This is a genomic window from Oceanimonas sp. CAM02 (assembly GCF_032842915.1).
GTDB classification, from domain to species: domain Bacteria; phylum Pseudomonadota; class Gammaproteobacteria; order Enterobacterales; family Aeromonadaceae; genus Oceanimonas; species Oceanimonas smirnovii.
Window position 1 is genome coordinate 1 of record NZ_JAWJBK010000024.1, and the last position, 57,671, is coordinate 57,671.

Consider the following 57,671-nt stretch of genomic DNA (forward strand, 5'->3'; position numbering starts at 1 on the left):
CAGGATGTGCTCACGGGTTTGCGGCATGGGGCCGTCGGTAGCAGCTACTACCAGGATAGCGCCGTCCATCTGAGCAGCACCGGTGATCATGTTTTTCACGTAGTCAGCGTGACCGGGGCAGTCAACGTGAGCGTAGTGACGAGCTTCGGTGTCGTACTCAACGTGAGAAGCGGCGATGGTGATACCACGGGCCTTTTCTTCCGGTGCGTTATCGATCTGATCGTAACCACGGGCAGAGCCACCCATTTTTTTGGCCAGAACAGTAGTAATGGCAGCGGTCAGAGTGGTTTTACCGTGGTCAACGTGGCCGATGGTACCAACGTTAACGTGCGGTTTCGTACGTTCAAATTTTTCTTTAGACATGCTCGTCCCTCTAACTGGTTGGGTGGTGAGCTATACCACGCGAATCACAAGCAGGAAGTATATAACAAAAAAGGCCTGAGGGTGTTGTAGTAAAGAAGTGGTGCTGATACCCAGAATCGAACTGGGGACCTCACCCTTACCAAGGGTGCGCTCTACCATCTGAGCTATATCAGCACTGGAGCGGGCAGCGGGAATCGAACCCGCATCATCAGCTTGGAAGGCTGAGGTAATAGCCATTATACGATGCCCGCGGGGGTCTTTACTTGAACGACCTCAAACCGCTTTTTAATGCCCGTCTCGGGACGAACACTGGAACTTGGTGGAGGGAGCTGGATTCGAACCAGCGAAGGCGGAGCCGTCAGATTTACAGTCTGATCCCTTTGGCCACTCGGGAACCCCTCCAGATTTTAAATGGTGCCGGCAGAAGGAGTCGAACCCTCGACCTACTGATTACAAGTCAGTTGCTCTACCAACTGAGCTATGCCGGCACACGAGCGGGACGAACTATAGGGCATGGCCATGCCTGTATGCAATACCCTTTTGCAAAGTTTTTATAAGGGCCGGAACCGTTCGGGCAAAAAAACATCAGAAGCTGCGCTTTCACTGCCCATCTGTTATATCCGCGTTAATGAGAGCGGGTGCACATAACCATCACCAACGGACTCGTTGTTGCCTTGTTGTACCCGCTGGCTTTGGTGTATGGTCGAGCGGCGACTCACAGGATACCCCTTGATGAAGACAGACACCCATTCTCCTTATCTGACCTTTTCCCGCCAAACCTGGTCAGAACTGCGCGAGTCCGTGCAACAGCCCCTGAGCGAAGACGAACTGATGCGTCTGCGCAGCATGAATGATCGTATTTCGCTGGAAGAAGTGCGCGACATTTATCTGCCCCTGTCCCGCCTGCTCAATCTTTATGTCAAGGCCAAGCAGCGCCGCTGCAAAGTGCTGGATCAGTTTCTGGGCAATGAACCTCACCGCGTGCCTTATGTGATCAGCGTAGCCGGCTCGGTGGCCGTGGGTAAAAGTACCACATCCCGCATTTTGCAGGCCCTGCTGGAGCGCTGGCCCCAGCACCCGCGCGTTACTCTGGTCACCACAGACGGCTTTCTTTACCCCAATGCCGAGCTGGAACGACGGGGCCTGATGAAGAAAAAGGGCTTTCCTCAATCCTATGACATGCGCCGGCTGGTGCAGTTTGTATCCGATATTAAATCAGGCAAGCAAAATGTCTGTGCGCCGGTTTATTCTCACCTCAGCTACGACATTGTACCCGGTGAAAAAGTCGCGGTAGAGCAGGCCGACATTGTCATTATTGAAGGCTTGAACGTGCTGCAGAGCGGCATGGACTACCCTCACGATCCCCACCGCGTGTTTGTATCGGACTTTGTGGATTTTTCGGTTTATGTGGATGCCGACGAGCGACTGCTGAAAACCTGGTATGTGGAGCGCTTTCTCAAGCTGCGTTCCGGTGCCTTCGCCGATCCCGACTCCTACTTTCATCACTATGCCCGTCTCAGCGAAGAAGAAGCGGTGGCCACTGCCAGCCGCATCTGGCAGGAAATCAACTACAAGAACCTCAAGCAAAACATACTGCCCACCCGGGATCGGGCCGAGCTGATCCTGACCAAAGGGCATCAGCATCAGATAGAGCAGATACGGCTGAAAAAATAATGCAGGCACAAGACGAGTTGTCAGCGGCAAGATAGCAGTCTGAACTAGACTGTATACAGATGAAAAAGCAATCAGGAGGGTGCCTGTGGGTATTTTAAGCTGGATTATCTTCGGGCTGATCGCCGGTTTTCTGGCTAAGTGGATTATGCCGGGCCGGGATGGCGGTGGTTTTATTATGACCACACTGCTGGGTGTGGCCGGTGCCTTTGTGGGTGGCTGGATCGGTGTACAGCTGGGTTTTGGCAGTGTAACCGGCTTTAATCTAGGCAGCATTGTGACTGCCGTTATCGGTGCCTTGTTTCTGCTGTTTGTTTATCGGTTAATCAGCCGATCCTGATCCTTGTATATTAAATTCGCCGAAGCCGGTCTGGCTTTGGCACAATATCTTTTCACTTATCCAGCCAGGGAAAATTCATGAAGGCACCGAAAGTTGGCGTTATCGCCGTGGTCTGGCATCAGCAGCAAGTGCTGCTGGTGAAACGCAAACACGCTCCCCATGCCGGCCATTGGGGCTTTCCCGGCGGCAAGCTGGAATGGGGTGAAACCATGAGCGCAGGTGCTGCCCGTGAGCTGCAGGAAGAAACCGGCATAGTGGCAAGCATGGAGTCACCTTTTGCCTGTTACGACGTATTGGCCGAAGAAGCCGGAGAGCTGGCTCATCATTATGTGATGGTGGCAGTACGCGGCCACTACCAGAGCGGCACCCCCGTAGCCGACGACGACGCCGATGCCGTGGCCTGGTTCAGCCCCGAGGCCCTGCCTTTCCCGCTGTGCCCGGATCTGCAAGACATTATCGAACGCTCGCAGCGGGGCTGATCCCGCTCTTACTCGTCGTCGCTCCCACGCAGGCGGGAGCCTATTCCAACGGCAGCTCTCACGGCTTTAACGCTTCCACCCTGGCGCTCTACGCGCAAAGCACTCACCTTTTCAACATTCCCCTCACTCCCGTTATCCCGCATTTATCCCTTTAAAATCAGTGGTTTTTGTTAGCATCAGCTTTTCAAATGTAATTGTAATGTTAATAATATTTTACCGATGCTGTGTCGCTCCGTACTCTTGATGGCAACAAGAGGAAACAGGCCGCCACGACCGACCTGACACAAACCGTTATTCAAGAAGGACAGCGACATGACCGTGGAAAAAATCGAAACAGATACTCTCGTTGTAGGCGCCGGTCAGGCCGGCGTGGCCATGAGCGAACACCTCACCAAGCTGGGTGTGCCCCATCTGGTGCTGGAGCGCAACCGCATCGCCGAGCGCTGGCGTACCGAGCGCTGGGATTCCCTGGTCGCCAACGGCCCGGCCTGGCACGACCGCTTTCCCGGCCTGGAGTTCGATGACCTGGACCCGGACGCTTTCGCGCCCAAGGAGCGCATTGCCGCCTACTTTGAAGCCTATGCCGAGAAGTTCAACGCCCCCATTCGCACCGGAGTGGAAGTGAAAAAGGTGATTCGCAACCCCGATCGCCCGGGCTTCACCGTGGACACCTCCATCGGCGAAATTCAGGCCAACCGGGTGGTGGCCGCCACGGGTCCGTTCCAGCGCCCGGCCATTCCGCCGATTGCGCCCAAGGACGACAATCTGCACCAAATCCACTCATCCCAATACCACAACCCCGAGCAATTGCCCGAAGGTGGCGTACTGGTAGTGGGTGCCGGCTCTTCCGGTGTGCAGATCGCAGACGAGCTGCAGCGGGCCGGCAAGACCGTTTACCTGTCGGTAGGTCCTCACGACCGTCCGCCCCGCGCCTACCGCAACCGCGACTTCTGCTGGTGGCTGGGTGTGCTGGGCGAGTGGGACGCCGAAGCCATGAAGCCAGGTACCGAGCACGTCACCATTGCCGTCAGCGGCGCCCGTGGCGGCCACACCGTGGACTTCCGCAAGCTGGCCAGACAGGGCATCAAGCTGGTGGGTCGCACCGGTACCTTTGCCAACGGCAAGGTCACCTTTGAACAGGATCTGGCGGAAAACATTCGCAATGGCGACGCCAACTACCTGGCACTACTGGATGCGGCCGACGCCTACATTGCCCGCAACGACCTGGATCTGCCGGAAGAGCCGAACGCCCGTGACCTGCTGCCGGATCCCGAGTGCATGACCAAGCCGACTCTGGAGCTGGACATGGCCGAGGCCGGTATCAACTCCATCATCTGGGCCACCGGCTTCACCACGGATTACAGCTGGCTAGACGTGAACGCCTTTGACGACAAGGGCAAGCCCCAGCACAAGCGCGGCGTGTCCACCGAGCCGGGTGTGTACTTTGTGGGTCTGCCCTGGCTGTCCCGCCGTGGCTCCACCTTTATCTGGGGTGTGTGGCACGACGCCAAGCATATTGCCGATCACATCGCCACTCAGCGCAAATACGCCGCCTACAAGGACGCCGACCAGCGCGACGCCGACAAGATCAGCGACATTCGTGACGCCAAAAAAGAAAGCGTCGCCTGAAACTAAGCTATTAATCCGGGCCGGCACTGTGCCGGCCCCTGTTCGTTTATTCACTCAGCATTAACCGGAGCGCCCCATGGCCACTCATACTCGCATTCGCATGTTCAACACCAAGGAAACCTACCCCAACCAGACCCTGGACAACGATCTGTGCCAGGCCGTTCGCGCCGGCAACACAGTGTATGTGCGCGGCCAGGTGGGCACCGACTTTGAAGGCAACCTGGTGGGGCTGGGCGATCCCCGCGCCCAGGCCGAGCAGGCCATGAAGAACGTCAAGCAATTGCTGGAAGAAGCCGGCTCCGACATGAGCCACATCGTCAAAACCACCACCTTTATTACCGATCCCCGTTTTCGCGAGCCGGTATACCGGGAAGTGGGCAAGTGGCTGAAGGGCGTTTACCCCATCTCCACCGGCCTGGTGGTGGCCGGTCTGGCCCAGCCCGAATGGCTGATGGAAATCGACGTGATCGCCGTGATCCCGGAAGACCAGGAGTAAGGAGACCGACATGACCTTTTCCGTTGCCGGGGTATGCCCCGAAACCGGCATGATGGGCTGCGCCATCACCTCATCCAGCATTGCCGTGGCCAGCCGTTGTGCCTTTGTGCGCAACGGCGTGGGCGTGGCCCTGACCCAGAACGTCACCAACCCCGCGCTGGGGCCGCTGGCCCTCGACCTGCTACAGGAAGGCGTGGCCCCGGAAGAAGTGCTGCGCGCTCAGGCCGGTGCCGATGCCAACGTGGAGTGGCGTCAGCTGGGGGTACTCAATGCCAAAGGCGAAAGCGCCACCTTCAGCGGCGAGCAGTCTCTGGGTATTCACGCCATGGCCCAGGGCAAAAACTGCCTGGCCATGGGCAACCTGCTGGCCAATACAGACGTGCCTCAGGCCATGATCACCGCCTTTGAGCAAAGCACAGGTCATCTGGCCGAGCGCCTGCTGCAGGCACTGGAAGCGGGTCTGGCCGCCGGCGGCGAGCTGGGACCGGTGCGCTCTGCCGGCCTGCTGATGAGCGCCGAGCCGAGCTGGCCTGTGGTGGATCTGCGGGTCGACTGGCACGTTGCGCCCATTCATGACCTGCGCCTGCTGTGGCAGGAGTATGAGCCCCAGATGCAGGCCTACATTACCCGCGCCGCGGATCCGGCCAGTGCCGACTCCTTTGGTGTACCGGGAGACGAATAATCGTGAATTCCCGCGGGCACACCGACCAGTGCCCGCGGCTTGTGTTGATTCTGGCCAATATGGAGAAGTAACCAATGGAACTGTTCAAATCCCTTTCAACCGTCGCTACCGCCGCCTCGTTCGCCTGCCTCGCCACCGGCGTTCAGGCCGAAACCTGGAAGTACGCCATCGAGGTATCACAGGGTGACATTCAGGACATGTACGCCCAGGAATTCAAAAAGCGGATTGAAGCCAAGACCGACGGCGATGTTGAGGTCAAGATTTACTACGGCGGCACCCTCGGCACCTCGGCAGATGCCACCGAGCTGGTAGCCGACGGCGCCCTGCAGTTTGCCAACATTTCCCTTGGCCACCTCGGCACCTTTGTGCCCGAGATCCAGCTGTTTTCCATTCCCTTTATCCTGTCGGAAAACAACGAGGTCAACAAACAGCTGATGACCGACTCCAGCACCGTCTATCAGGGCATGGAGCAAAGCTTTTCCAGCACCGGCCTGCGCCTGATGAGCATCTACTCCGAAGGGGAAGACGCCTGGGCCGCCAACCGGGAAGTGCACGCACCGGCGGATCTCGACAACTTCAAGATGCGCATTCTGGTGTCACCGCTGCAGGTGGAAGCCTTCAAGGATCTGGGCGCCAGCCCCACTCCCCTGCCCTTTGGCGAAATCTACGGTGCTCTGCAGCTGAAGATGATCGACGGCGTGGGTCAGCCCATTTCCTCGGTATATCAAAGCAAGTTCTTTGAAGTCACCGACTACCTGATCTCCGCCCGTCACCAGCTTTTTACCAGCTCCATCATCACCGGTGACGACTGGTTCCAGGATCAGCCCGCCGAGCGTCAGCAACTGATCCGCGACACCATGACCGAAGTGACCCACTACATGATGGACGAGGTGCCGCGTCTGGAGCAGGAGTTCCTTGCGCGCATTCTCAAGGAAAAGCCGGAAATGACCTACATCAGCCTGAACGAAAGCGAGCGTAATGCCTTTCGGGCCCGGGCCGAGCAGACCCGCAAGAAGTTTGTCGACATGACCGACGGCAAGGGTCAGCAAATCCTCACGGATTTTCTGGCGGAACGCGCCGAGCTGGAACAGCGACTGAACTGATCCTTCCCTCACCGCCGCCATTCAGCACAATGGCGGCTCTATTCGAGGATGATGCCATGGTGCACTTGCTTGAACGTGGCCTGATCCGGCTCGACCGTGGCCTGCAGGGGCTGGAAATTACCTGCCTGGCCGGTGGCGTGCTGCTGATGGCGCTGAACACCATCATTAACGTCTTTGGCCGCTACCTGTTCAGCCAGAGTCTGTACTTTTCCGAAGAGCTGAACCAGATCCTGATGGTGGTGATCACCTTTATGGGCCTGGGCTATGTCACTCGCCAGGGCCGCCATATTCGCATGTCGGCCTTTTACGACATGCTCAGCAACCGCCACAAAAAATGGCTGATGCTGGTGATCACCCTGAGCACCGCCGCCACCCTCTATCTGCTCAGTTATTACGCCTGGCTCTATGTGGCCAAAATGGCCAGCCGGGGCATGCTCACCGCCGCCCTGCAAATTCCCCTGTACTGGACCCTGCTGGTGGTACCCCTGGGGCTCTTTATCGGCGGCCTGCAATACAGCCTGGCCTTTATCCGCAACCTGCAAAGCCGTGATGTGTTTCTGTCGTTTCACGCGCTGGACATCTACGACGACTCGCACCCGGAACAATCGCTCTGATCGTTATCAGAGAAGGAGATCTCCATGACCACGGTAATGCTGAGCACCATGCTGGTGTTGTTGCTGCTGGGTTTTCCCATGCTGATGCCGCTACTGATCGCCACCCTGGCGGCGTTTTTTCTCTACTTTGACATGCTCAACCCCACCATTATCATTCAGCAGATGGTGGGCGGGGTAAAACCCACGGCGCTGACCGCCGTGCCCATGTTTATTCTGGCTGCCGACATCATTACCCGGGGGCACTCGTCCGATCGTCTGCTCGATCTGGTGATGCGCTTTGTCGGTCACTTCAGAGGCGGGCTGGCGGTCACAGTGGCCACCACCTGCACCCTGTTCGGTGCCGTGTCGGGCTCCACCCAGGCCACAGTCGTGGCGGTGGGCGGCCCCATGCGCCCGCGCATGCTCAAGGCCGGCTACAGCGATCACTTCACCATGGCGCTGGCCATTAACGCCTCCGACATCGCCTTTCTGATCCCCCCCAGCATCGGCATGATCATCTATGGCGTGCTCACCGGCACTTCCATTTCGGAGCTGTTTATCGCCGGCATCGGTCCGGGCCTGCTGATTTTGCTGATGTTTTCCGCCTATGCGGTCTACTACGCCTGGCGCCACAAGATTCCGGTGGAACCCAGGGCTAGCTGGGCCGAGCGCTGGCAGGCCATTCGCCGGGCCATCTGGCCCACCGGCTTTCCCATCATTATTGTGGGTGGCATTTATGGCGGCGTGTTCAGCCCCAGCGAAGCCGCCGCCGTGTGCGTGCTCTATGCCATGCTGCTGGAAATGGTGATCTTCCGCTCCATTCAGTGGAAAGATATCGGCGCCATTGCCCTGTCCACCGGCCTGGTCACCGCCGTGGTGTTTATTCTGATCGGCGCCGGCACCGCCTTTTCCTGGGCACTGTCCTATGCGGAAGTGCCGCAAACCATTATTGAGGGGCTGCACCTGGAGCAGGCCAGTCCGATGACGGTACTGGTGTGCATTGCCATCGCCTTCTTTGTGGGCTGCATGTTTGTCGATCCCATCGTGGTCATGCTGATCCTGATCCCCATTTTTCTGCCGCTGATCCGCTCCTCCGGGCTGGATCCGGTACTGGTGGGCACCATGATCACCCTGCAGGTGGCCATCGGCTCCGCCACGCCCCCCTTTGGCTGCGACATCTTCACCGCCATCGCCATTTTCCGCCGGCCCTATATGGACGTGATCCGCGGCACGCCGCCCTTTATCGTCATGCTGCTGATCACCGCTGTGCTGCTGGCGCTGTTTCCGCAGATCGCCCTGTTCCTGCGCGATCTGCTGGCCACCTGACAAGGAGTATCACCATGAAAGCGTTACAACCTGCGTTCAGACATCTGCTGGTGGCCCTCGACGACTCGCCGGACGCCGAGGCCGCCCTCGACATGGCCGCCAGCCTGGCCAAAAGCCATGACTGCCGGCTGACCCTGATCAGCGTGTACCGGCACTTTTCCTATACCAACAGCCGCTACACCCAGATCCGGGTTGGTCCCATTGAGGATGCCAGCCCGGTGGAGCTGAGCCTGAAGTCCCTCGCCGAAGAAGTGCTGGAACGGGGCCGAAACCGGCTAGCCCGGCAGGGACTGCAGGCCGAAGGACTACTGCGCCGGGGCTCGCCGGCGACGGTGATCATGGAGCAGGCCGAGCAACTGGGGGTGGATGCCATCGTGATTGGCAGCCGCCCCAAGGGCGACATGCAGGGCCGGCTGCTGGGCAGTATTGCCGACAAGATCAGCGCCCAGGCGCACTGCAGCTGTCTGCGGGTACGCCGGCCGGCCATGGCCCCTGAATAAATTTTGTCTATCCAAGGCAAAGTTTAATAATACTTTCCACATACAAAAGCATTACATACCATTTACATCCAGAACCCGGACCGCGCTCGGTTGAGCGGTCGCAACCCAATCGGAGACGTCATGGCCAGCGCCCTTACCCTCGATATTCTGCAACAGCTTATCGGTTTCGATACCACCAGCGCCCACTCCAACCTGGCGCTGATGGACTACATACAGCGCTATCTCAAGGAGCAGGGCGTCGACAGCTATCTGGTGCACGACGAGGCCGGCAACAAGGCCAACCTTTACGCCACCCTGGGCCCGGCCGCCAAGCCCGGCGTCATGCTCTCCGGCCATACCGACACTGTGCCGGTAACCGGCCAGCAGTGGACTCTGCCTTCACACCAGCTAACCCTGGCCAATGAGCGCGCCTATGGCCGTGGCACCGCCGACATGAAGGGCTTTCTGGCGGTGGTGCTGGCGGCGGTACCGGTGCTGGCCAGGGCCGAGCTGCATACTCCGGTGCACCTGGCGTTTTCCTACGACGAGGAAATCGGCTGCGTGGGCGTGCGCCGGCTGATTGAGAATCTGGCCGAGCTGCCCATCAAGCCGGCCCTGTGCATTATTGGCGAGCCTACCGAAATGAAGGTGGTCACTGCTCACAAGGGCAAGCTGGCCGCCCGGGTGCGGGTAACCGGCAAGGAATATCACTCCGGCATGGCTCCCTATGGCGTCAATGCGGTCAACTATGCCGCCCGCCTGGTGTGCTGGCTGGAGCAACTGGCAGCGCAAAAGCGCGAGCAGGGTCCGTTTGAAGACGGTTATGACATTCCCTATACCACGGTACATACCGGCACCATTCACGGCGGCACCGCCCTCAACATAGTGCCCAACCACTGCGAGTTTCTGTTTGAGATCCGCAACGTGGCCGGTGAAGACCCCCGTGCCCTGCTGGCCCGTTTTGGCGACTACGCCGAGACCCTGGTGGCCGAAATGCGCAACACCGCTCCCGAGTGCGCCATCGACATCGCCATCACCACCGAATATCCCGGTCTCAGCACCGCCAGCGATGCCGAGGTGGTGGCCTTTGTGCAGCGCCTGGCCCAAACCGACGGCTGCCACACCATTGGCTTTGGCACCGAGGGCGGCCTGTTCAGCACGGTACTGGGCGTGCCCACCGTAGTATGCGGTCCGGGCAGCATGGCCCAGGGTCACAAGCCCGACGAATTTATCGAGATCAGCCAGCTTGAGCTGGGCGAGCGCTTTATGGCCCGCCTGCTGGAGCAACTGAGCCTTCCCCACGGGGAATAAGCCCCCAACCCGGCCGGCGCCGTTCACACCCGTTGCGCGCAGGGATGCGTGAGCAAAGCCCGGCCAGATCGCACATTCAGGAGTAAAGGAATTATGTCCGAAAATGTCACCATGACCGTCGCCCCCGGCGCGGTCGCAAATCATCAAAAAACCGGCTTTGGCCGAACTCTGGGCCTGGGTTCGTTACTGGCCGTGGCCGTGGGCCTGGTGGTATCCCAGGGTGTGATGGTACTGATGCTGCAGGGCGCCGGCATTGCCGGCCTCGGCTTTATCATTCCCCTGGCCATTGGTTACATACTGGCACTGACCTATGTGGCGTCCTTTTCCGAACTGTCGCTGATGATCCCCCGCGCCGGCAGCCTGAGCAGTTATACCGAGGTGTCCATTGGTCACTTTCCGGCGATTCTGGCGGTGTTCTCCGGCTATATCGTCGTGGCCATGTTTGCCCTGTCGGCGGAGCTGCTGCTGCTCGACTTTATTATCGACAAGATCTACCCGGGGGTGTTTCCGCCCATGAGCATCGGCATTGGCCTGCTGGGCGTGTTTACCGTACTCAACCTGATGGGCATTGACCTGTTCGCCAAACTGCAGTCGGCGCTGGCCTTTATCATGGTGCTGGTGCTGCTGGCCCTGGGCCTGTCCGCCCTGGGTGGCGTGGCCAACCCGCACACCGCCGGCATTGATCTGACCAGCGACTGGAACCCACTGGGTACCGGTGTATTTGCCCTGGTGGCGCTGGCCATCTGGGGCTTTGTGGGCGCCGAGTTTGTGTGCCCGCTGGTGGAAGAGTCCAAACAGCCGGAGCGTAACATTCCCCGCTCCATGAGCCTGGGGGTGACAGTAATCTTTGTGACCATCGCCATCTACTGCCTGGGTGCGCTGTTTTACATTCCGGCAGACAAGCTGGCCGGCTCGGCCCTGCCTCACTACGACTTCGCCCAGGCGGTGTTTGGGGAGACCGGTCTGACCTTCCTGGCCATTGCCGCCATTACCGCCACCTGCAGCACGGTGAATACCTCGCTGGCGGCCATTCCGCGCATGCTCTACGGCATGGCGCAAAACGGCCAGGCGTTTCCCCAGTTCAAGACACTGAGCCGTACCACCAAAACCCCCTGGGTGGCAGTACTGTTTGTGGCCGCCATTACCGGCCTGCCCATGCTGATCATGGGCGATGACCCGGATGCCATCGGCCTGCTGCTGATCTCCGCCGCCATCGCCTGGCTGCTGGCCTACATCATTACTCATGTCAACGTCATGGTACTGCGTCGCCGCTACCCGGACCTGAAGCGTCCCTACAAGACGCCCTTTTATCCGCTGCCCCAGATTGTCGGTATTGCCGGCATGATCTACGCCGTGTACTACGCCTCTCCCGCCCCCGAGCTGAGTGGCCAGATCTTCGGCGCCGCCGGTGTGGTGCTGGGCATTGTCTCGGTGATCGGCGTGTTCTGGGTCAAGCTGGTGATGAAAAAGAAACTGTTTGAGCCCGAGCCCATTGAGAAAGTGCTGAACGCCAAATAACCCCTGCTGATACCTGCAACGGCGGCCTCTGTGGCCGCCGTTTTTATTTTGACCACATGCTTACAACCATACCCTCACCCTGTACACAAACTCCTGTTTTTACCTCTTTCAGCCCTGCCCGATGACCCTTAACAGGGGCCAGCTCACATTTTTACGATTACCCCGAATTTTCAACCACGTAACAAACCAGGACAACCTGAAACTTTTTTGTGATCAATCGCTCAAAATATAACGGACTCAAAAAATCACAAATCATTATTAATCATATACTTACAAAAAAATTCATCGAAATCCGAGCTCTGAATTAAGTTTATTAATCCAAGGGAGGCAAAAAAGATATTTTAACAATAGCGCAATAACTCTTAACATCGGTTCCATAAGTTTTTCATCACGGTTCAGCCTGAACCACGACTTCCAAGGGAAGTCCCAGGATGCCGGTAACGGCAACAAGGCACGTTCAAAGGAGCTATTGAAAATGTCCAAACCTACCAACCCCAGCATGCAGCAAGTGTGGCAACAGGACCGGGATCACTACATTCACCCCTGGACCGACTTCTCCACTTTCAAGGAAACCGGCTCCATGGTACTGGCCGACAGCGACAACGTGCACGTGGTCGATGGTGACGGCAACCGTTACCTGGACGGCATCGGCGGACTCTGGTGTGTGAACATCGGCTACGGCAACGAAGAAATGGCCGAGGCCATTGCCGAGCAGGTGCGCAAGATCCCCTACTATTCCTGCTTTGGTCACCACACCACAGTGCCTGCCGCTCAGCTGGCCGCCAAACTGGCCGAGCTGGCCCCGGGCAACCTGAACCATGTGTTTTACGGTTGCGGCGGCTCCGTGGCCAACGACACCGCGGTGCGCATGATCCACTTCTACTTCAACCAGCTCGGCAAGAAGAGCAAGAAGCAGATCATCTCCCGCATCGACGGCTACCACGGCAGCACCTATATGGCCATGTCGATCACCGGGGTGAAGTTTGACCATATTGGTTTCGACATTGAGGAAAAACTGGTTCACCACATTTCCTGCCCCAATCCCTACCGTCGTCCGGCCGGTCTGAGCGTGGAAGAATTCTGCGACCAGAAGGTACAGGAGCTGGAAGACAAGATCCTGGAGCTGGGCCCGGACAACGTGGCCGCCTTCTTTGCCGAGCCGATCATGGGTGCCGGCGGCGTTATCGTTCCGCCCGAGGGCTACCACAAGCGTACTCTGGACGTGTGCCGCAAGTACGGCGTGCTTTATGTGTCCGACGAAGTGGTGACCGCCTTTGGTCGACTGGGCCACATGTTTGCCTCCGGTGATGAGTTCGACTTTGTGCCGGACATCATCACCTGCGCCAAGGGCCTGACCTCCGGTTACCTGCCCCTGGGTGCCACCATCATCTCCGACGACATCTACGAGGTGATAAGCCAACCCCAGGCAGACGGTGCCATCTTCACTCACGGTTTCACCTACTCCGGTCACCCGGTCAGCTGTGCCGCCGGCCTGAAGAACATCGAAATCATGGAACGCCTTCGCCTGTGTGACCATGTTCGCGACATGGGTGCCTACTTTGAGAATCAGCTCAAGACCCTGCTCGACCTGCCCATCGTGGGTGACGTGCGCGGCCGCAAGTTCATGATGTGTATCGAGAACGTGGCCAACAAGGAAACCAAGGAGCTGATCGCCCCCGAGGCCAAGGTAGGCAACCGTATTGCTGACCACTGTCAGCAGCGCGGTCTTATTGTTCGTCCACTGGCGCACATGAACGTACTGTCGCCGCCCCTGACCCTGACCAAGGAGCACATCGACTTCCTGGTTGCCACCCTGCGCGAAAGCATCGAGGCCACCATCAGCGATCTGCGCCAGGACGGCTTCCTGTAAGCCCGAAGCCAGTATGTAACACACACGGGTTGCCAGTCGGCAACCCGTTCTCAACCTCACGGAGCGAAGCCATGTTGAGAAGAACCGGACTGGTCTCCAATGAAAAGTACTTCTGGTACGACAGCCTGAATCAGGCCTTTCCCCCCTTTTATATCGAGCCGGGTGCCAACCCCGATCGCCCGGACATCAAGAAGCGGTTTTATAACCTGCTGTCGGCCTTGGGTGTGCTGGACCAGCTCACCGCCATCAAACCCCGCCCCGCCACGGCGCAGGAAATTCTGCGAGTGCATTCTTCCGACTACCTTGAAACCCTGACCCGCCAGAGCAGTACGCCGGTGGGTGTGGCCGGCCCGGGTGCGGTGTTTGCCGAAAACAGCTTTGATATTGCCCTGCTGTCTTCCGGCGGCGTCATGGCCGCGGTCGACAGCGTGATGAAGGGCGAGGTGGATAACGCCTATGCCCTGGTGCGTCCGCCCGGCCACCATGCCGAAACCGACCGCGGCGCCGGCTTTTGCGTACTCAACAACGCCTCGCTCGCCGCCCGTCACGCCCAGAGCTACCCCGGCATTGAGCGGGTAGCCATCGTCGACTGGGACGTACACCACGGCAATGGCGCCCAGCAAATCTTCTGGCAGGACAGCAGCGTATTGTCACTGTCCATTCACCAGGACTATTACTTTCTCGAAGAAAACACCGGCACACTGGACTACCGGGGTGAAGGCGACGGCCAGGGTTACAACCTCAATGTGCCGCTGCCCCCGGGCTCCGGCAACGCCGTATACAAGGAGGTGATCAACCGCGTGGTGGTACCGGCGCTGGAAGCCTTCAAGCCCGACTTTATTATCGTGGCCTGTGGTCTGGATGCGGGCTGTTACGATCCCCTGGGCCGCATGGCCGTCACGCCCAGTGGCTTCCGCGCCATGAGTGAAGCCGTGGTCAAGGCCGCCGAGCGGCTTTGTGACGGTCGCCTGGTGATGTGCCAGGAAGGCGGCTACGACCTGGCCTCCACTCCCTATATGGGGCTGGGTGTACTGGAAGGCCTGTCCGGCGCCGAATTCATGACCGAAAACCCCTTTGAGGTCTTTGGCAGCACTTTGGGTTACACCAATTCGGTGCTGCCCCACCAGGAAGAAGTGATTCAACAGGCTCGCGAGCAGGCCCTGGAAATCAAATAAACCATGCAGCGGGCCGGTCACCGGCTCGCTATTGAAGGCATGAGTTATCGGTGCAGCACGCGGCTCCCGATAACTGATTAATTCAACAGTAAAAACATCAAATACCACCGGGCAACCCGGGCACTGGATTTAAAAACTTCTGTTAACCGGGCCATGTATACCCGCATGGCCCTGCGGGCCAACTCGTGCTCAAAAACGGCGGCTGAGTCATTTAATGATTTCAAATGCCGGTATTTGTTACTTAAGGAGAAGTTGAAAATGATAAAAGGAAATTATCTGAATAAATCCATTCTGGCACCGTTTTCCGCCATTTACGGTGTGGGCTTGGCTCCGCTGCTGATATTGCCCTTTATTTTTACCTCGGTAATGGGCGAGTTCGGCGTGGGTGAGTCCGCCGCCGGCAGCCTGATCACCTATTACATCGCCACCATGTGCATCGCCTCACTGGCGGTGGCTCCCATTATCGGCAAGGCACCCCGCCGTACCCTGACTTTGGTGGCCACCCTGATTGCCATTGCCGGCAGCCTTGGGGTAATGGCGGCCGACAGCTACGACCAGGCCGTGGCCGCCTTTGTGTTTGCCGGCATCGGCAGCGGCATTGCCCTGTCCTGCGGTAACGCCGTGGTGGCCGGTTATAAAAAACCGGACGAAAGCATTCACAAAATCGTGCTGATCGGCACCATTCTGATGGTGGTGCTGCTCAACCTGGTACCCTCCGCCATCGGTTACTGGTCACTGGCCGGCGCCATGGCCGTGCTGGCGGTGGTGCACGTGCTGCTGCTCCCCTTTATTCTGATGCTGCCCCAGCATCCCGACCCCGCCAGGCAGCAGGAAAACGAAGCCCGGTCTACCCTCTCGGTACTGCTCAAGCCGGTGTCCCTGGCCATTCTCGCCATGGTGGGTTTCTACTTTATTCGTGACACCATGGTGTGGGTCTTCGCCGAACACATTGGCACCAGCCGCATCGGCATGAGCCCCGACTCTCTGGGCTTTCTGTTTGGCATTCATGGCACCACTTCCTTGCTGGGCCCGGTGATCCTGCTGTGGGCCGGCAAATATCTGGGCCGGGGCACCCTGCTGGTACTGGGGATTGTCGCCAGCGGCGTGATCACCCATATGGTCACTCAGACCGACAGTTATCCGGTTTACACCGCCATAGTGGTGCTCTGGTCCACCGCCCACTTCTTTACCTACAGCTGCATGATGGCCCTGGCCAGCGTGGCCGACACCAAGGGACGCATTGCCGCCGCCGCCGGCTCCGCCGTGATGGCCGGTACCGCCGTGGCCCCGGCACTGGCGGGCTATGCCTTTGACCTGGGCGGCTATGGTACTCTGGGCTATTTCGTCGCCGCCGCCGTGCTGCTGACCTTGGTCTCCGGCCTCTATGCCCTTTACGCCCTGCGCCGGGCCGAGGCCGGACAACCGGCTGCGGCCATGATGCAGGCTGACTGAAGAGAGGTCGCCAGCCGCTTTGCTTGCTTGTAACATGGCCGGCATGAATCCGCCCTTGAGCGTTTCGTGCCGGCCTTCATTCTTATCGTGCTGAATGCCGATGAATTACATAAACCGAGGTAAAAAATGAGTTCAGAAACCACAGTGGTACAAGAGAAAAACACCGAAGGAATTCGCATTGAAAAGGATTCTCTGGGCGAGCAACGGGTACCGGCCCAGGCCTGGTATGGTGCCCAGACCCAGCGCGCCAAGCAGAACTTTGATATTACCGGCGTTCCCATCAGCCACTTTCCCGAACTAATCCGCGCTCTGGCCATGGTTAAGGCCGCCGCCGCCCGCGCCAACCACCGCCTGGGCCTGCTCACCGATGAAAAAGCCGATGCCATTCAGCACGCCTGTGCCCAGTTGCTGCGGGGCGAGCACCACGAAGCATTTATTGTTGACCTGATTCAGGGCGGTGCCGGTACTTCCACCAATATGAACGCCAACGAGGTGATTGCCAATCTGGGTCTGGCCAGACTGGGTTTTGCCAAAAGCGAATATCAGCATCTGCACCCCAATAACGACGTTAACCGCTCCCAGTCCACCAACGATGTTTACCCTACCGCATCCCGCCTTGCCATAGTTGAAGCCGCTCAGGGCCTGAAGCTGGCGGTAAAAGAGCTGCAGCACAGCCTGGCCGCCAAGGGCGCAGAGTTTGCCGATGTGCTCAAGATGGGCCGCACTCAGATGCAGGACGCCGTGCCCATGACCCTGGGTCAGGAGTTCGACGCCTTTGCCTATAACCTGGGGGAAGAAGAAGCCCGCATCAATGCCGCCTGCGCTTTGCTGTGCGAAGTGAACCTGGGCGGCACTGCCATCGGCACCGGCATTAATGCTCCCGCCGGTTATGGCGAAATTGCCGTGACCGAGCTGGCCGACATCAGCGGCCTGCCGGTGTCTCAGGCGGGTAATCTGATTGAAGCCAGCTATGATATGGGGGCTTTTGTTACCTTTTCCAGCACCCTCAAGCGGCTGGCGGTAAAGCTGTCCAAACTCAGCAATGACTTGCGCCTGCTGTCCAGCGGCCCGCGCACCGGCTTTAATGAAATCGATCTGCCCGCCATGCAGCCCGGCTCTTCCATTATGCCCGGCAAGGTCAACCCTGTGATCCCCGAGGCCATGACCCAGACCGCCTTTCAGGTAATGGGTACCGACACCACCATCACCCTGGCCGCCGAGGCCGGTCAGCTGCAGCTCAATGCCATGGAGCCGCTGATCATCTATAACCTGCTGAATAACTGCCGTATTCTGAGCAAGTCCATTCGCATGCTGGACCGGCTGTGCATTCGTGGCATTGCCGCCAACCGTGAGCAGTGTGACCGCCACGTGCAACAGAGTATCGGCATCGTCACCGCTCTGGTGCCTCATATCGGTTATGACAATGCCAGCCGCATTGCCGGCAAGGCGCTGCTGACCGGTAAAGGCGTGGCCGAACTGGTGCAAGAAGAGCAGCTGCTGAGCAACGATCAGTTGGCCGAGATCCTGTCACCGCAAAATATGGTGCGTCAGCAGGCTTAACTCCTGACTGCCTCCTTAACAAGATGCCGGGCTTGCCCGGCATTTTTGTATCTGGTTGGCGGGCACAAAAAAACCGCCACCGGCAGGCCGGGGCGGAAACAACAAGTAGTACTGCCGTGACGGAATTAAAAAAACGGAAGGGTTACTTCAGTTTCACCCAGGAGGTCTTGAGCTGAGTGAACTTGTCGAGGGCGTGCAGGGACAGGTCCCGGCCAAAGCCCGACTGCTTGTAGCCGCCAAAAGGCGTGCTGAAATCCAGGGCATCCATGGTGTTGACCGAAACGGTGCCCGCCCGCAGTTTGCGCGCCACCCGATGGGCCCGGCTCAGATCATTGGTCCATACCGAGGCGGCCAGACCATAGATGGAATCGTTGGCAATGCTCACCGCCTGCTCTTCACTGTCAAAGCCGATCAACGCCACCACGGGGCCGAACACTTCATCTCGGGCAATGGTCATATCGGGAGTGACCTCATCGAACACGGTGGGCTCCATGCGAGTGGTGCCGGACTCGCCTTCACCACCGGCCAGCAGGCGGGCGCCTTCGGCCTGAGCCTGACGCACGCAGGCGCGTACCCGCTCGGCGTGATTAACGTCTATCAGCGCGCCCACCTGCGTATCCGGCTCCAGTGGATCACCGACTTTCAGAGATTTGGCCTTGGCCAGAAACTTGTTGACAAACTGTGCCTTGATACTGTTATCGATCAGAATACGGGAGTTGGCCGAGCAGACCTCGCCCTGATTGAAGAAGATACCGTTGATGGCATTGTCGACCGCATCGTCGAGATCGCAATCGGCAAAGATCAGGTTGGGACTCTTGCCACCGGTTTCCGGCCACACCTGCTTCATGTTGGACTCGGCCGCATAGCCCATGAACAGCTTGCCGACCCGGGTAGAGCCGGTGAAGGCCAGGCAGTCCACATCCTGATGCAGACCCAGCGCCTTGCCCACCACCTGACCGTCGCCGGTGACCACATTGAGCACGCCATCGGGCAGGCCGGCCTCTTTGGCCAGCTCGGCCAGACGCAGGACGGTCAGCGGCGACTGCTCGGCAGGCTTGAGGATCACCGAGTTACCGCTGATCAGGGCCGGTGCCAGCTTCCAGGCGGCAATATCGAGCGGGAAGTTCCAGGGCACCACGGCCGCCACCACACCGAGCGCCTCTCGGGTAATGGTGGCAATGTTGTTGCCGTCGGTGGGGGCCACCTCGCCGTAGAGCTTGTCGGCCGCTTCGGCGTACCACTCAAAGCAGGCCGCCGAGCCGGGAATATCGATATTGAGCGAGTCCTGAATGGGCTTGCCCACGTTCAGGGTTTCCAGCAGCGCCAGCTCCTCGGTGTTGTCCAGGATCAACTGGGCCAGCTTTTTGATCACGGCCTTGCGCTCCCGGGGGGACGCCTCGGACCAGACACCGGATTCAAAAGCGCTGCGCGCGGCCGCCACGGCGGCGTCCACTTCAGCCTGACCACAGGCGGCAATGGCCGCAACGGTCTCGCCGGTGGCGGGATTGACGATGTCGTAGGTCTCGCCGTCGGCGGCGGCAACGAATGCGCCGTTGATGAAGGCCTGCGTTCTCAGCTCGGTATTTGCGAGCTTGTCCAGCCAGTATGACTTTTGCTGTGCTGCCATGATGATTCCACCTCTCCCTGTTCTCAAAAACTCAGTGGGCGCCGTTGCGCCCGGAACACTCAGCCTAAAAAACCGCCCTGAATATGTAAAATATATTTATCATTTCGTTTTCATAAATTTTACCTATTCAATAACCGGCTTATTTCAGGCTGCGGTAAAAACGGCTGTCGGTAAACACGGTGTCGGACAGCTGCTTGGCTTCCTTGGTCAGCTCCTCGATAAAGGCTTCCGCCGCCGGAGTAAGCCGGAACTGGGCCAGCCGGGCCACCCCCATACGCAGCGGCCGCAGCTCACCGGTTACCGGCACATGGGTCAGGCCTCGGCCGTCCAGTGCCTGAGTGTTGATCAGCGGCACGTTAAACAGCGAATAGCCAAAACCGTTGGCCACCAGGCCACGCACCATGTCCATGGACTTGGCCTGAAAGGCAAAGTTCGGCTCCACTCCCTGACTGAGAAACAACGAGAAAAAGTATTCCCGGCTCATGGGCCAGTCGAGTACCACCATGGGATGCTCCGCCAGCTCCTGCAGCGACACCTCATCGCGGTCTGCCAGCGGGTGATCCTGAGACATGACCGCGTAGGGGGGAAATTCCATCAGCGGCTCAAATTCGATATGGGACGGTATCTGCAGATCGTAGGTCAGCGCCAGCTCGTAGCGGCCTTCGTGCAGTCCCTGGATCACGTCCTGCTGGGATTTTTCGTCACACTGCACATTGACCGCCGGATACATGTCGTTAAAGCGACGAATAAGCCCGGGCACCAGAATGGGAGTAAAGGTGGGAAAGCCCACAATGCGCAGCGAGCCGGCCACGTCCTGCCCCAGGGTGGTGGCGTAATGGGCCAGACCATCTGCCTGGCCCAGCAACTGCTTGGCCTTGACGATAAACTGCCGCCCCGAGGGGGTCAGCGACAGCCCCTGAGCATGGTGGCGCACAAACAGCTGCAGCCCGGTGACTTCTTCCAGGTGCAGAATGGCCGAGGAAATGGAGGGCTGGGAAACGTGCAGCTCCTGGGCCGCCCGGGTGACACTGCTGAATTCACCAGCCACCACGAAGTAGCGCAATTGCTTGAGGGTAAAACGCATGATGTTTGCTTCCTGCACAAGGGCGGACACGCCCTTCGTTCATCAAAATATTATTGGTTCAAAATAACATCTCGATAGAAAAAACAAATGCAGTTGTATATAAACTGGGAGATAAATCGTAAAAAAGTTGTATCTGTCTGTTGAGCGGACTGGTTTGACACCCTCCCCTGGCAAGGGGAGGGTTGGGGTGGGGTTGATGGTTACAGCGCTGCCAGCAATTGCCACAAATCCGCCTGCACGGCGGCGGCGGTGACTTCCCGGCCCGCTCCCGGGCCCTGAATGACCATGGGGTTCTGGCGGTAGTGGCGGGTTTCAATGGCGAACACATTGTCGCCGGGGCGCAGGGGCACAAAGGGATGGTTGGCGGGCACAACTTCCAGCCCCACACAGGCTTCATGGGTGTCGGCGTTAAAACGGGCCACATGGCGCAGCACACCGCCCTGATGCTGGGCCTCTGCCAGCCGCTCGGCCAGTGCCTCATCAAGCTGATGCAGGGCATCGAGCGCGCTTTCCTTGCTCAGTGCCGCCAGTTCCTCGGGCACCAGACTGGCCACCTTCACCTGCTCCGGATCCAGATCAAAGCCCGCTTCTCGGGCCAGAATAACCAGCTTGCGCTTCACATCCTGACCATTGAGGTCGTCTCTGGGATCCGGCTCGGTCAGGCCCTGTTGCCAGGCCTGCAGCAGCAGCTCGGAAAACGGCTGACTGCCGTCAAAATGCTGAAACAACCAGCTTAAGGTGCCGGAAAACACGCCGCTGATGGCACGAATCTGCTCGCCCGACTGGCGCAGCTGATGCAGGCTGCTTTGCACCGGCAGGCCGGCACCTACAGTGGCGTTGCTGAGAAACTTGACCCTGTGCTCGGTCAGCGCCTGTTTAAGGGTGGCATAAAAGCCCGAGTCGGCAGCGCCGGCCTGCTTATTGGCCGCAATCAGGTGAATGCGTTGCTGCACCATGGCCGGATAATACTGCACCAGACTCTCTGATGCGGTGCAGTCCAGTGCCACCATGGTATCAAAGCCGTGCTCTTCCAGATCTTCCAGCCAGTCGGGCCATACCAGCGTCTGGGGCTGAAAGTTATTCAGCGCTGTGTCTGCTTCCACACCCTGGCTGGCCAGCATGGCCCCTTTGGTATCAAACACGCCGTATAGGGTCAGGCGCAGGTTCAGCTCCTGCTCCAGCCGTGCCTTCTGCTCTTTGTAAAGCCGCAGCCAGGCCTTGCCGATATTGCCCCGGCCAAACAACAGCACTCCCACCCGGCGGGGCCGGCTGAACAGACTCTGGTGCAACCGCAGCAACAGAGGATCCAGGGCGGTTTTGCGCACCACACCCACCAGACTCAGGCCATTTTTAGCCGGCTGAATAAACTCCAGCGGTTGTTCGTTCAGGGCATGATAAAATTGCAGGCACTGCTCGGCCTGGCTGGTCACATTTTTGCCTACCAGCGCCACCAGCGAAAAGCCTTCACGCTGCTGCAGCCCTTCAAAGCCACCCGCCGGCTGATGATCCCGCAACACCAGAAAGGCCTGCTCCGCCTGCTCACGGGTATAGGCAATCTGCCACAGTTTACGGTCGGGCCGGCGCTTGCAGGCCAGCGGTGCCAGACCACGCTTGCCCAGCCAGTCAGTGAGGGCATCCACCCGCTCCTGATAACGGTCGGAAATGGTCATTTCCACCAGCACGGTATCGTCCACTGCGGTCACAATGCGCGCACCCTGTTCCCGGCGCGGGCGGCGCTCGATGCGGGTGTGGCCGTCATCAGGGTGATAACTGCAGCGCAGCATCAGTTGCTGGCGGCTGGCCGCCACCGGACCGAGGGTGCGGCTGTGCAGCACAGGCGAGCCCAACCGGGCCAGCTCGGCAGCTTCTGCCAGCGCCAGCCGCTTAAGCAGATGAGCTTCGGGAATCCGTCGCGGATCGGCACTGAACACACCGGGCACATCACTCCAGATAGTGGTATGAGAGCTGTCGGCCAGCGCGCCCAGCAGAGTGGCGCTGAAGTCGGAGCCATTGCGCCCCAGCAACCGGGTGCGGCCCTCTTTATCGGCGGCAATAAAGCCCGTCACCACCTGCATTTGCTGCGGGTGCTCGGCCAGAATGTGTTCCAGCAGGCGGCGGGACTCGTCTTCTTCCACCTGCACCGGCGTACCCGATACCCGCAGAAAACGCCGGGCATCCAGACTGTGTGCAGTTACTCCCTGCTGCTGCAGCACTGTGGCCAGCAGGCGGGATGACCAGACCTCACCAAAGGCCTGAATATAGCCGCGCTGATAGTCATCCAGCCGGTCATGCTCAAGCACATAAGCAATGCTGACAATGTCTTCGCCAAGAGCCGCCAGCAAAGGGGCCGCCGCCTCGGCAGGCAGCGTGCTTGCTATCAGATGGCGCTGAAAGGCATGCAGGCCGGCCAGGGCTTCGGGCGCGGCGGTATCACCGCTGGCAAACAGATTGAGCAGCTCAATCAGCCGGTTGGTGGTTTTACCCGGTGCCGAGACCACTATCAGGGCGTCAGGCTGCTGCAGCTGATGAATAATGCCGGCTACCCGGTGAAAACAGGCGGCATCGGCCAGGCTGCTGCCGCCAAACTTGTGTACCGGTCGGTGTGCGCCGGGCTCGGGCTCAAGAATAGTCATTTACTTGCTGAGTACCTTAAATGCGTTTTCCAGATCCTTGATCAGATCGCTGCTATCCTCAATACCCACCGACACCCGCAGCAGCTGCTGGCTGATGCCCGCCTCAATCAGAGCTTCCGGGGTCATGGCAGCGTGGGTCATGGTGGCAGGATGGTTGATCAGGCTTTCTACGCCGCCCAGCGACTCGGCCAGGGAGAACAGCTGCAGCTCATGCAGGAATGCCTTCATGCCGGCTTCGTCTGCATCCAGCTCAAAACTGAGCATGGCACCAAAGCCTTTTTGCTGGCGGGCGGCGGCTTCATGGCCCGGATTGCCCGGCAGGCTGGGATGATACACCGCCTTCACTTTTGGCTGGCTTTGCAGAAATGCCACCAGCGCCTCGGCGTTCTCGCAGTGCTGACGCATACGCACTCCAAGGGTACGCAGGCCGCGCAGGGTCAGGTAGTTATCAAACGCTGAACCGGTCAGCCCCAGGCAGTTGGCCCACCAGCGCAGCTCTTCTGCCAGGCCGGCGTCGGCAGCCACCACGGCACCGCCAATGGCATCAGAGTGGCCATTAATGTATTTGGTGGTGGAGTGCAGCACCAGATCGGCACCCAGCTTGAGCGGCTGCTGCAACGCCGGTGACAAAAAGGTGTTGTCTACCACTGTGAGGGCACCCACTTCTTTGGCGGCGGCACACAGCGCCTGAATATCCACCACCCGCAGCAAGGGGTTGGAAGGTGTTTCAATCCACAGCATACGAGGCTTGCGCGCCATCACTTCAGCCATGGCGGCGGCATCGGTCTGATCCACATAGGCCAGTTCAAACAGTCCCTTGGCGGCCAGAGAGTTGAACAACCGCTGACTGCCGCCGTAGCTGTCGTGGGGCACCACCAGCAGATCTCCGGGTTTAAGCTGTGAGGTAACAATCAGATTAATGGCCCCCAGACCGCTGGCAGTCACGGCAGCACCGCCCCCTTCCTCCAGATGGGTCAGGGCGTCGATCAGGGTCTGGCGGGTGGGGTTACCGGAGCGGGCATAATCAAACTGACGCTTTTCATTAAAATCGGAAAAGGTGAAGGTGCTGGTCAGATAAATGGGCGGCACTACGGCGCCATGCTGCGTGTCGCTCTCAAGGCCGGTACGAACGGCGTGAGTCTGAGTCTTGTAATTTGGCATGTCCTTCTCCTTTGCACACGGCAGCCTGAAACACAATTCTGAGGAAGGCACAGTAACTCGAACAAAATAAGCCGTCAAGCCACCTAGACATCTATAAGGCTTTGCTGTTGGATTGCCAACACAAAATGCAGGGGTTACAATTCGCCGGAAAATCATTTCCGAACGCAGGTGCATAATGAAAACTGAATGGAACGGCGACTACATCAGCCCTTACGCCGAGCACGGCAAGAAAAGCGAGCAGGTCAAGAAAATCACCGTCTCCATCCCGCTGAAGGTGCTGAAAGTGCTGACCGATGAGCGTACCCGCCGCCAGGTCAACAACCTGCGTCATGCCACCAACAGCGAGCTGCTGTGTGAGGCCTTTCTGCATGCCTACACCGGCCAGCCCCTGCCTCAGGACGACGACCTGCGTAAAGATGTACCCGATCAGATCCCTGCTCAGGCACGGGAAATCATGACCGCCCTGGGTCTGGAAATTGAAGACTTCGGGCAGGACGACTAAGACACAGCCATAAGCGGTAAGCTGTCAGCAGCCAAGAGCAGTCTGAAGTCCCCGAGCTGTGCCTGCCTATTCACAGTCATTTGCAGGCACAGCTCAGGGTTCACTAACACCACCACTTACAGCTGACAGCTTATGGCTGACAGCTTTCAGTTCGCTTCAGGCTTTAATATCTCCTGCCAGGGCAGGCTTTCATCTCCGAGGGTAATAAAGTTCGGGTTAATCATGCTGTCGCGCTGGTTATAACTGAGCTTTTCCAGCCCCAGGTCCAGAATACGGCCGCCGGCTTCTTCCACTATGCATTGCGTAGCCCCTGTGTCCCACTCACCGGTGGGGCCGATGCGCATATACAAATCGGCTTTTCCTTCCGCCACCAGACAGGATTTGAGCGAACTGGAGCCCAGTGGCACCAGCCGGTAATCCAGCTTATCGGTCAGGCGGGAGCGCACCCACTCCACATTTTGCCGCCGGCTGATGGTAATACAAAGGCTGTTCACCTGTGTCCGGTAGTGGCGGGCATGAATCTGGCGTATTTCGCCGCCGGCTTCTTTAAAGGCACCCTGCCCCCGTACCGCGTAATACATCACATCATGCACAGGCCCGTACACCACCCCCAGTACCGGCCTGCCGTGCTCAACCAGAGCGATCATGGTAGAAAAATCACCACTGCCGGCAATAAACTCCTGTGTGCCGTCCAGCGGATCCACCAGCCAGTAACGGGGCCAGGCATTGCGCTCTGCCAGCGGAATATCTCCGCCCTCTTCCGACAGCACCGGAATATCCGCCAGCTCCCGCAGGGCACGGTTCAGATAATCATGAGCCGCCAGATCGGCACTAGTTACCGGACTGTCGTCGTCTTTATTTTCAGCGATGTAACGGCCACTGTTATACATAGACAGAATTAATCTGCCGGATTCTCGGGCTGCCGCCTTTACACCCGGTAGCAGGGCACAGGTATCCATGCTTATTCCTCTTTGTTAAGCCAGTCCTGTAACAAAAACAGACCACAGATGCTGCGGGCTTCCGAAAAGTCAGGCCGGGCCATCAGCTCACCCAGCCGTTCCAGAGGCCAGGGAACGACTTCCAGCGGCTCCGGCTCATCACCTTCACGCTGCTCGGGATACAAGTCCCGGGCCAGCACAATATCCATACGGCTGCCAAAATAGCCGGGGGCAAGACTTACCTGCTTGAGTGGTATCAGGGTGCGGGCACCGTAGCCCACTTCTTCCATCAGCTCCCGGTTGCCGGCTTCCAGAGCCGTTTCTCCGGGGTCGATCAGCCCTTTGGGAAAACCCAGTTCATAACTGTGCGTCCCGGCAGAGTACTCCCGAATCAGTAAAATGGTGTTGTCATCCAGCATGGGCACCAGCATAACGGCACCGCGTCCGCCGCCGCGCATTCTTTCATAAATGCGCTCAACGCCGTTACTGAAACGAAGGTGCACAGATTCAACCCGAAAAAGGCGGCTTTCTGCCACCAGCTCGGTATGCAAAATGGTTGGCTTCTGTTTGTCGTCGGTCATGGCCGGTCCCGTTTAAAATCGCCCTTGTATGAGGTTATCGCAACTGACCGCCAACGTCTGCCGCAGATTGATCACAAAATGTGAATTGGTCCTGTCTTGTATGCCAAAGGGGGTCATCTGATATAATTACATATTCGATTTTGACCGGGGCAACCACCATGAACGCAAAAACGGATATCGTGCGGCTGGACAAGTGGCTGTGGGCCGCGCGCTTTTACAAAACCCGCAGTCTGGCCCGAGACATGATCGATGGCGGCAAGGTGCACTACAACGGCCAGCGCACCAAGCCCGGCAAACAGGTGGAAACCGGTGCCACCATCCGGCTGCGTCAGGGCCACGATGAACGGGAAGTGATCGTACAGGCGTTGTCAGACAAGCGCGGCAAGGCAGAGCTGGCCCAGCAGCTGTACCGTGAAACCGAAGCCAGCCTGGCGCAACGAGAGCATAATGCCAGGGCACGCAAGCTCAACAGTCAGTTTGCCCCAAGCCCGGAGCGCAGGCCCGACAAAAAAGAAAGACGCACCCTGCTCAAAATCAAGCAGGGCCACTGAGCCCAGACAGGATCTATTTTGATGAACAAACCCGACCAACTTCATCGTTATCTGTTCGACCATTATCAGGTGCGCGGCGAGCTGGTGCAGCTGCAGCAAAGTTTTCAGCAGGTGCTTTCCGGCCAGGCCTATCCGGTGCCGGTGCAGCGGCTGCTGGGCGAGCTGCTGACCGCGACCAGCCTGCTGACCGCCACGCTCAAGTTTGAGGGCCATATCACAGTGCAGCTGCAGGGTGACGGCCCGGTCAGCCTGGCGGTAATTAACGGTAACCATCACCAGCAAATGCGCGGTGTGGCCCGCTGGCAGGGCACAGTGCCCGACAGTGAGCGGCTGGCCGATCTGGTGGGCACCGGCTATATCGCCATTACCATTACCCCGGAAAACGGCGAACGTTATCAGGGCATAGTCGAGCTGAACGAAAACTCACTGGCCGCCAGCCTGGAGAACTACTTTGCTCAGTCGGAGCAGCTGGCCACCCGCATCTGGCTGTTTACCGGCCTGCAGGGCGATCATCAGGCCGCTGCCGGCATGCTGCTGCAGTCGCTGCCCAGCGAAGCGGAAGGACAACAGCAGGATTTTGAACATCTGGAGGCACTGACCGGCACGGTAAAGGCAGAAGAGCTGCTGCAGCTGGACGCACAGGAAGTACTGTACCGGCTCTATCATCAGGAGGCAGTGCGCGTATTTGATCCGCAGCCGGTCAGTTTTCAGTGCACCTGCTCAAAAGAAAAGTGCGAGCAGGCCCTGCTGCAGGTAGGCCAGCATGAAGCCATGGAGCTGATTGAAGAAAAAGGCAAAATTGAAATGCACTGCGACTATTGCGGCCATCATTATCAGTTTGATGGCAGCGATGTGCAGACGCTGTTCAGCCAGACACTGCACTGAACAAAATAGCATCGAATTATTCGGGCCGGCCATTGCCGGCCCGTTTTATTTTTTAACGTTTGTCTTACGCTCTCTGCTCAAGTTACGCTATTTACTCATTAATAAACAAAATAATGGCACAGTATATTAACATCAACTCAGCATAATAAACTTAAATTTCACTTACATCCTCTTAATTCGTGTCGCAAAATTATAAATTTTGAACCAGATCCCCTATTTGACACTGAATTCTTGATAAACTCGCATTTCAAAAAATTCAAAATAACCAAGTAACCCCTCTGTACCAAATCCAGGAGTGAACAATGACGCCCAAGGCGCAACAACTCGGCTTATCCCGCTACGGTATCAATGACGTTACCGATGTACTGTATAACCCTTCCTACGAGCAACTGTTTGCAGAAGAAACCCGTGCCGACCTGGAAGGCTATGAAAAAGGCGTGGAAACCAGCCTGGGTGCCGTGGCCGTAGATACCGGCATTTTTACCGGTCGCTCCCCCAAGGACAAATACATTGTTCGCGACGACGTCACCCGTGACACCGTATGGTGGGCTGATCAGGGCAAGAACGACAACAAACCCATGACGCAGGAAACCTGGGAGCAGCTCAAGGGGCTGGTGACCACTCAGCTGTCCGGCAAGCGCCTGTTTGTTGTTGATACTTTCTGTGGTGCCAACGCCGATACCCGCCTGGCCGTGCGTTTTATTACTGAAGTGGCCTGGCAGGCGCACTTTGTAAAAAACATGTTCATTCGCCCGAGTGACGCAGAGCTGGAAAACTTCGAGCCTGACTTTGTGGTCATGAACGGTGCCAAATGCACTAACCCCAACTGGAAAGAGCAGGGTCTTAACAGCGAGAACTTTGTTGCCTTTAACCTGACCGAACGCGTGCAGCTGATTGGCGGCACCTGGTACGGCGGCGAAATGAAAAAAGGCATGTTCTCCATGATGAACTACCTGCTGCCGCTGAAAGGCATTGCCTCCATGCACTGCTCAGCCAACGTGGGCAAAGACGGCGATGTGGCCATCTTCTTTGGTCTGTCCGGCACCGGTAAAACCACCCTGTCTACCGATCCCAACCGTCAGCTGATTGGCGACGATGAGCACGGCTGGGACGACGACGGTGTGTTCAACTTTGAAGGTGGCTGCTATGCCAAGACCATCAAGCTGAGCAAGGAAAATGAGCCGGAAATCTACGCCGCCATTCGCCGCGATGCGCTGCTGGAAAACGTGACTGTCCGTGAAGATGGCACCGTTGACTTTGACGATGGTTCCAAGACCGAAAACACTCGTGTCTCTTATCCCATTTACCACATCGACAATATCGTCAAGCCGGTATCCAAGGCGGGTCATGCCAAGAAAGTGATTTTCCTGACTGCCGACGCCTTTGGCGTACTGCCGCCGGTAGCCAAACTGACCCGCAGCCAGGCTCAGTACCACTTCCTGTCGGGTTTCACCGCCAAACTGGCCGGTACCGAGCGTGGCATTACCGAGCCGACTCCTACTTTCTCCAGCTGTTTTGGTGCTGCTTTCCTGAGCCTGCATCCCACTCAGTATGCTGAAGTACTGGCCAAGCGTATGGACGCTGTCGGTGCTGAAGCCTATCTGGTGAATACCGGCTGGAACGGCACCGGCAAGCGGATTTCCATCAAGGCCACCCGCGCCATCATCAATGCCATTCTCGACGGCTCCATTGAAAACAGCGAGTTTGTTGAGCTGCCCTACTTCAATGTGGCTATTCCCACCAGCCTGGCCGGCGTGGAAGACGTGTCTATTCTGGATCCGCGCAACACCTATGCCGACCCGGCCGAATGGGACGCCAAGGCACAGGATCTGGCTCAGCGCTTTGTGAACAACTTCGAGAAGTTCACCGACACCGACGAAGGCAAAGCCCTGGTGGCCGCCGGCCCGCAGCTGTAAACCTGCGGCCACACAAGTAAGATAATAATGAGACCCCGGCACTTGCCGGGTTTTTTTATTACTGCAACGGCCTGTGCTGATTCCACTCCGCCAGCCATTCATCAATGGCTCCGGCCGGCATGGGATGAGAAATACCATAGCCCTGCACATAGTGGCAGCCCAGCTGCTGCAGCCGGGTGCCCAGCTCTGGGGCTTCCATCCCCTCGGCCACCACCAGCATTTGCAGTGCAGCAGCAAGCTGCACCACCCCTTCTACCATGCTGACATCGGTGGGATTGGTTAATAAGTCAGTAATAAAGCGTCTGTCTATCTTGATCACATCTACCGGTAAACGGTTCAGGCTGACCAGTGACGCATGCTCGGCACCAAAATTATCAAGAGAAATCGTCAGCCCCAAACGCCGGCAATGGTTCAGCACCGCAGACAGCGCCGGCAGATCATTGCGCACCGCCCCCTCCTGAAACTCAAGCTCAAGTCGCTGCGGCGGCACAGCGGCATACAGGTTCAGCAGGTGCTCCAGATTGCTGCAGAAATCCGGATGCAGCAGCTGTCCGGCACTGGCATTAAAGCTGGCCTGATAATCGCGGCCGGCCTGCTGCCATAATGTCATTTGCTCTAACAAGTGACGGATCACCCACTGGCCCAGTTCAAACTCCAGATCACTATCAAGCACGGCCGGTAAAAACTCTGCCGGTGTCAGCAGCCCTCGCGCAGGATGCTGCCAGCGCAGCAGCGCTTCAAGCCCGGTCATGGTGCGGCTGAACAAGTCAATTTTAGGCTGGTAATGCAGCAAAAATTCATTATTTCTCAGCGCTTGCAGCAGCTCGGCATAAAGCCGGTGCCGTTGCTGATCTTCCGAATGCAGCGCCGGCTCAAAAAACACATAACGGCCTTTGCCCTGACTTTTGGCTTCATACATGGCCTTGTCGGCATGACCCAGCAGGCTCTCTCCATTTTTGGCATCTTGTGGATACACTGCGATGCCAATGCTGGCAGACACCCGCACCTGATGTCCCTGCAAATTAAACGGATGATTAATGGCGGCCAGCATACGCTCAAGAATATCCGTACATTCCAGTGCACGCTGCAGGCCGGTGATCATCAGCGCAAACTCATCGCCACCGAGCCGGGCCACAGCATCACAGCTGCGCACCAGCAACGCCATGCGCTCTGCAACTTCAATTAATAGCTTGTCACCAGCGGCATGACCCAGGGTGTCATTGACCTGCTTAAAACCATCCAGATCCAGATAGCATACCGCCACCATGGTGCTGTTACGCTGGGCCTCCGCCATGGCCCGATCCAGCAGCTCACTGAATAACTGGCGATTGGGAATTCTGGTTAACGAATCGTACAGCGCCTGCTGACGCAACTCCGCCTCGTGTTGCTTGATATGGCTGATATCGGTAAGCAGAAACACATGGTTCTGCACCACATCATGTGCATCTCTGACCACAGACACAGACAGTAGCAGGTTGCGCTCTGTGCCATCCCGGTGCCGAATCACACACTCTCCCTGCCAGTGCTCCGGATCATTTGCACCCGCCGGCACCGGCGGGCCCTTTCCTTCCTGATGCTCAAACAAGGTAGAAACCTGACCGATTACCTGCTCCGGTGTGTAGCCGGTAATACGAGTAAAAGAAGGGTTTACTTTTATTACCCGGTTGTTGGCATCCGTGAGCATAATGCCATCGTAACTGGCTTCAAAAACGCTGGCTGCGAGTTGCTGCTGCACTTCAAAGGCGCGCTGCTCGGTAATGTCGTGACCCACACAGATCATATCGCCGTTGGGCAACATAATGTTGGCCCAGAGTGTGGTCAGCCGCTCTCCCTGGCGGTTTACCGGGTGCCATTCTCTGAACTCGGAGCCATGTACTTCTCTGAAGGTATGCAACAGCTGCTGCTGCTCTTCAGGATCAGGATAAAACAGAGTAATGGGTGCCTCATGCTGCTCCAGCTCTGCAAAGCGCCAGCCAAAGACCCGTTCACATTCATGATTCCACAGAATACAGCGGCCCTGTGCATTAAAACCGTTGATCAAAATGGGCGCATGCAGGAACAGCCCTTTCAGCCGGTTAAGCAGGCGCCCGGATGCCAGGTTCAGATCATGTTGCCTGGTTTCCAGCTCCTGCTCCTGCCACAACAGAGCACCATGCTCCGCCAGCAGAGCAAGCTGGTTTTGTGCCAGCGCATTCAGCTCTGACACCGGCTCATCAAATTCCAGCAGCAATAACCCCTGAACCTGCTTGCGACTCAGAGGCACTGCCGAGTAAAGTCTGGTGATACTCTCGGGCAGCTGACTTGCACTCAGCGGGGTATAAAAAACCCCTTGTTGCCAGGCTGCAAGGTAATGCTGATCCTGCCAGCCTCTGAAGCCATCACCCATCACATCCGCAACTGCACTTCCGCCGTGCAGAAAAAAGACAAAGCAGGCCCGGCTGGCCCCCGCACTGTCAGCCGCACTTTTACACAAGTGAAGCCAGATATCAGTGTTGTGCGCATCGGCTGCCTTGCCGAAGATAGCTTCCTTTTTATTCTGCGCTCGCATGTAATGGCTGTCCTGATCGTTTTCGGCATTCGCTAACGTTCAAGCATAGAGCATGTGCTCAGAATACGCGCGACTCAGGCCGCTGCCACAGCTCAGCAGCCACCTCAAAAAACCCTTTGGCGAGCAGACTGGTCCGGCCATCACTGCCCATCACCAATGCGCCAAGCCGCGACATGGCAGGCAGCGCGAGAGGCCGGCATTGCACCCCAGGCAGCTCACTGAACAGCACGCTGCCCGCTGGCACCAAAGCGCAGCCCAGCCCCGCATGCACCCAGCGCATCAGCCGGTATACCGAATTGGAGGTCAGCACCGGCTGCAGCGGCACCCCTGCCTGCCCGAACCGGGTATCCAGATAATGGCGAAAGTACATACCGGTTTTGGGCAAGCACAACGGCAGCCCTGTCAGACTGCGGGGCGTGAGCTGGCTCGGCAGCCGTTCACCCCAGCCTGCGCCATAAGCCAGCACCACACCCTGCTCGGGCAGAGCCAGGCTACGAAAACGGCTCAGCACCTCGGGCTCAAAGAAACCACCGCCAATATCCAGGGTATTTTGCTCCAGACCGGCCAGTATGTCGTCGGCGGTCATATCATTCATTTCAAAGCTGACACCTTGATGCTGCTGCCGCATTCGCGCCAGCACCGGGCTCAAGTCCATGCAGCTCAGCGGCACCAGCCCCAGACGCACCGTGCCCGTAAGCCGCCCCTTCATGGCGTTAACTTCCAGCCGCAGGTTCTGATACTGACCCAATAACACGCGCGCCCGGGCCAGTACCATCTCCCCTTCGGGCGTAAAACCTTCAAACTGTTTGCCACGGCGCACCAGTGCCACACCCAGATCCTGCTCCAGCTGGCGCAACCGCATCGACAGGGTTGGCTGAGTGACACAGCAGGCCTGAGCGGCCCGGCCAAAGTGCCGGTGCTCCGCCAGCGCACATAAATAATGCAATTGTTTAATGTCCATCAGACCACGCCTTTCATCACAATTTAAAATTGAAAAGTCTATCTGTAATCAATTTTTTCTATTGCAGTATCAGGCCTTTCAATTAGAAAGACAAAAGCCCGCTCCCTACACTGAGAAACATATTCGTTATTCGGACAGCCGTGATGAGTAAAAAGATCAAACCTTATCAGGGAGCAGCCGGTGGCTGGGGTGCCCTGGCTTCAACTACCCGCTTTGTACTGGGCAGTAAAAAGCCCGCTGCCAACATTCGCAACCTGCTGCGGGCTAATCAGGTGAAGGGCTTTGACTGCCCGGGCTGCGCCTGGGGCGACGAGCAGGGCAAGCATTTTTCCTTTTGTGAAAACGGGGCCAAGGCCATCAGCTGGGAGGCCACCCGCCACCAAGTCACGCCGGCGTTTTTTCGGCAGCATTCGGTAAGCCAGTTGCGCCAGCACAGCGACTATTTTCTGGAATATCAGGGCCGCATTGAGCAGCCCATGTATCTGAACCGGGAAACCGACCACTATGAGCCCATTTCCTGGAACAACGCCTTTGCCCTGATCAGCCGGCACCTGAGCCGGCTGGAGCACCCGGATCAGCTGGAGCTGTATACATCCGGCCGCGCCAGCAACGAAGCAGCCTATCTCTATCAGCTGTTTGGCCGCAGTGTTGGCACCAATAACTTTCCCGACTGCTCCAACCTGTGCCATGAGGCCAGCGGTGTGGCGCTGAGCCGCGCCATTGGCGTGGGCAAGGGCACCGTCACTCTGCAGGACTTTGACCGGGCCGATGCCATTTTTGTGTTTGGCCAGAACCCGGGCACCAATCATCCGCGCATGCTGCACAGCCTGCGTAATGCCTCCCGCCGGGGAGCTGCCATTGTCAGTGTGAACAACCTGAAAGAACGGGGTCTGGAGCGCTTTGCCGATCCGCAAAGCCCGGCAGAAATGCTCACCACTAAAGATTCGACCATCTCCAGCCTGTATCTGTGCCCGCGTCTGGGCGGCGATATGGCACTGGTGCGGGGCATGGTGAAGCTGTTGCTGGAGTGGGATGCCGAGGCGACAAGGCGTAATGAGCCCGGCCTGCTCGACCGGGACTTTATTGCCGAGCACACACAAGGTCTGGAAGACTACATAGCAATCGTGGCCGCCACCCCCTGGCAACAAATAGAGCAGCAATCGGGGCTGAGTCGAAATGAGATAGAGCAGGCAGCCAAAGTGTACGCCAGCGCCGGGCGGGTGATCTGCACCTGGGCCATGGGCATTACTCAGCACAAGCACTCGGTGGCCACTATTCGCGAAATCACCAATCTTCAGCTGCTGCGGGGCCAGCTTGGCAAACCCGGCGCCGGCCTGTGCCCGGTACGCGGCCACAGCAATGTGCAGGGCAACCGCACCGTGGGCATTAATGAACAGCCTTCCAGTGAGTTTCTCGACCGGCTTGAAGCCCATTTTAACCGGCCCATGCCCCGCCAGTCCGGGCATAATGCTGTGGCCGCCATTCAGGCCATGCTGGACGGTAAATCAAAAGTGTTTATTGCTCTGGGCGGTAATATTGCCGCCGCTGCGCCCGACACTCATGTGACCGCCGAGGCGCTGGCCAATTGTGATCTTACCGTGCAGATCAGCACCAAGCTTAACCGCAGTCATTTAATGGCGGGCCGTGAGGCGCTGATTTTACCCTGCCTGGGCCGCACCGAGGCGGATGTGCAGGCAGCAGGCCCTCAGTTTATTACCGTGGAAGACTCCTTCAGCATGGTGCATGCCTCACAGGGGGTGGGCAAACCCAACAGCCCGCACCAGCGCTCGGAAACCGCCATTATCGCCGGCATGGCTCAGGCAACCCTTGGCGATAAGCCGGTTAACTGGCTGGACCTGGCCGACGACTATAACCGCATTCGCGAGCATATTGCCGCTACCCTTCCCGGCTTTGAGAATGTTAATGAACGGCTGCAGCAGCCCGGCGGCTTTTATCTGGGCAACAGCGCCGCCGACTACCACTGGCAAACTGCCAGCGGCAAGGCCAACTTCTCGGCAGAGGCGCTGCCCGAGCAGCTGCTGCCCGCCAGCGCTGAGGGCGAGCCGGTATCTGTGCTGCAGACCCTGCGCTCCCACGATCAGTACAACACCACCATCTATGGCATGAATGACCGCTATCGTGGCGTGTATGGCCAGCGCATGGTGCTGTTTATGCACACGGACGAAATGCGCCGGCGTGGCCTGCACGAAGGGGATGAGGTGGAAATCATCTCCCTCTGGCACGACGGGGCCGAGCGCAGAGTGGGCGGCTTTAAAGTGGTGGCCTATGATATTCCCGATGGTAACGTCGCTGCCTATTATCCGGAGACCAACCCTTTGGTGCCTCTGCACAGCACCGGTGACGACAGCCATACCCCCACTTCCAAGTCCATCGCAGTATTGATCCGCCGCCAGGCCAGCCAGCGAATTGTCTGAGCACCAGAAACACCAAAGCCAGCCCCGAGTGGCTGGCTTTTTGTGCCCTTTACGAACTTGTGGTTCGTTTCTCTGCGCTGTTGCCCTTCTGTTTAAAGTGCCGCGCTTGTGGTGCGCCCCGAACTGATAATCCGGCTTGCGACAGGGTCCGGTGATGCCGGTCTGCTGTTCCCGTTAAGGTGTAAACATAGTAACCCCAAGCCGTGAGTGAGTGGTTGCGAAGTCACCCTTTGAAATCATCCTTTTCGCAATCATTCACCCCATATACACTATTAATTGAATAGTTGTTGTTATGGAGTGTGAATGTGAGCAAACTGATACAACTGGATCGCACCGACAGGCGCATTCTCGACCTGATGCAACGCCATGGTCGCATCAGCAATCTGGAGCTGGCCGAGCGGGTTGGACTATCGCCTTCGCCCTGCTCGCGCCGGGTAAAGGCGCTGGAAGACGCTGGCCTGATTGCCGACCATGTCACCCTGCTCAACGCCGCCAAACTGGGGCTGACGCTGCAAGCCTATATTCATATCTCCCTCGACCGGCACACGCCGGAGCGTTTTGAAGCCTTTGATGCTGCCGTGCTGAGCTTTCCTGAAGTGCTGGAATGCGACCTGATCACCGGCACCGAGGCGGATTATCAGCTCAAGGTAATAGTGCGCGATATGGAGCATTATCAGCAGTTTTTGCTGGGCAAGCTGACCCGGCTGGAAGGAGTGACCGGCGTACGCTCCAGCTTTGTGCTCAGGCGCATCAAGCACGATACAGCGCTGCCGCTGGATCATCTGGCTTGAAGTCGGGGACTGGTGAATAGTGAATAGTGAATAGTGAATGGTGAATGGTGAATGGTGAAACAATTGCAGGCAACGAGTATGCATACAAAGAGGTTAAAGGGGGCTATTTCGCGACCGATCAAATGCCAGGGATGGCATTTGCCGAGCGACATAGGGAAGTGCTTGAAGCGTGTCGAGAAATAGCACCCTTTGGCCGGCTTATTGCGGCATATCAGACAACTTGAAGCTCACTGCCAGTCGAGGATTACCTTGCCGGACTGGCCGGAGCGCATAATGTCAAAGCCCTGCTGGAAATCATCCACCTTGAAATGGTGAGTGATGATGGGGCTGAGATCCAGGCCGGACTGGATTAAGCTGGCCATTTTGTACCAGGTTTCAAACATCTCGCGGCCATAAATGCCCTTGAGCACCAAGCCTTTAAAAATAACCTGAGTCCAGTCAATGGCCATATCAGACGGCGGTATACCCAGCATGGCCACCTTGCCGCCATGATTCATCTTGTCCAGCATATCCTGAAACGCCACCGGCACACCGGACATTTCCAGGCCCACATCAAAGCCTTCGGTCATGCCCAGCTCGGTCATCACATCACTCAGCTTTTCGGTGGCCACGTTTACCGCCCGGGTTACTCCCATCTTGCGGGCCAGCTCAAGGCGATATTCGTTTACATCGGTGATCACCACATGGCGGGCACCCACATGGCGGGCTACGGCAGCGGCCATAATACCAATGGGGCCGGCACCGGTGATCAGCACATCTTCACCCACCAGATCGAACGACAGCGCTGTGTGCACCGCATTGCCAAAGGGGTCGAAAATGGCGGCCAGATCGTCAGACACTTCATCGGGCAGTTTAAAGGCATTAAAGGCCGGAATAACCAGATATTCCGCAAAGGCACCGTCACGGTTTACACCCACGCCCGAAGTATTACGGCACAGGTGCGTGCGACCAGCACGGCAGTTGCGGCAATGACCGCAGGTAATGTGCCCCTCGCCTGATACTCTGTCGCCAATAGCAAAGCCACGCACTTCCTGGCCAATGGCCACCACTTCGCCCACATATTCGTGGCCGGTAACCATGGGCACCGGAATGGTATTTTGTGACCATTCATCCCAGTTGTAGATATGAATATCAGTGCCGCAGATGGCGGTTTTACGAATTTTGATCAGCAGATCGTTATGACCCAGCTCGGGCTCGGGTACGTCGGTCATCCAGATGCCGGGCTCGGCTTTCAGTTTTGCCAGTGCTTTCATGCCTTTTCTCCTCAAATCACGCCCAGTTCACGGCCAACGTCGGTAAAGGCCGCAATGGCCTTGTCCAGCTGCTCGCGGGTGTGGGCCGCCGACATCTGGGTGCGAATACGGGCCTGGCCTTTGGGCACCACCGGAAAGGAAAAGCCAATAACGTAAATACCTTTTTCCAGCAGCTTGTCGGCCATTTGTGAAGCCAGCGCCGCATCGCCCAGCATTACCGGAATAATAGCGTGATCCTTGCCGGCCAGGGTAAAGCCGGCAGCGGTCATTTGCCCTCTGAAATAAGCGCTGTTTTCTCTCACTTTTTGCCGCAGATCGTCACCGTTTTTCAGCATCTCCAGCACCTTGATGGAGGCAGCTACAATCGCCGGTGCCACCGAGTTGGAAAACAGATAAGGCCGGGAGCGCTGACGCAGCCAGTCGATCACTTCCTTTTTGCCCGAGGTATAGCCGCCTGAGGCACCACCCAATGCCTTGCCAAGAGTACCGGTAATAATATCGACGCGGTCCATCACTCCACAGAACTCATGAGTGCCCCGGCCCTGTTCACCCACAAAACCCACAGCGTGGGAGTCGTCCACCATCACCAGCGCATTATATTTGTCGGCCAGATCGCAAATGGCGCTCAGGTTGGCAATCACGCCGTCCATGGAGAAAACACCATCAGTGGCAATCAGCTTGAAGCGGGCACCATCGGCCTCGGCCTGTTGCAGGCAGCTTTCCAGCTCGGCCATGTTGTTGTTGGCATAGCGATAGCGTTTGGCCTTGCACAGACGCACACCGTCGATAATGGAAGCGTGGTTAAGCGCATCGGAAATAATGGCGTCTTCCGGGCCAAGAAGAGTTTCAAACAGGCCAGCGTTGGCATCAAAGCAGGAGGTATAAAGAATGGTGTCTTCCATACCGAGAAAAGACGACAACTCGCTTTCCAGCTGTTTGTGCAGATCCTGAGTGCCGCAGATAAAACGTACCGACGCCATGCCAAAACCATGGCTGTTCAGCCCCTGCTGTGCGGCTTGAACCAGGGCAGAATGGTTAGCCAGACCCAGATAGTTGTTGGCGCAGAAGTTGATAACCTCCTGCTCACCCACGTGAATGGCAGCACTCTGGGGTGAACTGATCACCCGCTCCTGCTTGTAGAGACCTTCTGCCTTAATGTTTTCCAGCTGCTCAGCTAAATAAGCATAAAATGCCGACGACATAACAAACTCCCGTTTTCCATGTGGCTATCTGGGTTTAACTCAGACCATTTTACTACCTCCGTGTAGCATACTCATAACTTATCCTGCTCAAAAGCACTATTTGTGAAAGGGATCACCGGAAGGAGGCACCAGAGGCACACTGATAACGCCTTTGCCGCCTCTGTGAGTGATAACTAAATAGTAACACAGGCCCACTGTTAGTTTTTCGCAGCACAGGCGTGATAAACTTGCGGCAAAATTTCTTCGAATTGCCGGACACCCACTCCGGCCAGCAAGAGGCAAACAAGCATGATCATTGTAACTGGCGGTGCCGGCTTTATCGGCAGCAACCTGGTAAAAACCCTGAACGAGCAAGGCCGCACCGACGTGGTGGTGATCGACGACCTCACCGACGGCACCAAGTTCGTCAACCTGGTTGATCTGACCATTGCCGACTATCTCGACAAGGACGAGTTTCTGCACCGCATTGTGTCCGGCGACGAGTTCGAGGAATGGGGCGGTATTGAAGTGATCTTCCACGAGGGTGCCTGCTCCGCCACCACCGAGTGGGACGGCAAGTTCATGATGGAGAACAACTACGAGTACTCCAAGGATTTGCTGCACTACTGCCTGGAGCGGGAAATTCCGTTTATCTATGCCTCTTCCGCCGCCACCTACGGCGGCCGCAACGACAACTTCATTGAAGAGCCGCAATACGAGCAGCCGCTCAACGTGTACGGCTATTCCAAGCAGCTGTTCGATCAGTATGTGCGCCGCCTGATGCCCGAGATTAACTCTCAGGTAGTAGGCCTCAAATACTTCAACGTGTACGGCCCCCGTGAGCAGCACAAGGGCAGCATGTCGAGCGTGGCCTTTCACCTCAACACTCAGTTGCACAAGGGAGAAAACCCCAAGCTGTTTGAAGGCTGCGACGGCTTTGGCAACGGCGGCCAGATGCGCGACTTCATCTATGTGGGCGACGTGTGCAAGGTGAACCTCTGGTTCTGGCAGAACCCGGACGTGTCCGGCATCTTCAACTGCGGCACCGGCCGCGCCGAACCCTTCCAAAACGTGGCCGAGGCGGTAATCAAACACCACGGCAAGGGTGAAATTGAATACATTCCCTTCCCCGACCACCTGAAGGGCCGCTACCAGAGCTTTACCGAGGCCGACCTGACCAAACTGCGCGCCGCCGGCTACCCCCACGAGTTCAAAACCGTGGCCGAAGGGGTGGCTGAGTACATGGCCTGGCTGAATAAGTAAGGCACACCATGAACATTTTAATGGCGTTGTCTCAGCTGGAGGTGACCGGCGCAGAGGTTTACGCCACCACCGTGGGTGATGCGCTGACCGCACGCGGGCACAGGGTATTTTATGTCTCCGACACCCTGACCAAGCCCCACCAGGGGGAGTTTTTTAAGCTGCGCTTTAACAAGCGCAGCATTCCCCGCCGCTTCTGGCATGTGGGCTACTTGGTTTACCTGATTAAAAAACACCGTATTCAGCTGGTGCATGCCCACAGCCGCGCCTCCGGCTGGAGCTGCTACGTGGCCTGCAAGCTCACCGGCACTCCCATGATCACCACAGTGCATGGCCGCCAGCCGGTGCATGCTTCCCGCAAGAAGTTTCATGCCCTGGGTGATCGCGCTCTGGCAGTGTGTGAAGCAGTGCGGGAGCAGCTCATCAGCGGATTGGGTGTGGCACCCGAGCTGATTGCCATCGGCCGCAATGGCATAGATACCGGGCACTACCAGCCGGTGCCGGCACCCGCCAATGACAAACCGGTGATCAGCATTGTCGGCCGGCTCACCGGCCCCAAGGGTGAGCTGTGCTACCGGTTGCTGGATCAGTGCCTGGATCTGGCCCACTATCGAGTACAAATCGCTTCCGGCTCTCAAATACCCGAGCGCTTTGAACGCTTTAAGAAAAAAGTCGACTTTCTTGGTTATGTGCAGGACGTGCCCGGACTGATGGCACAATCCGATCTGGTGATCGGTGCCGGCCGGGTGGCAATGGAAGCCATTCTGATGCAGCGCCCGGTGTTTGCCGTGGGCGAGGCCGAAGCCGTTGGTCTGGTGACGTCCGACAACATTAATGCTGCCATGGCAAGTAACTTCGGCGACATTGGGCCGGACGATCTCAATATCGACTTTGCCGCCCTGCCCGCTCAAATTAAAGCAGCACTGGATACTCGCTTTGACAGCGCGGCTCTGGCCAGAACGGTTAAAAATGCCTACGACCTGCAGGCGGTGGCCACAGAGCTTGAAGCCCATTATCAGAGCGTAATTGTGCACCGGCTGCGGCGGGAAGTGCCCATCATTATGTATCACCGCTTTATTCGCGATGACAGCGAAAAAGGGGTGCACGGCACTTATCTGCATGTGAACATGCTGGAAAAACACTTCAAACTGCTGAAGCGGCTGGGCTATGAAACCCTCACCTTTGCCGATCTAGCCGACAAAGGGCTGGCCAGCCGGCTGGAAGCCGGTAAGAAGTACATCATGATCACGGTAGATGACGGCTACAAAGATAACTATGAGCTGCTGTTTCCGCTGCTGAAAAAATACGGTTTTAAGGCGGTGATCTATGCCGTGACCGGTGAAACCTTTAACCGCTGGGACGTAGAGAATCCCGAAAACCCGGAAAAAGCCGTGGAGCTGATGACCCCGGAGCAGATAAAGGAAATGGCCGATTCCGGTCTGGTGGAGTTTGGTGGCCATACCCTGACTCACCCCAAACTGGACCAGCTCGACCGCGAACAACAACGCACCGAAATTGCCGAAAACAAGGCACAGCTTGAGCAACTGCTGGGGCACCGGCTCCACTCGTTTGCCTATCCCTTTGGCATTCACAATAACGACAGCAAACAACTGGCCAAAGAGCTGGGTTACCCCTTTGCCGTGGCCACCGACAGCGGCCCCCTGGCCATGCACGAGGATCGCTATCAGATCCGCCGCATCGCCATCTTTCCCCGCACCGATGTATTTGGGCTGTGGCGGAAGATCAGGGGGAATTATGTGTTTAGAAAATATAAGTAAGAAGCGAAGCATCATGAATTTATTTTTAATAAACTCCCCATTCCAGTTAATTTGCGCATTAGAAGCCAAAATGGAATATGGTTTGGAAAATAACATCTTAGCTATTACAAAACAAGCTACAGAGAAGAGCCAAAAACAACTTAATAGCCTGGTAAATAACGAAGATTGGGATAAGATAGTTAACCTACCCGGGAGAAGTAAGGTATTTAGTGTCCCGTTATTCATATCCAGAGTAAGGAAGATGAATAATGGGAAACCATTAAACAATATAATTTATCCTGACTACTTATGCTGGAGAGCTAATTTAATTTTAAAAAATATAAAACATCAAAAAAGTATAATGATAGACGATGGAGCTATGACAATAACCCATTATCTAGACTACCTGAAGGATAAGAAAAGTTTTTCTAGACCTAAAGGAGTCAAAGATGTCATTATTAGACTAATGAGTCTAAAGCCTGTGAAAAATATGGATTTTAGAGAAAATTTTGAGCTATACTCAACTTTCAGCTTTCCAAAAGAATCATTCATCGAAAAAAGAAACAAACTGAAAATTTTAAAAAGAAGTATAAAAACAAAAGGGATTGTTAATGAAAGTTCACCTGCAGCTTTTATTGGTCAAGGCTATATTGGAAGCATAGCAAAAATTGAAGATTACATAAAAAAAATAGATTATTTCCATAAGAAAGTTAATAGAAAAATTATCTACTTCCCACATAGATCTGAATCTCTAGAGGTAAAAGAGGCAATATCTAATCTTGACTATATTACTTATCACGATTCTGAATGGCCAATAGAGCTTGAGCTTTCAGAGAAAGCTATATCACTATCTTGTATTGGTGGTATAATGTCCACCGCGCTTTATACTCTATCGGTGATATATAGTGATATTGATATTTATAATATCACAACTGCACCGGATTATTACTTTGATGAAAGTGTACATAAAGAAAGCTTATATGTAGAAGAATACTATAAAAGCAACAACATTATATCAATATAATATGGCCACCTAATTTTGGCGGCTATATAAACTGTTGTTTAAGTCACCCCTCGTGAAGCTAATAAATATAAATCGGCCACTTCCCTTAACTTAATAAAAAAGTGGCCCATTTAAAATCTATCTCTGTATCTATATCAACCGAACTTATCTTGTCCATTACATAAGCATACGTGCAGCTCTTTAAAAAAAAACTTTTCTCCTGTAAGAGCTTATCCGTTTTACAAATATATATAGCTCCATTTAATCGATAATAAACTGGGAGATCTTGGCTACGTGAGTTTTTAACTTCATCACGAAGAAACTGACTCATGTTGCCGTCTATAGGTAACGTATTACTCCAAAGCGGATTATGATCGTTTTCACACACAGACACCAACGCAGCTGCTTGCAGGTTTTCCAGCTTGGTTATAGCCTCAAAAATATGTGTGGCTGTTCGTAGCGGACTCGTAGGCTGCAACAGCACTGTGTATTCATAATTAGGGTATTGTTTTAAAGCATGGTCTATAACATCAAAACTCGTTGCCGTGTCTGTGGCAAGGTGATCAGGTCTCAAAAGAAGCTCTACAGGATACTGGCTGGCGACGCTTAGAATCTTATCATCATCGCTGGTTATAATAACTTTATCTATCTCTTTGCAAGCCAGTGCAGCCTCTATACTCCAAGCTATCAAAGGTTTTCCAGACAATGGCAGAACATTCTTGCCTGGCAGACGCTTACTGCCCCCTCTCGCAGGGATTATTGCTAGATATTTACTTCTTTTAGTCATAATAACCATCTAAAAATAAGCCTCTATATCTCGCTGAGCTTTTTGGTAATCTTTCATTTGCCCAATATCCAGCCAGTAATCGTAGCTAGTATATGTACCAATACGTTTACCTTGGAGGCGATGTTTCTCTAACAAAGTTGGCAGATCAATATTTTGCTCCGGCTGTACACTTTGTACTATTTCAGAATTAAGTATGTAGATACCAGTATTAATTTTATAACGATAAGTCGGTTTTTCCACTACACTGGTAATCAGTTGATTTTCCGTTTCAATTACACCAAATGGCACGCGGTGCTCATCCTCACGTACACATACAGTAGCATCGAAGTTATTCTTTAGATGATGCTGTAATAAGTGCGCGTAGTTCAGTTTAGTAAGCACATCGCCGTTCATCATAATGATGGGCATATCGGGCAGATTTTTAGGCAAAAGTCCTAATGCGCCACCTGTCCCCAATGGCTGGCTTTCATGCACATAGTAAATGTTAACCTGCCACTTGCTGCCATCACCAAAATAACTATGTATTACCTCAGGCAAGTAATGAGTAGAGATATAAAAATTAGAAAAGCCTAAGCCAATAAACTGAGTGATAAGATGCTCCAGCATCGGCTTGTCCCCAACGCGCAGCATAGGCTTGGGGCAATGATCCGTTAGTGGCTGTAAGCGTGTACCAAAGCCGCCGGCCATAATAAAAACCGGATTATTGCGTTTTAGGGGTGTCATAGCCTGGTGCAATGTTTCCAACCCTATCACTATATTATTACTATCAACAATCGGCAAAGCAGTAAGGTCATGCTGATTCATTAGCTTTAGACGCTGCTCTCGCGAACTGGTTTTATTAGCGGTAATAGGCTGTGTACTCATCACCTGATGGACCGAATCTTCCATGTGGGCATTGCGCAATAAAGCGCGGCGAATATCACCGTCAGTTACAGTCCCAAGTAGTTTGTTGTTTTCGTCAACCAGCAAGCAAATACGCAATGAACCCTTGTCAAGGCTGCGCATTGCTTCACGTATGGTAGAATTAGGCTGAAGAGAAATTTCACCAAGTTGCTGCATTATGACTTCCATATTGGATTTTTTAGCTGCCATAGACCCTGAGAGTTTTTTGAGAAAATTTCCGGATTATAATGGCTCTCAATGATCTTCCAAAACTCCTGTTCGTTGTAGCCGATAAAGGAGCAGAACTCTCGTACAGTGCGAGGATCAAGATCGTGATCGTGTTTACGAACCAGTTCAATTGCATCTTCTCGGGTCAACTTGCCATAGCGTACCATTCGTGCAGCGTAGTCTGTGGCGGAAGCATGACCAAATTTTGGATATTTCATCCAAGGGTGGACCAGATAGCCTGGTGATTCAATCTGGTCAAACTGCTCAACGTGATGAGTGCGCTGCCATTCATGAGTTAAATCATGAAAACCGTTGCGTTTGGATATTTCATAATTAGTAAAACTACTCCACTCTATGAAATAACTTAAGTAGATTGGATTTAATTTTTCTAGTTTATCTTCGGCAGGTGGTTCGAAAAAGTTAAGATTTTTACGATCAATACCCAAATCAACAAACTCTTGCAAACCTATTCCGCTACCTACCCCATTATTTATTTGATCTTTTGCGGAGTAGGTTTCTACAGCATTGGCCCCACCATATTCATAAGCCACATTTTCACCGTACACCAGCAAAGGAGTATTAAACTTTAATGCCATATGCAAAGGATAACTATAAATATAACGATCTATCAGATACGTTGGCTTACCATATTTTTCAAATGCATAACGCGAAACTTCTTTTTGAACTTTGATGTTTGGTTTCATTGAAATAATGTCACAACCAAATGCTTCAGATATATTTTTAAGATTGTGTATTCCAGCTTGCGTCATAGGGAAGTTATCTTCCACTGATACCAAAAGTGGATTCATACCCAGTTTTTCTTTAAAGGTATACACCTGAAAGTGGCTGTCCTTACCGCCTGATACTGCAATCATGCAGTCATATCCATACGGTCCATTACTACCACGGTATTGTTCGCAAATCGCTTCTAATTCTTGCCAGCGTTTTTGATAATCAACGTTTTTTCTTTTAGCAAAACTTTGACAAGCAGCACAGACACCCTGCTCATTAAAAGTGATCCCAGGACGCGTACTTGGCATAACACATCGAGAGCAATATTTCATAATCTATACCTTAACAATCGAAGAATTGTTTTTTTAATAAATCATCTAACTTCACCTGCTTTAACACAGGGATAATGTCTTTACTGGCACAGCCTGTACCATAAGGATTGCTGACTTGTAGCAGCTGCTGTTGAAACTCAGGTGCGTAGAGCTGGTTAATGGCCTTACGAATAGCTCTTCTGTTCGGAAGACAGTCAATAACACTATCAGCTTTAATTCGTCCTTTTTGGCGATCACCAATATTGATAGTGCCTATTTTAAAACTGGGCGCTTCAGTTAAACCACTAGAGCTGTTTCCTATTACAGCATCCACATACTGCAGTGCGCTGAGATAGCGCAGTTGGCCAAGAGAGGTAAAGCCGGCCGCTTTAGCTGGATTATCTGAAACATAATTGTCGATCATCTGGTTGATAATACGGCTATCAGTATCGGAGTTAGCCTTGGTAAAAATCAGATGGGTATCGACTAGTTCATCCAAAGCCGCTAATAACTCTGAAAACTGCTCTCTTGCGGTCGTATCTTCCAGTGTTACTGGATGAAAGGTAACAAGCAGATTTTTACGAGCCAGCTTAAAGTTAATTGCATTTTCAAAGTCTCCTTTGTTCAGCAGAGTTAAGCGATGAATATTTTCTATACCCATGCCACCTACATTAAAAACACGATCAGGCTTCTCGCCTAGCTGAATCACCCGCCGCCGATAATCTTCTGTGGCCGTAAAGTGCAAGTGACTCATTTTAGTAATACTGTGACGAATAGCCTCGTCAAATGCACCCTCCGTAGTTTCGCCGCCATGCAGATGAGCAATCGGAAGCTGGGCAATCATGGCGGCACTGGCAGCGGCAAATATTTCATAACGATCGCCTAACAACACTACTAAACCAGGCTGTAACTCAGCATAAGCTTCAGCAAAGCTGATTTGGGCAAGCCCCATAGACTTGGTAATACCAATAGCCGTATCTGAAGACAACAATATTTCTATTTTTTTATTTATCTGAAATTCTTTGTCAATGTCTTGATAGGTTAGGCCAAACTCTGGACTTAAATGCATACCAGTTACAATGAGTTGTAATTCAAGTTCAGGTTCGGCCTGGATTCCTTTCAAGAGCCAGTATAAAAGCCCGAAATCTGCTCGTGTGCCGGTCACTACACAGATAGTTCTTTTACTCATATCAGTTCGTCTTCTGCATAATTACGCTGTGCAATCGTACCTAGTATTTCATCCCAGCGCATGGGACTGATACCGTGCCCAGGGCGCTTAATACACAAATTATCTTCCGTAAAAATATCGCCTTTTTTAATGGTTTTTTTAGCAACTAATGATTTGCGAGCAATAGGTTTATTTTTATTCTCACTAAGGCTGGGCTGTTTAATGGGGCTGCCTAATGCCTGCTCTATATTACGAATCGCACAGACCATGGCTTTAAGCTCAGCCGGCTCTATACTAGCTTTGTGGTCAGGGCCTTCCATATTTTTATCTAGGGTAAAATGCTTTTCTATAACACTGGCACCTAAGGCCACAGCTGCAATCGGCACTTCAATGCCCAGAGTATGGTCGCTATAGCCCACTGCCACATCAAAAGCCTGGCCGATAGTTTGCATTGCCTTTAAGTTAACATCTTGCATGGGCGTGGGATATTCAGTGTTGGCGTGCAAAACAGTAATCTTTTCCTCAGCTGTGCCTGCCTGTACCAACACTCGCAGAGCGGCCTCTATCTCACCAAGATTTGCCATTCCGGTAGACAATATTACCTGTTTATCTAAACGACCAATGTGGCGCAAATAAGGAAGGTTAGTAATTTCACCGCTAGGAATTTTAAACATTTCCATTCCTAACTGATCGAGCAATTCAATGCTGTGATGATCAAAAGGAGTAGATAAAAACAAAATATTTTTTTTCTGGCAGTAGTCGATCAGCTCATGATGCATAGCTTCGTTAAGCTCCAGCTTTTTGAGCATATCAAATTGGCTTTCACTCTTTTCTGTGTTCTGTTTTTGATAGTCGGCTTTTTGCGCGCTTTTACTAACTAAGTATTTTGCCTGAAAGGTCTGAAACTTAATTGCATCAGCACCGGCTGTGTATGCCGCATCGATAAGTTTTTTAGCGAGCTCTAGTCTACCATTATGGTTAACGCCAGCTTCAGCAATAATGAATGTATGAGTCATTTATGTAACCTGCCTGCTTTTACAAAAGAATGAACCTGTGCGCCCTGTATAATCACTGAATTGCTGCCCACAAAAATATGATCTTCTACCTGAGCGCCACCATTAATTATAGCTGCAGTAGCAATATGGCAATGGTTTCCCACTTTAGTATCATGCTCTATCAATGCCTTGCTATTAATAATGCAGTTAACACCTATCCGAGCATTGGCATTAACCAGGGCATGGTGCATAACTACTGTACCCTCACCAAGCTGTGCATATCTAGAGGTATAGGCTAACGGTGAAACAATAGCTGGTAGCATAAAGCCAACATTTTTCGCTGCCTTAAACAATTTAATACGTAAGGCGCTGGATTGAATATGTCCGACGGTTATTAAGGCATTAGTGCACCTTTCAAATAGCTGGGGTAAATCTTCATCAGAGCCTAGCACTGGATATCCTAAGACCGTGCTACCAATCCTGCTTGAGGTATCAACAATGCCATAAATTTGATACTGGTTTTGTAGTTCCAGTACATCAATTACGCTGTGACAGTGGCCGCCACCACCAATAAGTAGAATTAACGGCTTACTCATAACCGCACCGAACTTGGGATGTTAACCGCTCTTTGCTCCAACCACTTGGCATTACTTAAACTGCCATGCTGGCAGTGTTTAAACATTTCCAACTCATTCATTAACCGCCAAATGGGACGAGTCATTACGCCTTGTGCATTAGTTGCTTTGAGAAAGCAGTCACGCTCCGCCTGACTATTTAAAATAACAGTCTGCAGCCAGTAATTTGCTTGGCTGTTGCTAGGCTCTGCTACCCAATGCATATTTTTTTTAGAAAAAAAAGCTTGATACTCTTCAGCCAGTCGACGTTTAGCAGCTAAAAAACTGTCTAGCTGCTCCATTTGTGCCACCAGCAAAGCGGCATTTAAATTGGTCATACGGTAGTTGTAGCCAATTTGGTCGTGCACATACTCGTAAGGATGAGGCACTTTAGCCGTGGTAGTAATGTGCTTGGCTTGTTTAGCTAGCGCTTCATCGTTAGTAACAATTACACCACCGCCACCACTGGTAATAACTTTGTTACCATTAAAGCTGAATGCACCCACTTTACCAAAGGTACCTGTATGCTGCCCTTGATAGTAGCTTCCCAGACTTTCAGCAGCATCTTCTACTACAGATATATGCCACTGAGCACAAATTGCTGTAATTTCATCGATACGACAAGGATGACCAAATGTGTGCATGGGCAAGCAAGCTTTAATGACCTTACCTGTAGTTTGGTTAATGCACTGTCCGTTTTCAACTTTAGCTTGTTGCTGCAAAAATTCCCGTAACGCCTGCGGACTCAGGCCCAGTGTATCTTTGTCAACATCCACAAATACTGGTTGTGCACCGCAGTAGCTGATGGCATTGGCCGTGGCAATAAAGGTGAGTGGCTGAGTGATCACCTCAGTATCTTGCTCGACATCTGCTAGCAACAACGCAATATGAAGCGCTGCCGTGCCGTTCATAGCAGCAATAGCGTATTTAGCGCCCACATAATCGGCAAACATCTGCTCAAACTGTTCAACAAACTTACCTACGCTGGAAACAAAGGTAGAGTCGATACATTCGTTCAGGTACTTTTTTTCATTGCCGTTAAATCTTGGCTCATGTAGTGGTATAAATTCTTGACTATTAAACGCACTACGAATAAAGTCGATAGTCGCTTGCATATTACATCTTCCCATCGAGATACTTACCGGTTTCCTTGTGGCCAAAATCGGGAATCATCTCAAAAAAGAGCTTAACAATCTGATCTTTATTCCAATATTGTTGTGCCAACAGCTTTTCAATAGTGGTTTCAAAATGTTGAAGCAGATGTGGATCATATCCCGCTTCATTCTTGATTACACCCAAATTAGTGAAGCGCTCCATATCAAGAGTTTCTTTTGCGGTAAAAAACTCTTCAAAATCTTTTTCACCCGTAGTGTCGCTGGCGGTAAAGAGGCATGGCCATTTTTTTTCTACTGGCAAAGTCTTCGCCAACGCCCGAGCTTCTTCTTCACTGCTACACAAATGAGGTTCATAGCCTAAGCTCTTCAGGTATTTAACAGCAATATCTGCAAATGTAATTAAATGTAAATGCTCACTAAGCTTAGGAAAGTAAATATCCCGGTTTTCACCAAAGATACAGCTCATTAAGCAAAGCTCACCTGACTCCTGAGGAATAACAAAATAACGCTTAATATCGTTAGGTGCCACTATCGGCTGCTGTTTTTTTATGCGCTGCTCAAAACCACATAACAAAGAACCGTCACTAAAAGCGACATTAGCAAAGCGGGCCATGGAGACATTAATCTGCTGCGATTTACGCATTACAAACATTTCCATAATGCGCTTGCTGGCACCCATCATATTGACTGGATTAGCAGCTTTATCAGTACTAACACAAAAATACTTTTTAACACCTTTGCCAATAGACTGCTGCAGCGTTTTATCGGTATTAAAAATATTAGTCTCTATCATGCGCATCAACGTAAAAGGATCTTTCTCACTGCGAACATGTTTAAGCGCTGACAGATTGAGCACATAATCGAACTTACCATCTTGAGCAATAAAGGCGTCGTATTCACGACTGCCAATATCTAGCGCAAAGGTCTGAAAGTCGCCTTCGATGTAGCCAAAGCTGCTGCGAATATCTCGCACTAACTCCACCAAATTATTCTCAGAAATATCAACCACATGTAATTTTTTAGGGTTGCGCTTGAATATCTCTTTAACAACCGCCTGGCCAATAGAGCCGGCACCGCCAAGGACTAAAAAACGGCTTCTACTGACTTCACCAAGCAGGTGTGTGTTGTTAGCATAAATATCATCTTTAAATAATGGTAATGTACGTCCAATAAGCTCTAGCATAGGTCACCACGAAGACTTCGCATTAAAATAGCACCAACAGTATCAGCATAGCGTTGTCAATTTTGAGTTAAATGGTACCATAAATTGCTATTTTTGATAGTAGGCTACTGGAAGAAACAGAGACTCAGACTATAAAATGTTACGGAGTAACATCAAACTGGACAGATGTGAGCTTTCCGAACAGGGAGTGTGTGATTGCTTTTTGAACAACCAGAACAAGCATCGCTCAATCCGCTCGCAAGAGTGCTCATTTTGATTGTGCCTTGTGTAGCAAGAGGGTACATAGCGTAGATCTTGACAACCATCATTATGGTCTAGTGTGATCTGGCAACAGTTTTCCGGACACATTCTCAAGCAACTGCTCGCAGCTCTTATTCATAGTCCAACGGACTCATGTAGTCATTGCTGGAGTGCAGCCGCACCCGGTTATAAAACACTTCGATATACTCGAAGATGGCCTGCTTCGCTTCTTCCCGCGTCGTAAGTCTTCGTGATAGATCAGCTCGGTCTTCAGCGTGTGGAAGAAACTCTCCGATGGGGCGTTATCCCAACAGTTTCCCTTCCGGCTCATGCTGCATTGGAAGTCATGCTGCTTGAGCAAACACTGGAAGCTATCTGAAGCATACTGACTGCCTCGGTCGCTATGAACCAGTAACCCGGCAGCTGGCCTGCGTTTCCAGATCGCCATGCTCAGCGCATCGCTCACCAGAGACGCCGGCATTCGGCTACCCATCGACCAGCCCACCACCGCCCGTGAGCAGAGGTCGATAAAGACCGCCAGATAGAGCCATCCCTCCCGTGTCGGGATATAAGTGATGTCCCCCACATAGGCCTGATCCGGCTTTTCTGCCGAGAAGTGTCACGCCAGAAGGTTCGGCGCGACCGGCTTGTCATGCTTCGAGTTGGTGGTGACCTTGAACTTCCGCCGCGTCTTGCATGCCAGCCCTTCCTCTTTCATCAGTCGGGCAATCCGATGGCGACTGACGGCTTCATCGTCTCCCGTCAGCTTCTTCTGAATACGCCGCGTTCCATAGGTTGCCCGGCCTTCTTCGTTGTGTTTACGGATCTTCGCCTTCAACGCTTTATCCTGCTGTTTTCGCGGGCTGCTGTTTTCGCGGGCTGGGCGGCCTGGACCGCCACTCATAATAGCCACTACGAGACACTTCAAACACGCGGCACATCAGGGCAGTGCTGAACTTACCCTGATTGGCGTCGATGAAGGCATACCTTAGCGAGATTCTTTGGCGAAGAAGGCGGCCGCTTTTTTAACAGCTCTCGCTCTTCCTTGAGTCGGGCGTTCTCCCGGCGGAGCTGCTTCAACTCTTCATAGAGGTGCTGCTCATCCACTTTACCATCGCCCTTGGTGCTCTGCTGGCAGTGATACTTGGCGATCTAGGTATGTAACGCATTGACGTTAACCTCCAGCTCCCTGGCGGTCTGGTTGACGGATTGCTCGGACTCCACCGCCAGCTTGACTGCGGCTTCTTTAAACTCAGCTGTATAGGCTTTCTTCTGACTCATGACACACACCTTCTCTGGGCAGGTGATCTTACCTGCGTCTGTGTGTCCGGGGAACTATAGCCACTTCATACCGTGTGCAAATGGACGGTACTTTCGTAACCAGTCCGCTTTGGAATCACCATAAGTTTCAATATCTTGCCAACCTTCAGCACCAGCCATGATGGCGCTGACAACCAAGAACATAACATCGACTAAATCATGTTTTTGATTGATATCTGAGCCAGTTTCTTCAACAAGGGTGAGGTGTTCAATCAAGGTCATGGCTGGGCTCCTTTATCAAGAAACGCTGATTAGATCACAGACGATCTGACTGTTCAAATTTCATTAACAAAGTTTGATCCCGCCCTGGAAGTATGTTTAGTTCTACATAAAATAACTAAAGGTAGACTTTAGCAAGAGATACTATAGATCTTTCTTCTTCAGCCAAAACATTTCCCTTACTTATTTCAGGGTCAAAATTATCATTATCAAAAAAATCATAACCTATCATGCTTCGTTCATTATAAACATATAGTTCAATACCATAACTGCCTTCTAAAAAGTATTGATTAGGTGAGTTTTTTCTAACCGCAATACGACCTGCTCCCCATTTAGCAAAAAGCCTTGCTGTACTTGCTCCTCCACGGTCCTGAAGAATAAGGTGTGTGCATGATGCTAAGAATGCATTATAAACTTGAGGTGACATAGGGGATAAATAATTAACATCAAACTTAATCCCACCAAAAAGCCTCTTAACAAAAAGATAGCAATCTAAAGCAACTCTTCTGCTTGGCTTTACAAAACAATAAAACTCAGCTTTAACTGATATTTTCTTAGCTGCATCACTTTTCAAAAAATCAACTATTTCTTTTCTTGATTTCCTTTTGGTATCTATCAACACCTTATATTTTTCATCGCCATAATTGAAGTTTTTTAACATTATCTGCTGCATCAAATCCGAGTAAGTTGTGGGCAGAATATCAAAGATAATGCTTGCATCTATAAAGTTTAAATTATCCCTTTCACAAACACTGCTGATCTTTTTATAAAAATAGGGCTTTGGAGCGATAAAGAAAGCATTTTTACCCAGAAGATCAATGCATTCAGGTGCTATGTGAAGCTTATCATCTGCTTTTAACCTACCATAAGCTTGAAAACTTTTATCCCAACGCTCAACCTCATCATCCGTTATGAATATATATATCTTACTTGAAAGGGTGTTACTGTAATCTAGTAGACGTTTAGCAATAGGTGAGTTCCATTTATTTAAAGACATAAATGTTACGCTTTTAGCCTCAGCGATATTCTCTATTGCTACATTTTCATAATCAAGATAACAGACATCATTCAGCCTTGGAGAGGAAATAGGAGATAATGCCGTTTTAAAAACAATCGGAATGATATTTTCATGAGGCACACCTAACTTACATATTAATGCGTCACCAAATAGATAGAAAAAACGATCTTGTTCACTAATAAAAAACACATGCTTACCTTTTAAGCTCATTTATTAACCTTATAAAATAAAAAAATATTTTCGACAACATGTTTTAAATCGTCTTTAGATATACCATAAAACATTGGCAACCTAATCAAACAAGCACTATCTTTACTAGTATATCTATCTTCCCCATGAAAACGGCCAAAATTACTACCAGCCTTAGCAGTGTGCAGTGGTACATAATGAAACACAGCGAGTATATTCTTGGTTTTAAGGTATGCAAGCAACTGACCACGTTCTGTAAGGCCAGTCACTTTAAGATAGAACATGTGCGCATTGTGTTGACACTGTTCGGGCACTGTTGCTAACTGAATTTTACCTGCTGTGGCAAGAGGGGCCAGCTTGTCCATATAGTATTGCCAAGCGGACAAACGGAAATCGTTTATTTCTTCTGCCTTTTCCAACTGCCCCCAAAGATATGCAGCTTGAAGCTCGCTGGGTAGAAAACTGCTGCCAATATCGACCCAGCTGTATTTGTCTACCATGCCACGAAAGAACTGGCTGCGGTTGGTGCCTTTTTCTCGAATAATCTCGGCGCGCTCCTTGAAACGGCTGTCATTGATGATCAGCAGGCCGCCTTCGCCACCACTGGTATAGTTTTTAGTTTCATGAAAGCTGAACGCACCTAAGTGGCCAATACTGCCAAGCGCTCTGCCCTTGTAGCTGCTCATCATGCCTTGGGCGGCATCTTCCACCACAAAGAGTCCATGACGTTCGGCAATGGCCATAATGGTATCCATTTCGCAGCCTACGCCAGCGTAGTGCACAGGCACTATGGCTTTAGTTTTATCGGTAATCGCGGCTTCAATTTTGGTTTCGTCGATATTCATGGTGTCGGACCGAATATCAACAAACACAACCTTTGCACCACGCAGGGCAAAGGCATTGGCCGTGCTTACAAAGGTGTAGCTGGGCATAATAACTTCATCGCCCGGCTGGATATCAATAAGAATAGCCGCCATTTCCAGTGCTGCAGTACAGGACGGCGTAAGCAATGTTTTAGGAGCACCAAGCCGCTGTTCAAACCATGCCTGACATTTTTTTGAAAAAGGACCATCACCAGACATGTTACTGCTTTGCATGGCTGCAATAACATATTGTTGTTCTTTGCCAGTATAAGGAGGCTTATTGAATGGGATCATTTTCAATCTCTTTTAGAAACTCAGCTTCAAGTGTAAGTAAGTCTTTCTTACGTTCTTTTACTCGGCGAGCAGGATTACCTACATAAATGCCCCATGGTTGAGTGCTCTTACTAACTAATGTCATGGCACCTACAGAGCAACCTTCTTTTACTTCAACGCCAGGAAAAATAATAGAGCCCGCACCGACGATTACGTGCCTACCTAATGAAGTTGATCTTTTTATCTCTTTTTTGTATTTACTTGGGATGTTCGGGTTTGTTAATGTTCTACCAGTATAATCATCTGACTGTGTAAACACTTGCACTTGATAGGCAAGTCCAGAGAAGTCATCCATAGTAATACCCTTTTCTCCCCCAGCCAATAAACACTGTGGAGCAATATGGACAAACTGCCCAATGCTAACCTTTCCTGATATCATACAGAAATCATCAATACGGCTATGATCACCAAGCTCTATCAGTTCAGGGTTATAGATACTTGCCTTATCACTAACCTTGACATTTATACCTAGCTTTTTAAAACCAACAGCTTCAAGCTGCTCTCTGGTAAGGTAAGCCATCGCTCTCTCCAAACATAACTTATATTGCCATCACAGAGGGCCTAGTGATAAGAATCTTTTATCCAATATCACCTTGCTACATGTTAAAACATGCTTACTCTTTTTTCTCTTGGATCAAAGATAGCAAATACTGACCGTAACTATTTTTACTTAGACGGTGACCTATTAAACTGATTTGCTCTTTGTTAAACCAATCATTATAAAAAGCGATTTCTTCCAGACAAGCTATTTTGTAGCCCTGTCGCTTTTCAATGGTTTCCACAAACTGAGCGGCTTCTAGCAAACTGTCGTGGGTGCCAGTATCCAGCCAGGCAAAGCCCCGACCCAACAATTCTACAGACAGAGCCTTCTGTTCAAGATAAGCATTGTTTATACAGGTAATTTCAAGTTCGCCTCGGACAGAAGGTTGAACTGACTTTGCGATGTCCACTACCTGACTATCGTAAAAATACAGGCCAGTTATTGCATAGTTAGACTTGGGCTTTGCTGGCTTTTCTTCAATGGAAAGGGCTTTTTTGTATTCATCAAACTCTACCACCCCAAAGCGTTCGGGGTCTTTTACCTGGTAACCAAATACTCTGGCACCGTGAGTGAGCTTGGCTGCGTCGCGCAGCATAGAGCCAAAACCTTGACCATAAAAAATATTATCGCCCAATACCAGGCAAACAGGATTCTGACCAATAAATTCTTCACCAATAATAAAGGCCTGTGCTAGGCCATCAGGGCTGGGTTGCACTGCATAACTGAGGTTAATGCCGAACTGGCTGCCATCGCCCAGCAAACGTTCAAACCCTACTTTGTCTTCCGGTGTGGTGATGATCAGAATTTCCCGAATGCCAGCCAACATCAGCACCGACAGCGGATAGTAGATCATGGGTTTGTCGTAAATGGGTAGCAGCTGCTTGGAAATGCCCATGGTGATGGGATAAAGCCGAGTGCCGGAGCCACCGGCCAAAATGATGCCTTTCATGGACGTATCCAGGTCTGGATGCAGAGCACGATTATGCATAAGTCACTCCCAGGCGTTCACGCTGATAGCTGCCATCCTGTACTCGTTGGCACCATTCCAGATTATGTAAATACCACTGCACGGTTTTGCGAATGCCGGATTCGAAGGTTTCTTGTGGTTTCCAGCCCAGCTCGCGCTCTATTTTACTGGCATCGATGGCGTAGCGACGGTCGTGACCGGGGCGATCACTCACATACGTAATCAAGCCGGAAGCCGGAAGCCGGAAGCCAGAAGTTTTTGGTGCCAACTCATCAAGCAAAGTGCAGATGGTTTGTACGACTTCTAGGTTGGTTTTTTCGTTGTGACCGCCGATGTTGTAGGTTTCACCTACCTCGCCTTCCGTTACTACTTTGTAAAGCGCACGGGCGTGGTCTTCTACATAAAGCCAGTCGCGGATTTGGTCGCCTTTGCCGTAAATGGGTAATGGCTTACCTTCTAGGACGTTGAGGATCACAAGTGGAATGAGCTTTTCCGGAAAGTGGTAAGGGCCGTAATTATTGGAGCAATTGGTTACAACAGTAGGCAAACCGTAGGTGCGCAACCAGGCTCGAACCAAGTGATCACTGGCCGCTTTAGAAGCTGAGTAAGGTGAACTTGGGGCGTAGGCGGTTTGCTCGGTAAAAAGCGGAAGCTCTGCATCCACAGTGTTAAGTTGTGAGCTTTGAGTGTTGAGTTTTAACTCAGCACGATCACTCGGGTGAGGAAGGTCACCGTACACTTCGTCGGTACTAATATGATGAAAACGGAACGCCGCCTTGCGTTCAGCACTCAGGCTACTCCAGTAGCTTCTTGAAACCTCCAACAGGGTGTAGGTGCCTACTATGTTGGTCT

General features: G+C 53.5%; 50 protein-coding genes, 4 tRNA genes and 2 pseudogenes (1 of these 56 running past the window's edge). 26 read left to right on the plus strand and 30 right to left on the minus strand.

The window, feature by feature from the left end:
* The 5 genes from R0I78_RS07350 to R0I78_RS07370 form a co-directional block, all read right to left on the minus strand.
* A partial coding sequence (locus R0I78_RS07350; RefSeq protein ID WP_317074864.1) for a GTP-binding protein occupies positions 1–363 on the minus strand: 363 nt, incomplete at its 3' end.
* Positions 364–461: 98 nt separating this feature from the next.
* Positions 462–537, minus strand: a tRNA-Thr gene (locus R0I78_RS07355).
* 2 nt (positions 538–539) lie between these two features.
* Positions 540–614: transfer RNA gene (locus R0I78_RS07360), tRNA-Gly, on the minus strand.
* 66 nt (positions 615–680) lie between these two features.
* Positions 681–765, minus strand: a tRNA-Tyr gene (locus R0I78_RS07365).
* A 10-nt stretch (positions 766–775) separates the two neighbouring features.
* Positions 776–851 (minus strand) — tRNA-Thr (locus R0I78_RS07370).
* Between the two features lie 244 nt (positions 852–1,095).
* On the opposite strand from R0I78_RS07370, the gene coaA reads away from it, so the two are divergent.
* The 16 genes from coaA (at position 1,096) to R0I78_RS07450 (ending at position 18,047) form a co-directional block, all read left to right on the plus strand.
* Positions 1,096–2,037, plus strand: a complete 942-nt coding sequence (gene coaA, locus R0I78_RS07375; protein ID WP_317074865.1) for a type I pantothenate kinase — start codon at positions 1,096–1,098, stop codon at positions 2,035–2,037.
* Between the two features lie 85 nt (positions 2,038–2,122).
* Entirely contained in the window at positions 2,123–2,374 is a 252-nt protein-coding gene (locus tag R0I78_RS07380) for a GlsB/YeaQ/YmgE family stress response membrane protein (RefSeq protein ID WP_317074866.1), read from the plus strand.
* 77 nt (positions 2,375–2,451) lie between these two features.
* Positions 2,452–2,853: an NUDIX hydrolase gene (locus R0I78_RS07385; RefSeq protein WP_317074867.1), complete on the plus strand. Its 402-nt coding sequence runs from the start codon at positions 2,452–2,454 to the stop codon at positions 2,851–2,853.
* A 312-nt stretch (positions 2,854–3,165) separates the two neighbouring features.
* Positions 3,166–4,482: an NAD(P)/FAD-dependent oxidoreductase gene (locus tag R0I78_RS07390; protein WP_317074868.1), complete on the plus strand. Its 1,317-nt coding sequence runs from the start codon at positions 3,166–3,168 to the stop codon at positions 4,480–4,482.
* A 76-nt stretch (positions 4,483–4,558) separates the two neighbouring features.
* The gene (locus R0I78_RS07395; RefSeq protein WP_317074869.1) at positions 4,559–4,978 is read left to right on the plus strand and encodes a RidA family protein; all 420 of its coding nucleotides are present in this window, start codon (positions 4,559–4,561) and stop codon (positions 4,976–4,978) included.
* A 10-nt stretch (positions 4,979–4,988) separates the two neighbouring features.
* Positions 4,989–5,660, plus strand: a complete 672-nt coding sequence (locus R0I78_RS07400; RefSeq protein ID WP_317074870.1) for a DUF1028 domain-containing protein — start codon at positions 4,989–4,991, stop codon at positions 5,658–5,660.
* A gap of 74 nt (positions 5,661–5,734) precedes the next feature.
* The gene (dctP, locus tag R0I78_RS07405) at positions 5,735–6,763 is read left to right on the plus strand and encodes a TRAP transporter substrate-binding protein DctP (RefSeq protein ID WP_317074871.1); all 1,029 of its coding nucleotides are present in this window, start codon (positions 5,735–5,737) and stop codon (positions 6,761–6,763) included.
* 56 nt (positions 6,764–6,819) lie between these two features.
* Positions 6,820–7,377 (plus strand): TRAP transporter small permease, encoded by a 558-nt coding sequence (locus R0I78_RS07410; RefSeq protein ID WP_317074872.1) that lies wholly within the window; start codon positions 6,820–6,822, stop codon positions 7,375–7,377.
* 24 nt (positions 7,378–7,401) lie between these two features.
* The gene (locus tag R0I78_RS07415) at positions 7,402–8,682 is read left to right on the plus strand and encodes a TRAP transporter large permease (protein WP_317074873.1); all 1,281 of its coding nucleotides are present in this window, start codon (positions 7,402–7,404) and stop codon (positions 8,680–8,682) included.
* A 14-nt stretch (positions 8,683–8,696) separates the two neighbouring features.
* The gene (locus tag R0I78_RS07420) at positions 8,697–9,182 is read left to right on the plus strand and encodes a universal stress protein (RefSeq protein ID WP_317074874.1); all 486 of its coding nucleotides are present in this window, start codon (positions 8,697–8,699) and stop codon (positions 9,180–9,182) included.
* Positions 9,183–9,302: 120 nt separating this feature from the next.
* On the plus strand, positions 9,303–10,472 hold the full coding sequence (gene argE, locus R0I78_RS07425; protein ID WP_317074875.1) for an acetylornithine deacetylase: 1,170 nt from the start codon (positions 9,303–9,305) through the stop codon (positions 10,470–10,472).
* A 93-nt stretch (positions 10,473–10,565) separates the two neighbouring features.
* The gene (locus R0I78_RS07430) at positions 10,566–11,990 is read left to right on the plus strand and encodes an APC family permease (protein WP_317074876.1); all 1,425 of its coding nucleotides are present in this window, start codon (positions 10,566–10,568) and stop codon (positions 11,988–11,990) included.
* Between the two features lie 475 nt (positions 11,991–12,465).
* On the plus strand, positions 12,466–13,860 hold the full coding sequence (locus tag R0I78_RS07435; protein WP_317074877.1) for an aminotransferase: 1,395 nt from the start codon (positions 12,466–12,468) through the stop codon (positions 13,858–13,860).
* A gap of 71 nt (positions 13,861–13,931) precedes the next feature.
* Positions 13,932–15,035, plus strand: a complete 1,104-nt coding sequence (locus tag R0I78_RS07440; RefSeq protein ID WP_317074878.1) for a class II histone deacetylase — start codon at positions 13,932–13,934, stop codon at positions 15,033–15,035.
* 258 nt (positions 15,036–15,293) lie between these two features.
* Positions 15,294–16,487 carry an MFS transporter gene (locus tag R0I78_RS07445; RefSeq protein WP_317074879.1) on the plus strand — a complete coding sequence of 398 codons (1,194 nt, stop codon included), beginning with the start codon at positions 15,294–15,296 and terminating at the stop codon, positions 16,485–16,487.
* A 126-nt stretch (positions 16,488–16,613) separates the two neighbouring features.
* Positions 16,614–18,047: an aspartate ammonia-lyase gene (locus tag R0I78_RS07450; protein ID WP_317074880.1), complete on the plus strand. Its 1,434-nt coding sequence runs from the start codon at positions 16,614–16,616 to the stop codon at positions 18,045–18,047.
* A 142-nt stretch (positions 18,048–18,189) separates the two neighbouring features.
* Here the strand turns inward: R0I78_RS07450 and R0I78_RS07455 are convergent, their stop codons facing one another.
* The 4 genes from R0I78_RS07455 to metB form a co-directional block, all read right to left on the minus strand.
* The gene (locus R0I78_RS07455; RefSeq protein ID WP_317074881.1) at positions 18,190–19,674 is read right to left on the minus strand and encodes an aldehyde dehydrogenase; all 1,485 of its coding nucleotides are present in this window, start codon (positions 19,672–19,674) and stop codon (positions 18,190–18,192) included.
* Positions 19,675–19,813: 139 nt separating this feature from the next.
* A complete protein-coding gene (locus R0I78_RS07460) occupies positions 19,814–20,758 on the minus strand; it encodes a LysR family transcriptional regulator (protein ID WP_317074882.1) in 945 nt (314 codons plus the stop codon).
* A gap of 200 nt (positions 20,759–20,958) precedes the next feature.
* Positions 20,959–23,391 carry a bifunctional aspartate kinase/homoserine dehydrogenase II gene (metL, locus tag R0I78_RS07465; protein ID WP_317074883.1) on the minus strand — a complete coding sequence of 811 codons (2,433 nt, stop codon included), beginning with the start codon at positions 23,389–23,391 and terminating at the stop codon, positions 20,959–20,961.
* Positions 23,392–24,552, minus strand: a complete 1,161-nt coding sequence (gene metB, locus R0I78_RS07470) for a cystathionine gamma-synthase (protein ID WP_019934480.1) — start codon at positions 24,550–24,552, stop codon at positions 23,392–23,394. It abuts the gene before it with no gap.
* A gap of 175 nt (positions 24,553–24,727) precedes the next feature.
* On the opposite strand from metB, the gene metJ reads away from it, so the two are divergent.
* A complete protein-coding gene (gene metJ / locus R0I78_RS07475; RefSeq protein ID WP_019934481.1) occupies positions 24,728–25,054 on the plus strand; it encodes a met regulon transcriptional regulator MetJ in 327 nt (108 codons plus the stop codon).
* A gap of 146 nt (positions 25,055–25,200) precedes the next feature.
* Here metJ and cysQ read toward each other — a convergent pair whose 3' ends face one another.
* On the minus strand, positions 25,201–26,013 hold the full coding sequence (gene cysQ, locus R0I78_RS07480; RefSeq protein ID WP_317074884.1) for a 3'(2'),5'-bisphosphate nucleotidase CysQ: 813 nt from the start codon (positions 26,011–26,013) through the stop codon (positions 25,201–25,203).
* A 2-nt stretch (positions 26,014–26,015) separates the two neighbouring features.
* Positions 26,016–26,573: an ADP compounds hydrolase NudE gene (gene nudE / locus R0I78_RS07485; RefSeq protein ID WP_019934483.1), complete on the minus strand. Its 558-nt coding sequence runs from the start codon at positions 26,571–26,573 to the stop codon at positions 26,016–26,018.
* 158 nt (positions 26,574–26,731) lie between these two features.
* Here nudE and hslR point away from each other — a divergent pair, with 158 nt between their 5' ends.
* The 3 genes from hslR (at position 26,732) to pckA (ending at position 29,925) form a co-directional block, all read left to right on the plus strand.
* Positions 26,732–27,124, plus strand: coding sequence for a ribosome-associated heat shock protein Hsp15 (gene hslR / locus R0I78_RS07490; RefSeq protein ID WP_019934484.1), 393 nt, complete (start codon positions 26,732–26,734; stop codon positions 27,122–27,124).
* Between the two features lie 21 nt (positions 27,125–27,145).
* A complete protein-coding gene (gene hslO / locus R0I78_RS07495; protein ID WP_317074885.1) occupies positions 27,146–28,009 on the plus strand; it encodes an Hsp33 family molecular chaperone HslO in 864 nt (287 codons plus the stop codon).
* A 302-nt stretch (positions 28,010–28,311) separates the two neighbouring features.
* Positions 28,312–29,925, plus strand: a complete 1,614-nt coding sequence (gene pckA / locus R0I78_RS07500) for a phosphoenolpyruvate carboxykinase (ATP) (RefSeq protein WP_019934486.1) — start codon at positions 28,312–28,314, stop codon at positions 29,923–29,925.
* Positions 29,926–29,983: 58 nt separating this feature from the next.
* On the opposite strand, the gene R0I78_RS07505 is transcribed toward pckA, so the two are convergent.
* Positions 29,984–32,188, minus strand: coding sequence for a putative bifunctional diguanylate cyclase/phosphodiesterase (locus R0I78_RS07505; RefSeq protein ID WP_317074886.1), 2,205 nt, complete (start codon positions 32,186–32,188; stop codon positions 29,984–29,986).
* Between the two features lie 87 nt (positions 32,189–32,275).
* Here R0I78_RS07505 and R0I78_RS07510 point away from each other — a divergent pair, with 87 nt between their 5' ends.
* On the plus strand, positions 32,276–32,509 hold the full coding sequence (locus R0I78_RS07510; RefSeq protein WP_317074887.1) for a hypothetical protein: 234 nt from the start codon (positions 32,276–32,278) through the stop codon (positions 32,507–32,509).
* Positions 32,510–32,531: 22 nt separating this feature from the next.
* Here the strand turns inward: R0I78_RS07510 and R0I78_RS07515 are convergent, their stop codons facing one another.
* Positions 32,532–33,434, minus strand: coding sequence for a LysR family transcriptional regulator (locus tag R0I78_RS07515; RefSeq protein ID WP_317074888.1), 903 nt, complete (start codon positions 33,432–33,434; stop codon positions 32,532–32,534).
* 143 nt (positions 33,435–33,577) lie between these two features.
* Here R0I78_RS07515 and R0I78_RS07520 point away from each other — a divergent pair, with 143 nt between their 5' ends.
* Entirely contained in the window at positions 33,578–35,869 is a 2,292-nt protein-coding gene (locus R0I78_RS07520) for an FdhF/YdeP family oxidoreductase (RefSeq protein WP_317074889.1), read from the plus strand.
* 314 nt (positions 35,870–36,183) lie between these two features.
* Complete coding sequence (locus tag R0I78_RS07525) at positions 36,184–36,660, plus strand: Lrp/AsnC family transcriptional regulator (RefSeq protein WP_317074980.1); 477 nt, start codon at positions 36,184–36,186, stop codon at positions 36,658–36,660.
* Positions 36,661–36,887: 227 nt separating this feature from the next.
* Here the strand turns inward: R0I78_RS07525 and tdh are convergent, their stop codons facing one another.
* Together tdh and R0I78_RS07535 are read right to left on the minus strand one after the other, a co-directional pair.
* Positions 36,888–37,913: an L-threonine 3-dehydrogenase gene (gene tdh, locus R0I78_RS07530; RefSeq protein ID WP_019934491.1), complete on the minus strand. Its 1,026-nt coding sequence runs from the start codon at positions 37,911–37,913 to the stop codon at positions 36,888–36,890.
* Positions 37,914–37,924: 11 nt separating this feature from the next.
* Complete coding sequence (locus R0I78_RS07535) at positions 37,925–39,115, minus strand: glycine C-acetyltransferase (protein WP_317074890.1); 1,191 nt, start codon at positions 39,113–39,115, stop codon at positions 37,925–37,927.
* A 288-nt stretch (positions 39,116–39,403) separates the two neighbouring features.
* Here R0I78_RS07535 and rfaD point away from each other — a divergent pair, with 288 nt between their 5' ends.
* Genes rfaD through R0I78_RS07550 form a run of 3 tightly spaced genes read left to right on the plus strand, consistent with a single transcriptional unit; the run spans position 39,404 to position 43,135 of the window.
* Complete coding sequence (rfaD, locus tag R0I78_RS07540) at positions 39,404–40,357, plus strand: ADP-glyceromanno-heptose 6-epimerase (protein WP_317074891.1); 954 nt, start codon at positions 39,404–39,406, stop codon at positions 40,355–40,357.
* Positions 40,358–40,365: 8 nt separating this feature from the next.
* Positions 40,366–42,132, plus strand: coding sequence for a polysaccharide deacetylase family protein (locus tag R0I78_RS07545; RefSeq protein WP_317074892.1), 1,767 nt, complete (start codon positions 40,366–40,368; stop codon positions 42,130–42,132).
* 13 nt (positions 42,133–42,145) lie between these two features.
* Positions 42,146–43,135, plus strand: a complete 990-nt coding sequence (locus tag R0I78_RS07550) for a hypothetical protein (protein ID WP_317074893.1) — start codon at positions 42,146–42,148, stop codon at positions 43,133–43,135.
* An 85-nt stretch (positions 43,136–43,220) separates the two neighbouring features.
* Here the strand turns inward: R0I78_RS07550 and R0I78_RS07555 are convergent, their stop codons facing one another.
* The 15 genes and pseudogenes from R0I78_RS07555 to rfbB form a co-directional block, all read right to left on the minus strand.
* On the minus strand, positions 43,221–43,901 hold the full coding sequence (locus R0I78_RS07555) for an acylneuraminate cytidylyltransferase family protein (protein WP_317074894.1): 681 nt from the start codon (positions 43,899–43,901) through the stop codon (positions 43,221–43,223).
* 9 nt (positions 43,902–43,910) lie between these two features.
* Positions 43,911–44,960, minus strand: a complete 1,050-nt coding sequence (locus R0I78_RS07560) for a nucleotidyltransferase family protein (RefSeq protein WP_317074895.1) — start codon at positions 44,958–44,960, stop codon at positions 43,911–43,913.
* Positions 44,960–46,075, minus strand: a complete 1,116-nt coding sequence (locus R0I78_RS07565) for an N-acetyl sugar amidotransferase (RefSeq protein ID WP_317074896.1) — start codon at positions 46,073–46,075, stop codon at positions 44,960–44,962. The genes R0I78_RS07560 and R0I78_RS07565 overlap by 1 nt, the downstream gene beginning before the upstream one ends.
* A 10-nt stretch (positions 46,076–46,085) precedes the next feature.
* The gene (gene neuC / locus R0I78_RS07570) at positions 46,086–47,243 is read right to left on the minus strand and encodes a UDP-N-acetylglucosamine 2-epimerase (RefSeq protein WP_317074897.1); all 1,158 of its coding nucleotides are present in this window, start codon (positions 47,241–47,243) and stop codon (positions 46,086–46,088) included.
* Positions 47,240–48,238 carry an N-acetylneuraminate synthase gene (gene neuB / locus R0I78_RS07575; protein WP_317074898.1) on the minus strand — a complete coding sequence of 333 codons (999 nt, stop codon included), beginning with the start codon at positions 48,236–48,238 and terminating at the stop codon, positions 47,240–47,242. The genes neuC and neuB overlap by 4 nt, the downstream gene beginning before the upstream one ends.
* Entirely contained in the window at positions 48,235–48,813 is a 579-nt protein-coding gene (locus tag R0I78_RS07580) for a NeuD/PglB/VioB family sugar acetyltransferase (protein ID WP_317074899.1), read from the minus strand. The genes neuB and R0I78_RS07580 overlap by 4 nt, the downstream gene beginning before the upstream one ends.
* Positions 48,810–49,946, minus strand: coding sequence for a LegC family aminotransferase (locus R0I78_RS07585; protein WP_317074900.1), 1,137 nt, complete (start codon positions 49,944–49,946; stop codon positions 48,810–48,812). Before R0I78_RS07585 ends, R0I78_RS07580 begins: the two co-directional genes overlap by 4 nt.
* A gap of 1 nt (position 49,947) precedes the next feature.
* Positions 49,948–51,129: a UDP-N-acetylglucosamine 4,6-dehydratase gene (locus tag R0I78_RS07590; protein WP_317074901.1), complete on the minus strand. Its 1,182-nt coding sequence runs from the start codon at positions 51,127–51,129 to the stop codon at positions 49,948–49,950.
* Between the two features lie 371 nt (positions 51,130–51,500).
* Positions 51,501–52,650, minus strand: a pseudogene (locus tag R0I78_RS14920) (IS3 family transposase).
* Positions 52,651–52,716: 66 nt separating this feature from the next.
* Positions 52,717–52,911, minus strand: a pseudogene (locus R0I78_RS07605) (transposase family protein); the annotation flags it as partial.
* A gap of 115 nt (positions 52,912–53,026) precedes the next feature.
* A complete protein-coding gene (locus R0I78_RS07610; RefSeq protein WP_317074904.1) occupies positions 53,027–54,136 on the minus strand; it encodes a hypothetical protein in 1,110 nt (369 codons plus the stop codon).
* On the minus strand, positions 54,133–55,272 hold the full coding sequence (gene rffA / locus R0I78_RS07615; RefSeq protein ID WP_317074905.1) for a dTDP-4-amino-4,6-dideoxygalactose transaminase: 1,140 nt from the start codon (positions 55,270–55,272) through the stop codon (positions 54,133–54,135). Before rffA ends, R0I78_RS07610 begins: the two co-directional genes overlap by 4 nt.
* Positions 55,256–55,831 (minus strand): acyltransferase, encoded by a 576-nt coding sequence (locus R0I78_RS07620; protein ID WP_317074906.1) that lies wholly within the window; start codon positions 55,829–55,831, stop codon positions 55,256–55,258. The genes rffA and R0I78_RS07620 overlap by 17 nt, the downstream gene beginning before the upstream one ends.
* Before the next feature lie 94 nt (positions 55,832–55,925).
* On the minus strand, positions 55,926–56,801 hold the full coding sequence (rfbA, locus tag R0I78_RS07625) for a glucose-1-phosphate thymidylyltransferase RfbA (RefSeq protein WP_317074907.1): 876 nt from the start codon (positions 56,799–56,801) through the stop codon (positions 55,926–55,928).
* A gap of 31 nt (positions 56,802–56,832) precedes the next feature.
* On the minus strand, positions 56,833–57,671 hold the 3' portion of the coding sequence (gene rfbB / locus R0I78_RS07630; protein WP_317074908.1) for a dTDP-glucose 4,6-dehydratase. It continues 292 nt past the right edge of the window; 839 of the gene's 1,131 nt are visible here — the last part of the coding sequence; the start codon falls outside the window, past its right edge; it ends in the stop codon at positions 56,833–56,835.

Excerpts from the sequence above, each read along its gene's own strand:
- R0I78_RS07435 (WP_317074877.1), top strand. The coding sequence starts at position 12,466 with ATGTCCAAACCTACCAACCCCAGCATGCAGCAAGTGTGGCAACAGGAC.
- pckA (WP_019934486.1), top strand. The coding sequence starts at position 28,312 with ATGACGCCCAAGGCGCAACAACTCGGCTTATCCCGCTACGGTATCAAT.
- R0I78_RS07590 (WP_317074901.1), bottom strand. The coding sequence starts at position 51,129 with ATGCTAGAGCTTATTGGACGTACATTACCATTATTTAAAGATGATATT.
- R0I78_RS07585 (WP_317074900.1), bottom strand. The coding sequence starts at position 49,946 with ATGCAAGCGACTATCGACTTTATTCGTAGTGCGTTTAATAGTCAAGAA.
- R0I78_RS07510 (WP_317074887.1), top strand. The coding sequence starts at position 32,276 with ATGCTGATCCTGCCAGCCTCTGAAGCCATCACCCATCACATCCGCAAC.
- tdh (WP_019934491.1), bottom strand. The coding sequence starts at position 37,913 with ATGAAAGCACTGGCAAAACTGAAAGCCGAGCCCGGCATCTGGATGACC.
- metL (WP_317074883.1), bottom strand. The coding sequence starts at position 23,391 with ATGACTATTCTTGAGCCCGAGCCCGGCGCACACCGACCGGTACACAAG.
- R0I78_RS07445 (WP_317074879.1), top strand. The coding sequence starts at position 15,294 with ATGATAAAAGGAAATTATCTGAATAAATCCATTCTGGCACCGTTTTCC.
- R0I78_RS07515 (WP_317074888.1), bottom strand. The coding sequence starts at position 33,434 with ATGGACATTAAACAATTGCATTATTTATGTGCGCTGGCGGAGCACCGG.
- R0I78_RS07565 (WP_317074896.1), bottom strand. The coding sequence starts at position 46,075 with ATGAAATATTGCTCTCGATGTGTTATGCCAAGTACGCGTCCTGGGATC.
- hslO (WP_317074885.1), top strand. The coding sequence starts at position 27,146 with ATGAACAAACCCGACCAACTTCATCGTTATCTGTTCGACCATTATCAG.
- R0I78_RS07555 (WP_317074894.1), bottom strand. The coding sequence starts at position 43,901 with ATGACTAAAAGAAGTAAATATCTAGCAATAATCCCTGCGAGAGGGGGC.
- rfbA (WP_317074907.1), bottom strand. The coding sequence starts at position 56,801 with ATGAAAGGCATCATTTTGGCCGGTGGCTCCGGCACTCGGCTTTATCCC.
- metJ (WP_019934481.1), top strand. The coding sequence starts at position 24,728 with ATGAAAACTGAATGGAACGGCGACTACATCAGCCCTTACGCCGAGCAC.
- R0I78_RS07520 (WP_317074889.1), top strand. The coding sequence starts at position 33,578 with ATGAGTAAAAAGATCAAACCTTATCAGGGAGCAGCCGGTGGCTGGGGT.
- argE (WP_317074875.1), top strand. The coding sequence starts at position 9,303 with ATGGCCAGCGCCCTTACCCTCGATATTCTGCAACAGCTTATCGGTTTC.
- R0I78_RS07580 (WP_317074899.1), bottom strand. The coding sequence starts at position 48,813 with ATGAGTAAGCCGTTAATTCTACTTATTGGTGGTGGCGGCCACTGTCAC.
- R0I78_RS07550 (WP_317074893.1), top strand. The coding sequence starts at position 42,146 with ATGAATTTATTTTTAATAAACTCCCCATTCCAGTTAATTTGCGCATTA.
- R0I78_RS07400 (WP_317074870.1), top strand. The coding sequence starts at position 4,989 with ATGACCTTTTCCGTTGCCGGGGTATGCCCCGAAACCGGCATGATGGGC.
- hslR (WP_019934484.1), top strand. The coding sequence starts at position 26,732 with ATGAACGCAAAAACGGATATCGTGCGGCTGGACAAGTGGCTGTGGGCC.
- neuC (WP_317074897.1), bottom strand. The coding sequence starts at position 47,243 with ATGAGTAAAAGAACTATCTGTGTAGTGACCGGCACACGAGCAGATTTC.
- coaA (WP_317074865.1), top strand. The coding sequence starts at position 1,096 with ATGAAGACAGACACCCATTCTCCTTATCTGACCTTTTCCCGCCAAACC.
- R0I78_RS07460 (WP_317074882.1), bottom strand. The coding sequence starts at position 20,758 with ATGCGTTTTACCCTCAAGCAATTGCGCTACTTCGTGGTGGCTGGTGAA.
- R0I78_RS07395 (WP_317074869.1), top strand. The coding sequence starts at position 4,559 with ATGGCCACTCATACTCGCATTCGCATGTTCAACACCAAGGAAACCTAC.
- R0I78_RS07545 (WP_317074892.1), top strand. The coding sequence starts at position 40,366 with ATGAACATTTTAATGGCGTTGTCTCAGCTGGAGGTGACCGGCGCAGAG.
- R0I78_RS07420 (WP_317074874.1), top strand. The coding sequence starts at position 8,697 with ATGAAAGCGTTACAACCTGCGTTCAGACATCTGCTGGTGGCCCTCGAC.
- dctP (WP_317074871.1), top strand. The coding sequence starts at position 5,735 with ATGGAACTGTTCAAATCCCTTTCAACCGTCGCTACCGCCGCCTCGTTC.
- R0I78_RS07455 (WP_317074881.1), bottom strand. The coding sequence starts at position 19,674 with ATGGCAGCACAGCAAAAGTCATACTGGCTGGACAAGCTCGCAAATACC.
- rffA (WP_317074905.1), bottom strand. The coding sequence starts at position 55,272 with ATGATCCCATTCAATAAGCCTCCTTATACTGGCAAAGAACAACAATAT.
- metB (WP_019934480.1), bottom strand. The coding sequence starts at position 24,552 with ATGCCAAATTACAAGACTCAGACTCACGCCGTTCGTACCGGCCTTGAG.
- rfaD (WP_317074891.1), top strand. The coding sequence starts at position 39,404 with ATGATCATTGTAACTGGCGGTGCCGGCTTTATCGGCAGCAACCTGGTA.
- R0I78_RS07410 (WP_317074872.1), top strand. The coding sequence starts at position 6,820 with ATGGTGCACTTGCTTGAACGTGGCCTGATCCGGCTCGACCGTGGCCTG.
- R0I78_RS07415 (WP_317074873.1), top strand. The coding sequence starts at position 7,402 with ATGACCACGGTAATGCTGAGCACCATGCTGGTGTTGTTGCTGCTGGGT.
- R0I78_RS07560 (WP_317074895.1), bottom strand. The coding sequence starts at position 44,960 with ATGCAGCAACTTGGTGAAATTTCTCTTCAGCCTAATTCTACCATACGT.
- R0I78_RS07535 (WP_317074890.1), bottom strand. The coding sequence starts at position 39,115 with ATGTCGTCGGCATTTTATGCTTATTTAGCTGAGCAGCTGGAAAACATT.
- R0I78_RS07450 (WP_317074880.1), top strand. The coding sequence starts at position 16,614 with ATGAGTTCAGAAACCACAGTGGTACAAGAGAAAAACACCGAAGGAATT.
- nudE (WP_019934483.1), bottom strand. The coding sequence starts at position 26,573 with ATGACCGACGACAAACAGAAGCCAACCATTTTGCATACCGAGCTGGTG.
- R0I78_RS07620 (WP_317074906.1), bottom strand. The coding sequence starts at position 55,831 with ATGGCTTACCTTACCAGAGAGCAGCTTGAAGCTGTTGGTTTTAAAAAG.
- R0I78_RS07610 (WP_317074904.1), bottom strand. The coding sequence starts at position 54,136 with ATGAGCTTAAAAGGTAAGCATGTGTTTTTTATTAGTGAACAAGATCGT.
- R0I78_RS07430 (WP_317074876.1), top strand. The coding sequence starts at position 10,566 with ATGTCCGAAAATGTCACCATGACCGTCGCCCCCGGCGCGGTCGCAAAT.
- R0I78_RS07390 (WP_317074868.1), top strand. The coding sequence starts at position 3,166 with ATGACCGTGGAAAAAATCGAAACAGATACTCTCGTTGTAGGCGCCGGT.
- R0I78_RS07385 (WP_317074867.1), top strand. The coding sequence starts at position 2,452 with ATGAAGGCACCGAAAGTTGGCGTTATCGCCGTGGTCTGGCATCAGCAG.
- neuB (WP_317074898.1), bottom strand. The coding sequence starts at position 48,238 with ATGACTCATACATTCATTATTGCTGAAGCTGGCGTTAACCATAATGGT.
- cysQ (WP_317074884.1), bottom strand. The coding sequence starts at position 26,013 with ATGGATACCTGTGCCCTGCTACCGGGTGTAAAGGCGGCAGCCCGAGAA.
- R0I78_RS07440 (WP_317074878.1), top strand. The coding sequence starts at position 13,932 with ATGTTGAGAAGAACCGGACTGGTCTCCAATGAAAAGTACTTCTGGTAC.